This is a genomic window from Streptomyces sp. NPDC055749 (assembly GCF_053617235.1).
Genome location: NZ_JBSHFH010000043.1, coordinates 1 through 55,622, shown reverse-complemented (window position 1 = coordinate 55,622; position 55,622 = coordinate 1). Strand labels below are relative to the sequence as shown.

General features: G+C 69.5%; 51 protein-coding genes, 1 tRNA gene and 2 pseudogenes (1 of these 54 running past the window's edge). 25 read left to right on the top strand and 29 right to left on the bottom strand.

Going from position 1 to position 55,622, the window contains the following annotated elements; genetic code table 11:
• Positions 1-745, bottom strand: partial view of a DUF4097 family beta strand repeat-containing protein gene (locus tag ACWGO0_RS27380; protein WP_453540470.1) — the 5' portion only. Its footprint begins 32 nt before the window's first position; 745 of the gene's 777 nt are visible here — the first part of the coding sequence; its start codon is at positions 743-745; the stop codon falls past the left edge of the window.
• A gap of 238 nt (positions 746-983) precedes the next feature.
• On the opposite strand from ACWGO0_RS27380, the gene ACWGO0_RS27375 reads away from it, so the two are divergent.
• Positions 984-1,058, top strand: a tRNA-Val gene (locus ACWGO0_RS27375).
• 100 nt (positions 1,059-1,158) lie between these two features.
• On the opposite strand, the gene ACWGO0_RS27370 is transcribed toward ACWGO0_RS27375, so the two are convergent.
• The 3 genes and pseudogenes from ACWGO0_RS27370 to repSA all read right to left on the bottom strand — a co-directional run bounded on the left by ACWGO0_RS27370 (position 1,159) and on the right by repSA (position 3,930).
• Positions 1,159-2,295 (bottom strand): tyrosine-type recombinase/integrase, encoded by a 1,137-nt coding sequence (locus ACWGO0_RS27370; protein ID WP_453540467.1) that lies wholly within the window; start codon positions 2,293-2,295, stop codon positions 1,159-1,161.
• A pseudogene (locus ACWGO0_RS27365) lies at positions 2,295-2,506 on the bottom strand (excisionase family DNA-binding protein). The gene ACWGO0_RS27370 and the pseudogene ACWGO0_RS27365 overlap by 1 nt, the downstream one beginning before the upstream one ends.
• Positions 2,503-3,930, bottom strand: a complete 1,428-nt coding sequence (gene repSA / locus ACWGO0_RS27360) for a replication initiator protein RepSA (protein WP_453540464.1) — start codon at positions 3,928-3,930, stop codon at positions 2,503-2,505. Before repSA ends, ACWGO0_RS27365 begins: the two are co-directional and overlap by 4 nt.
• Before the next feature lie 140 nt (positions 3,931-4,070).
• Between repSA and ACWGO0_RS27355 the strand changes: the two genes are divergently transcribed.
• Complete coding sequence (locus ACWGO0_RS27355; protein WP_453540461.1) at positions 4,071-5,318, top strand: SLATT domain-containing protein; 1,248 nt, start codon at positions 4,071-4,073, stop codon at positions 5,316-5,318.
• A 391-nt stretch (positions 5,319-5,709) separates the two neighbouring features.
• Here the strand turns inward: ACWGO0_RS27355 and ACWGO0_RS27350 are convergent, their stop codons facing one another.
• Positions 5,710-6,693, bottom strand: a complete 984-nt coding sequence (locus ACWGO0_RS27350; protein ID WP_453540458.1) for a DUF6414 family protein — start codon at positions 6,691-6,693, stop codon at positions 5,710-5,712.
• A gap of 263 nt (positions 6,694-6,956) precedes the next feature.
• Entirely contained in the window at positions 6,957-7,595 is a 639-nt protein-coding gene (locus ACWGO0_RS27345; protein WP_453540455.1) for a hypothetical protein, read from the bottom strand.
• Between the two features lie 593 nt (positions 7,596-8,188).
• On the opposite strand from ACWGO0_RS27345, the gene ACWGO0_RS27340 reads away from it, so the two are divergent.
• Together ACWGO0_RS27340 and ACWGO0_RS27335 are read left to right on the top strand one after the other, a co-directional pair.
• Positions 8,189-8,821: a hypothetical protein gene (locus ACWGO0_RS27340; protein WP_453540452.1), complete on the top strand. Its 633-nt coding sequence runs from the start codon at positions 8,189-8,191 to the stop codon at positions 8,819-8,821.
• Positions 8,822-9,674: 853 nt separating this feature from the next.
• Positions 9,675-10,157 (top strand): hypothetical protein, encoded by a 483-nt coding sequence (locus ACWGO0_RS27335; protein ID WP_453540449.1) that lies wholly within the window; start codon positions 9,675-9,677, stop codon positions 10,155-10,157.
• Positions 10,158-10,185: 28 nt separating this feature from the next.
• Here the strand turns inward: ACWGO0_RS27335 and ACWGO0_RS27330 are convergent, their stop codons facing one another.
• On the bottom strand, positions 10,186-10,671 hold the full coding sequence (locus ACWGO0_RS27330) for a hypothetical protein (RefSeq protein ID WP_453540446.1): 486 nt from the start codon (positions 10,669-10,671) through the stop codon (positions 10,186-10,188).
• 921 nt (positions 10,672-11,592) lie between these two features.
• On the opposite strand from ACWGO0_RS27330, the pseudogene ACWGO0_RS27325 reads away from it, so the two are divergent.
• Positions 11,593-12,999 (top strand): annotated as a pseudogene (locus tag ACWGO0_RS27325) (flavin monoamine oxidase family protein).
• A gap of 115 nt (positions 13,000-13,114) precedes the next feature.
• Positions 13,115-13,318, top strand: a complete 204-nt coding sequence (locus ACWGO0_RS27320; RefSeq protein ID WP_453540443.1) for an FAD-dependent oxidoreductase — start codon at positions 13,115-13,117, stop codon at positions 13,316-13,318.
• A gap of 6 nt (positions 13,319-13,324) precedes the next feature.
• On the opposite strand, the gene ACWGO0_RS27315 is transcribed toward ACWGO0_RS27320, so the two are convergent.
• Positions 13,325-13,903: a GrpB family protein gene (locus tag ACWGO0_RS27315; RefSeq protein WP_453540440.1), complete on the bottom strand. Its 579-nt coding sequence runs from the start codon at positions 13,901-13,903 to the stop codon at positions 13,325-13,327.
• Between the two features lie 681 nt (positions 13,904-14,584).
• Between ACWGO0_RS27315 and ACWGO0_RS27310 the strand changes: the two genes are divergently transcribed.
• Positions 14,585-14,992, top strand: a complete 408-nt coding sequence (locus ACWGO0_RS27310; RefSeq protein ID WP_453540437.1) for a hypothetical protein — start codon at positions 14,585-14,587, stop codon at positions 14,990-14,992.
• Positions 14,993-15,052: 60 nt separating this feature from the next.
• Positions 15,053-15,520: a hypothetical protein gene (locus tag ACWGO0_RS27305; RefSeq protein WP_453540435.1), complete on the top strand. Its 468-nt coding sequence runs from the start codon at positions 15,053-15,055 to the stop codon at positions 15,518-15,520.
• Between the two features lie 20 nt (positions 15,521-15,540).
• On the opposite strand, the gene ACWGO0_RS27300 is transcribed toward ACWGO0_RS27305, so the two are convergent.
• Complete coding sequence (locus ACWGO0_RS27300) at positions 15,541-16,617, bottom strand: hypothetical protein (RefSeq protein WP_453540432.1); 1,077 nt, start codon at positions 16,615-16,617, stop codon at positions 15,541-15,543.
• Positions 16,618-16,838: 221 nt separating this feature from the next.
• Between ACWGO0_RS27300 and ACWGO0_RS27295 the strand changes: the two genes are divergently transcribed.
• The 8 genes from ACWGO0_RS27295 to ACWGO0_RS27260 all read left to right on the top strand — a co-directional run bounded on the left by ACWGO0_RS27295 (position 16,839) and on the right by ACWGO0_RS27260 (position 22,347).
• Positions 16,839-17,084, top strand: coding sequence for a hypothetical protein (locus ACWGO0_RS27295; protein ID WP_453540429.1), 246 nt, complete (start codon positions 16,839-16,841; stop codon positions 17,082-17,084).
• Between the two features lie 404 nt (positions 17,085-17,488).
• Positions 17,489-17,704: a hypothetical protein gene (locus ACWGO0_RS27290; protein ID WP_453540426.1), complete on the top strand. Its 216-nt coding sequence runs from the start codon at positions 17,489-17,491 to the stop codon at positions 17,702-17,704.
• Positions 17,705-17,849: 145 nt separating this feature from the next.
• The gene (locus tag ACWGO0_RS27285) at positions 17,850-18,080 is read left to right on the top strand and encodes a hypothetical protein (RefSeq protein ID WP_453540423.1); all 231 of its coding nucleotides are present in this window, start codon (positions 17,850-17,852) and stop codon (positions 18,078-18,080) included.
• Positions 18,081-18,211: 131 nt separating this feature from the next.
• On the top strand, positions 18,212-18,664 hold the full coding sequence (locus tag ACWGO0_RS27280; RefSeq protein ID WP_453540420.1) for a DUF7144 family membrane protein: 453 nt from the start codon (positions 18,212-18,214) through the stop codon (positions 18,662-18,664).
• Between the two features lies 1 nt (position 18,665).
• Entirely contained in the window at positions 18,666-19,997 is a 1,332-nt protein-coding gene (locus tag ACWGO0_RS27275; RefSeq protein WP_453540417.1) for a DUF1254 domain-containing protein, read from the top strand.
• A gap of 20 nt (positions 19,998-20,017) precedes the next feature.
• On the top strand, positions 20,018-21,385 hold the full coding sequence (locus ACWGO0_RS27270; protein ID WP_453540414.1) for a DUF1254 domain-containing protein: 1,368 nt from the start codon (positions 20,018-20,020) through the stop codon (positions 21,383-21,385).
• The gene (locus ACWGO0_RS27265; RefSeq protein WP_453540411.1) at positions 21,378-22,058 is read left to right on the top strand and encodes a GAP family protein; all 681 of its coding nucleotides are present in this window, start codon (positions 21,378-21,380) and stop codon (positions 22,056-22,058) included. Before ACWGO0_RS27270 ends, ACWGO0_RS27265 begins: the two co-directional genes overlap by 8 nt.
• Before the next feature lie 67 nt (positions 22,059-22,125).
• Positions 22,126-22,347, top strand: coding sequence for a DUF2277 domain-containing protein (locus ACWGO0_RS27260; RefSeq protein WP_453540408.1), 222 nt, complete (start codon positions 22,126-22,128; stop codon positions 22,345-22,347).
• A gap of 3 nt (positions 22,348-22,350) precedes the next feature.
• Here the strand turns inward: ACWGO0_RS27260 and ACWGO0_RS27255 are convergent, their stop codons facing one another.
• A complete protein-coding gene (locus ACWGO0_RS27255; protein WP_453540405.1) occupies positions 22,351-23,028 on the bottom strand; it encodes a DedA family protein in 678 nt (225 codons plus the stop codon).
• Positions 23,029-23,269: 241 nt separating this feature from the next.
• Here ACWGO0_RS27255 and ACWGO0_RS27250 point away from each other — a divergent pair, with 241 nt between their 5' ends.
• Entirely contained in the window at positions 23,270-23,860 is a 591-nt protein-coding gene (locus tag ACWGO0_RS27250) for a superoxide dismutase family protein (RefSeq protein ID WP_453540402.1), read from the top strand.
• 69 nt (positions 23,861-23,929) lie between these two features.
• Here the strand turns inward: ACWGO0_RS27250 and ACWGO0_RS27245 are convergent, their stop codons facing one another.
• From ACWGO0_RS27245 to ACWGO0_RS27235, 3 genes are all read right to left on the bottom strand, one after another.
• Positions 23,930-24,376 (bottom strand): DoxX family protein, encoded by a 447-nt coding sequence (locus tag ACWGO0_RS27245; RefSeq protein ID WP_453540399.1) that lies wholly within the window; start codon positions 24,374-24,376, stop codon positions 23,930-23,932.
• 120 nt (positions 24,377-24,496) lie between these two features.
• Positions 24,497-26,182 (bottom strand): alkaline phosphatase D family protein, encoded by a 1,686-nt coding sequence (locus tag ACWGO0_RS27240; protein ID WP_453540396.1) that lies wholly within the window; start codon positions 26,180-26,182, stop codon positions 24,497-24,499.
• A 122-nt stretch (positions 26,183-26,304) separates the two neighbouring features.
• Positions 26,305-26,949 carry an HNH endonuclease family protein gene (locus ACWGO0_RS27235; RefSeq protein WP_453540393.1) on the bottom strand — a complete coding sequence of 215 codons (645 nt, stop codon included), beginning with the start codon at positions 26,947-26,949 and terminating at the stop codon, positions 26,305-26,307.
• A 234-nt stretch (positions 26,950-27,183) separates the two neighbouring features.
• Between ACWGO0_RS27235 and ACWGO0_RS27230 the strand changes: the two genes are divergently transcribed.
• Positions 27,184-27,924, top strand: coding sequence for an ABC transporter permease (locus tag ACWGO0_RS27230; protein WP_453540390.1), 741 nt, complete (start codon positions 27,184-27,186; stop codon positions 27,922-27,924).
• 23 nt (positions 27,925-27,947) lie between these two features.
• On the opposite strand, the gene ACWGO0_RS27225 is transcribed toward ACWGO0_RS27230, so the two are convergent.
• On the bottom strand, positions 27,948-28,607 hold the full coding sequence (locus ACWGO0_RS27225; RefSeq protein ID WP_453540387.1) for an HAD-IA family hydrolase: 660 nt from the start codon (positions 28,605-28,607) through the stop codon (positions 27,948-27,950).
• 141 nt (positions 28,608-28,748) lie between these two features.
• The gene (locus ACWGO0_RS27220; RefSeq protein ID WP_453540384.1) at positions 28,749-29,792 is read right to left on the bottom strand and encodes a peptidoglycan-binding domain-containing protein; all 1,044 of its coding nucleotides are present in this window, start codon (positions 29,790-29,792) and stop codon (positions 28,749-28,751) included.
• Positions 29,793-29,928: 136 nt separating this feature from the next.
• Between ACWGO0_RS27220 and ACWGO0_RS27215 the strand changes: the two genes are divergently transcribed.
• On the top strand, positions 29,929-31,971 hold the full coding sequence (locus ACWGO0_RS27215) for a DHA2 family efflux MFS transporter permease subunit (protein WP_453540381.1): 2,043 nt from the start codon (positions 29,929-29,931) through the stop codon (positions 31,969-31,971).
• Between the two features lie 27 nt (positions 31,972-31,998).
• Here the strand turns inward: ACWGO0_RS27215 and ACWGO0_RS27210 are convergent, their stop codons facing one another.
• On the bottom strand, positions 31,999-32,484 hold the full coding sequence (locus ACWGO0_RS27210) for a GNAT family N-acetyltransferase (RefSeq protein ID WP_453540378.1): 486 nt from the start codon (positions 32,482-32,484) through the stop codon (positions 31,999-32,001).
• A 68-nt stretch (positions 32,485-32,552) separates the two neighbouring features.
• On the opposite strand from ACWGO0_RS27210, the gene ACWGO0_RS27205 reads away from it, so the two are divergent.
• Together ACWGO0_RS27205 and ACWGO0_RS27200 are read left to right on the top strand one after the other, a co-directional pair.
• Positions 32,553-33,635: a serpin family protein gene (locus ACWGO0_RS27205; protein ID WP_453540375.1), complete on the top strand. Its 1,083-nt coding sequence runs from the start codon at positions 32,553-32,555 to the stop codon at positions 33,633-33,635.
• A gap of 201 nt (positions 33,636-33,836) precedes the next feature.
• Positions 33,837-35,864: a bifunctional glycosyltransferase 87/phosphatase PAP2 family protein gene (locus ACWGO0_RS27200; RefSeq protein ID WP_453540372.1), complete on the top strand. Its 2,028-nt coding sequence runs from the start codon at positions 33,837-33,839 to the stop codon at positions 35,862-35,864.
• A 109-nt stretch (positions 35,865-35,973) separates the two neighbouring features.
• Here the strand turns inward: ACWGO0_RS27200 and ACWGO0_RS27195 are convergent, their stop codons facing one another.
• The gene (locus ACWGO0_RS27195; RefSeq protein ID WP_453540369.1) at positions 35,974-36,933 is read right to left on the bottom strand and encodes an AEC family transporter; all 960 of its coding nucleotides are present in this window, start codon (positions 36,931-36,933) and stop codon (positions 35,974-35,976) included.
• 65 nt (positions 36,934-36,998) lie between these two features.
• The gene (locus ACWGO0_RS27190) at positions 36,999-38,252 is read right to left on the bottom strand and encodes a cytochrome P450 (RefSeq protein WP_453540366.1); all 1,254 of its coding nucleotides are present in this window, start codon (positions 38,250-38,252) and stop codon (positions 36,999-37,001) included.
• Between the two features lie 286 nt (positions 38,253-38,538).
• Between ACWGO0_RS27190 and ACWGO0_RS27185 the strand changes: the two genes are divergently transcribed.
• Positions 38,539-39,708 (top strand): steroid 3-ketoacyl-CoA thiolase, encoded by a 1,170-nt coding sequence (locus ACWGO0_RS27185; RefSeq protein ID WP_453540364.1) that lies wholly within the window; start codon positions 38,539-38,541, stop codon positions 39,706-39,708.
• A 53-nt stretch (positions 39,709-39,761) separates the two neighbouring features.
• The gene (locus ACWGO0_RS27180; RefSeq protein ID WP_453540361.1) at positions 39,762-40,604 is read left to right on the top strand and encodes a DUF1206 domain-containing protein; all 843 of its coding nucleotides are present in this window, start codon (positions 39,762-39,764) and stop codon (positions 40,602-40,604) included.
• 83 nt (positions 40,605-40,687) lie between these two features.
• Here ACWGO0_RS27180 and ACWGO0_RS27175 read toward each other — a convergent pair whose 3' ends face one another.
• The 9 genes from ACWGO0_RS27175 to ACWGO0_RS27135 all read right to left on the bottom strand — a co-directional run bounded on the left by ACWGO0_RS27175 (position 40,688) and on the right by ACWGO0_RS27135 (position 52,154).
• Positions 40,688-41,113, bottom strand: coding sequence for an aggregation-promoting factor C-terminal-like domain-containing protein (locus ACWGO0_RS27175; protein ID WP_453540358.1), 426 nt, complete (start codon positions 41,111-41,113; stop codon positions 40,688-40,690).
• Between the two features lie 275 nt (positions 41,114-41,388).
• A complete protein-coding gene (locus ACWGO0_RS27170; RefSeq protein WP_453540355.1) occupies positions 41,389-41,580 on the bottom strand; it encodes a Trm112 family protein in 192 nt (63 codons plus the stop codon).
• A complete protein-coding gene (locus ACWGO0_RS27165) occupies positions 41,570-42,481 on the bottom strand; it encodes a DMT family transporter (RefSeq protein WP_453540352.1) in 912 nt (303 codons plus the stop codon). The genes ACWGO0_RS27170 and ACWGO0_RS27165 overlap by 11 nt, the downstream gene beginning before the upstream one ends.
• 3 nt (positions 42,482-42,484) lie before the next feature.
• On the bottom strand, positions 42,485-43,276 hold the full coding sequence (locus tag ACWGO0_RS27160) for a class I SAM-dependent methyltransferase (protein ID WP_453540349.1): 792 nt from the start codon (positions 43,274-43,276) through the stop codon (positions 42,485-42,487).
• Entirely contained in the window at positions 43,273-44,715 is a 1,443-nt protein-coding gene (locus ACWGO0_RS27155) for a condensation protein (RefSeq protein ID WP_453540346.1), read from the bottom strand. The genes ACWGO0_RS27160 and ACWGO0_RS27155 overlap by 4 nt, the downstream gene beginning before the upstream one ends.
• Positions 44,712-49,007 (bottom strand): alpha-(1->3)-arabinofuranosyltransferase domain-containing protein, encoded by a 4,296-nt coding sequence (locus tag ACWGO0_RS27150; protein ID WP_453540343.1) that lies wholly within the window; start codon positions 49,005-49,007, stop codon positions 44,712-44,714. The genes ACWGO0_RS27155 and ACWGO0_RS27150 overlap by 4 nt, the downstream gene beginning before the upstream one ends.
• A 22-nt stretch (positions 49,008-49,029) precedes the next feature.
• Entirely contained in the window at positions 49,030-49,707 is a 678-nt protein-coding gene (locus ACWGO0_RS27145) for a class I SAM-dependent methyltransferase (RefSeq protein WP_453540340.1), read from the bottom strand.
• Positions 49,708-49,771: 64 nt separating this feature from the next.
• Entirely contained in the window at positions 49,772-50,995 is a 1,224-nt protein-coding gene (locus ACWGO0_RS27140) for a glycosyltransferase family 4 protein (RefSeq protein WP_453540337.1), read from the bottom strand.
• Between the two features lie 202 nt (positions 50,996-51,197).
• Complete coding sequence (locus tag ACWGO0_RS27135) at positions 51,198-52,154, bottom strand: DUF3068 domain-containing protein (protein WP_453540334.1); 957 nt, start codon at positions 52,152-52,154, stop codon at positions 51,198-51,200.
• 260 nt (positions 52,155-52,414) lie between these two features.
• Here ACWGO0_RS27135 and ACWGO0_RS27130 point away from each other — a divergent pair, with 260 nt between their 5' ends.
• The gene (locus ACWGO0_RS27130; RefSeq protein WP_453540331.1) at positions 52,415-52,597 is read left to right on the top strand and encodes a hypothetical protein; all 183 of its coding nucleotides are present in this window, start codon (positions 52,415-52,417) and stop codon (positions 52,595-52,597) included.
• A 64-nt stretch (positions 52,598-52,661) separates the two neighbouring features.
• Entirely contained in the window at positions 52,662-53,876 is a 1,215-nt protein-coding gene (locus tag ACWGO0_RS27125; protein ID WP_453540329.1) for a PucR family transcriptional regulator, read from the top strand.
• Positions 53,877-53,883: 7 nt separating this feature from the next.
• On the opposite strand, the gene ACWGO0_RS27120 is transcribed toward ACWGO0_RS27125, so the two are convergent.
• Both ACWGO0_RS27120 and ACWGO0_RS27115 read right to left on the bottom strand, forming a co-directional pair.
• Complete coding sequence (locus tag ACWGO0_RS27120) at positions 53,884-54,729, bottom strand: ECF transporter S component (protein WP_453540326.1); 846 nt, start codon at positions 54,727-54,729, stop codon at positions 53,884-53,886.
• Positions 54,726-55,622: energy-coupling factor ABC transporter ATP-binding protein (locus tag ACWGO0_RS27115; RefSeq protein ID WP_453540323.1), on the bottom strand; the 897-nt coding region annotated here is incomplete at its 5' end. The genes ACWGO0_RS27120 and ACWGO0_RS27115, both read right to left, overlap by 4 nt.

Below are 55,622 nucleotides of genomic sequence, written 5' to 3'. Positions count from 1 at the left end.
TGTCGCTGCGCGCCCTCACCACATGCGGGCTGTCGTCGCTCCGCGGCACCTTCACGGATACGTCCCCGTTGTCGGCCTCGGCGGACACGGAGTACGCGTCCTCGCCCGCGGGCAGCTCGATGACGATCCCCCCGTTGTCGCTGACGGTCTCCACCAGCGACGGCACGCTGCTGAAAGCCAGCCGCACGGAACCGTTGTCCGCCTGGGCGTCCACGGACGCAGCGGAGATCTGCTCCGCCACGACCTCCCCGTTGTCGCTCCTGAGCTTCAGCGCCCCACTGGAGTCCCGGACCGCGACCCGGCCGTTGTCCGACGCAAGATCGAGCCGCGTGTCGAACCCGGACGCGGTGACCTCCCCGTTGTCCCCTTCCACCGTCACGGACACCCCACGCGGCACCTTCACTTGATGGTGCGCTTCGCAGTCGCTGACCATCGCCGGGCACTTCACGCCAAGGCGCAGAACCCCGCCATCCATCTCCCAGAAGGCCTCGGGCCCCTTCCCCAGCACGACCCACCCATCGAACCGCCGCGTCACCTCGACCTGCCGCACATCGGCCGGCACGAGCTCCACACCGGAATTCTCGGCATCGATGCTCAGCACCTTGCCGCTGAGCGCGAACGACTTGTTCTCGGCGGGAGCATCATCGACATCGGTACCCCCGCACCCACTGAGAGCAGCAACAAGCACAAGAACCCCGCCGGTGGCGCCGAGGGCGCCGGTGAGTGTGTGCGTACGCAAGGTCATGGTGGTCGGTCCCCCAGATAGTGCCGCCGGTATGCCCTCACCGTATGTACTCGCACCCTCCTGGAGGCATCCGGACGGCTACCGTCTCGGGGGTGGGGCTAACCCCCGCACGTTTGCTTGGCACCCCGGGACGCTCTTCGGCACTTTGCGGCACTCCTCGGCACGGGGTGAGCCCGGGCGAACGGGAACCGGTTTGCGGGGAGGGGGCGTGAGCCATGTAATCTGTTGCCTCATCCACGGGTGCGTAGCTCAGGGGTAGAGCGCTGCTCTTACAAAGCAGATGTCGGCGGTTCGAAACCGTCCGCGCCCACCAGCAGGACACACGGAAAAGGCCCAGGTCACCGGCGGTAAGCCGAGAGCCTGGGCCTTGTTCGTTCCTCCGCGAATCCGGCGGGGGAGTGGCGTCGTGCCACTTACGTGCCAGATGCGTCGTCGGGCTCTGCCGGCCGGGCCTTTCTGATCTGCTCGTCGACGTGGGCGGCGATCGCGTGGTCGCGGCCGTTCACCAGGTGCTGGTAGATCAGCGCGGCACGCACAGACGAGTGGCCCGTCCGCTGCATCAGTTCGCGCGTGGTCGCACCGCCGGTCGCGGCGAGGGTGTTCCCGGTGTGGCGCAGATCGTGGAAGTGGACGTCTCCCAGACCTGTTGTTTCCAGGGCCCGCAACCACAGGCGGCGGAAGTTGTTCCGCCGAAGCTGTCCGCCCCTCGCTCCCGTGAAGAGCAGCCCGGTGCGACCCGGCTCGGCGTAGGCAGTGAGGTGGGCAGCCAGGCTCTCCGTCAGCGAGGCCGGGAAGGCGACGGTGCGCACACCGGCCGCACTGTTGGGCGCCTTGACCAGGATGCCGTCCGTGCGGGTCTCGGCCAGGGCACGCCGTACGGCGACGGTCCGCCGCTCGAGGTCGACGTCATGGCGCTGGAGTGCGGCGAGCTCCCCGAAGCGGAGGCCGGTGAAGGCCGCCAGGAGGATGAACACTCGGAAGCGCGCCGGCACGGCGTCGGCGAGCTGGAAGACCTCGGTGACATCGAGGAACGGCCGCTCGGCTGTCTTGGCCGCCCCTGCGCCCTTGATGCGGCAGGGGTTGCGCTGGATAACCTCGTCGTCGACCGCGGTGTTCATGATGGCGCGGAGGATCTGATACGCCTTGGCGACCGTCGGCTCACCGACGCCGGACTCCAGGAGGCCAGCGCGCCAGCGGCGGATCTGCGCTGTCGTGATCTCGCTCAGGACCACGTTCGCGAAGGTCGGCAGGATGTGGAGGCGTAGAGCGCTGCCGTTGCGTTCGCGGGTGGTTGCCGCGTAGTCGCGCTCCTTGAACCAGGCGTCGGCGTAGACCCCGAAGAGGACCTTGTCGTCCGGGTTCTTCCATCGGCCGTCGAGGATCTCTGCTTCCTTGCGGACGAGCCACCGATCAGCATCGGTCTGAGTGGGGAAGGTCTCCGGCGCCGAACGCAACAGACCATCCGGGCCGGGATACCGGGCCTGAAAGCGACCGGACGGCAGCTTGCGGACCGAACCGAACCCTCGGCGTTTGCCCTTCTGGTTCGCCATCAGGCCACCGCCCCGAAGCGCCGCCGACTCGTGACGATCGGCTGGACGGTGTTAGCCGCGATGAAGTCAGCCAACGCGCTCTCAGGAATGCGGACATGCCGCCCCACCTTCACGAACATGATCCGCCGTTCGGCGATCAGGCGCCGGGGGAAGCGCGTGGTTGTACCGAGGAGTTGAGCGCCTCCTCCACGGTGAGCAGTCGGTCAGTCATGCGGCCATGTCTCCTTCCAGGGTGAGGGCATCGCGTGCGGTTTCGCGGTTGTGTTGCAGGCCTCTGGCGATTGAGGCGGCGAGTACGGATTCGCCTGGGCTGTGGCCTTGTCCGGCGTACTGCCAGTCGGTGAGGACGAGGACGGTCGGGTCCTGGTCCGGGTCGGGCAGGCCGAGTTCTTCGCGTTGTTGGGCGGCGCGGTAGTCGGCGCGGATCTTGCGGAGTGCGCCGAGGGTGGTGGAGTAGCGGCGGGACTTGGAGGAGAAGTGGCCGCGGAAGCCGAGCATGTGAGCCCACGCGCTCAGCCGCCGGTCCGGGTAGAGCGCGTCGAGGTCGAAGCAGGCTTCGATGAGGCGGCGCGGGTGGTCGGGTACGCCGAGGAGGACCAGGGCCTCGCGGTTGCCGACGCGGCGGTCGATGGTGCCGGTGGTCTCGGCTGCTTTGGTGGCGTACTTGGCGACGTAGGAGGCGACGGCCTGTTCGGTGATGTCGGTCCCGGCGTCGAAGGCGCGGATGGGGCGGATGTCGAGCTGGGTCCCCCAGCGCAGCGGGCGAGCGGGTTGGCCGGCGGCGGCCGGGACGGTGGTGGTCGTGTACGCGTGCACGGCGGCCGCGCGGATGGAGTCGTCGAGCAGTTGCACCGATGCCCAGGAGGGCGGTGGGCTGTCGGGTCCGTCCGGGCCGTCGAGGCGTATGACGGCGTGGAAGTGGACTGCCCCGCGTTTCTGGAACTCGGCGACCTTGCCGTACGAGACCCGCGCGGTTTCCTTGAGTTCGCGTTGGGTGAGGCCGGCGCGGGCGGCGATCTCGCGCCGGAGCCGGTTGGTGAAGCGCTGCCACAGGTCCCCGGCATGGTTGTTGAAGAGGACCGCGCCCGCGTAGTCGTACGACTCGGGATCGAGCGGAGTACCGAGGGCCTCGTCGTCAGGACGGTGGGCGGTGCCGCAGCGGCAGCGTCCGGAGTCGGGGCGGTTGTGAACCGGGCCGAAGGAAGGGGCGGTGAGCGTGGCGAAGACGCGGGGGTGGTCGCGGACGGTGGCGGGGACGTCCTTGTCCTGGTCGCCCGCGAGTCCGGCGCGGATCAGGTGGTAGGTGTCGGCGGAGTAGGTCCAGGCGCAGGCCGGGCAGCGGGAGGCGCGGCGGTTGCCGCATGCGACGCGGAGCCTTCCGCCGGGCTCGGTGTCGGTGGAGTAGCGGTACAGGGTTTGGCCGGTGGTCTTGTCCTTGGTGAGGGTCCAGCCGGAGAGGTGGATGGGGTTGGAGCAGCCGCCGGTGCGGCGGATCTGGTCCTGCCAGCGGTCGAAGCCGGTGGACCCGGCCACCCGCAGCAGATCGCCGAGGGTGGCCGGGCCGCTCCACGGTGTGTGGGTCGAAGGCGGACGGGATGGAAGCTGGGGTAAATGGTGGGTTGAGCGAGCGTGCAAGCGCGAGGCCTGAGGCACCCTTCAGGGGCAGGGGTGGGCAACTCCACTCCCCGGCAGGAGAGTTACGTGCTTGTGGAGAACAGGGGGCGGTAGCGTGCCGTCGACGCACACCACCACCCTCGACCGGGAGCCACTCCACGATGTCTGGCCTTACCGACGTGCCGCGCGAATATGAACCCGAGACCGCTGGCAGTTACGAACCGTGGGTGGGGGATGTCCTGCATCACCTCGCATACGAAGACCAGCGGCTATCCGAGGCCGACATACTCACCCCCCTCCCCGAGGACTTCGTATTGACCTGGGAGGGCGTAGCCGCGATCCTCTCCGCCGCTTGGAAGACCGATAGAGAAGAACTCAAGTGGACCATAAATGTCCAAATAGCCAGGCAGGTCAGATATGACAGTGACGGCGCTTACGTCTTCCATCAAAGGTATGGGTCACCTGACCGATACAAGCCGTACATGCGACTTGAGAGCGTTTTCGCCGCGGACTCGGATTCCACTTGGGGCCGCCTCGTTGAAGAGGTGATTGAATCCCTCAATGACCCAAAACAAGAATATGGATGGAGTCTAGAGCCCACTCAACAGCACGAATACGCGAACAGCGTTATCACCTACCGTCGGGGCGTAGCGACAGCGGAGCGCCGTATACGCAGGGCTCTTCTGTCGCGGTGGCTCCGGCTGGTACCGCTTGCGGTGACGCCGCTAGTTCTCGCAGTGGCCGGGTGGGGAAACCTGTGGTCGGAAGAAGTACCGGACCTACGCACGTTCAACATCGTGACCATCGCGGTGATACTGGTCCTAGTGGTGGTGTTCCTGGTCGGCTTCCTTCTGCGGGTGAAGGACGAGAAACATGGTGTCAGGCCGGTGTTTCTGCTCCGCAGAGAACTGGAGATCATCCATGACCAATGGATCCTCAACGCCTCACAGGCGCGCCCCACGCGGGAGCATAGAAACAGCTACCGGGAGCGCATACCGCGGGTGGTAGAGCGTCTGAGGCGGGATACACGGTTCTACCGGCGTATTCATAACTGGTTCCAGTGGGGGGTGTTCTTCGCGTCCGTGGGTACCACGGCGACTACGGCTTTCTGGGAGACCCCGCAGCCGGGTAAGGCGATCCTGATCGTGCTGGGGTCGTTCCTGGCGTTCGCAACTGCGGTGACGGGCTATTTCAAATTCCGTGAGCGGGCATACAACCTTCAGCAGACCGCGGACCAGGTAGAGCAGCACGTCACGGCCTTCGATCTGGGCATTACGCCATACTCGGATGCGGACGCGGCGGTAAACCTGGAGAGGTTCGCGGAGAACGTAGAGTTGCTGCGGGTGGAGCAGCGCAAGCGGGAACAACAGTTGGAGCAGCCGCATCAGGGGCAGGCCGACGTCATCTGACTCGCAGTAGGACGGCAGTCAGTACGGCCAACCCGAACGACGCGGCACCTCGTGTGAAACCCTTCGCAGTCGACTAGGCAGCACCCACCGGGTCAGACGAAGTCGACTTCCGGTACCACCCCGTCCCCCGGCTCGCCCGCGACCTACTCGAACCGCCCGGCGAGGAGTAAGGGATCGCGCGAAGCCTGAGTGTCTAGCTGCGTGACAACGGCGACACACAACCGCGAACACCCGTGGACGTCAGTGGACCATCAGCGCAGGTAACAGGCACAGCAGCCCAAGGATAGCGAGCGGACCCAATTGCTTCGGGATGAAGAGGTGTGCGGGTCGAGTCCGCTCGAAGCGCGCACCCGCCCGGCACCACCCCGGCCTTCGCTGGGGACTGCTCACGTCATTCGGCAACTACCAGGGCGCCACTCCGAGGAATTGACCGATAGACGGCAAAGGGGATGAGCGAAAAGCCCGGCTGCTGCGGAAGGTCAATGAACCCAAGGCGGCCGAGATTTCGCATTTGAGCATTCATGGCTTCGGCGAACTTCGCCCGATTCAACGAGCCGTCCACGTTGTGGAAATTCATATCGGGCAGAGAGGTCTCCTCTGTGCCATAACTCCCAATGCTGCCGACCACGGTCCACTCTTGTTGCTCTGCACCGTATCGAGCGAACAGAATGTCCGATTCGCTGTCCAGGTATTGACGCCCTTCCTGGAGGCGCGAGTTGATAAGGATACCCTCTGCTGGAGCGAGGTTCACGTGAAGGCCGGGCGCGAAAACGCCCTTAGAGACTCGCACGAACGCTCTCAGGGTTTTTCCATCGGCGCCCCCGATGTCAGGGAAGTCAGGGATTGATTCCTCTAGTGCGGGCCCGTCCGTCATTCTTTGCTTAGGCGCCCGCCCTTGCTGTCCTCCCTGTCTGCTCTTTCCTTGACTTGCTGGCTTGGCAGTTGGCAGGTGGCCGAGATCGTTGAGCCCCATCACCACGGAACCAAAGGCAGCAAATGCTGAGGCCGCATAGCGCGTATCGAACAAGGAGCCCATGGCCGTGATTCTGACCAACGACCCTGGCGGCAAATCCTTCTTCAATTCACCGGACCTCCACTGCTGCGCGTCAGAGACTTCTTCAGATACGTCCCGAAGTAGCGATTCCGACTCTAGAGCTTCTTCGAGCATCGGGAACAAGGCGTCACCAAGCGACTTATTGGTGTACGTCTCAGTTCCGGTGCCTTGGAAATATTGGCCGGCAACGCGCGGTCCGACAGTTGTCCCCCTTTCTTTGCGTTCGGTCTCCCTGGATTCCTCCGCAATGCCTCCATCGAGCTGAGCCAACATTGCCCTGACTTTGTCAGTGTCTACGTACAGGAACTCCCGCAGAATCATGCACCCCTCCTCTCGGGGTGTGCGTATCGTAGGTCACGTGTATCGGCGATGATGCGCTTCGCCGATATTGGCACTAGGTGTCCGAGTTCTGGCACTGAGTGCCCCTGGTTGTCTCCTGCTGATCCTGCCGCAGTTCCCTCTCGTTCAGCGCGGTCTGTGTTCCGTTTGACCGCTACCCCGGCGCGAACGCAGGTGAACAGCTTCGTACACCGCTCAGCGGGCATCAACAGACTTGAAAGCGTGTCCCATCGCAGGAAGCCTGACTACAACTGTTCCTCGACGACACGTCGAAGAGCAGGGGTGTCCGTGTCGTCGGCCCAGCGGACGTATTGAAAACCCTTGCCCTGTGGTACGAGGTCGCTGACTTTTTCAAGGAAGGAGCGAGTGGGCTCTGCCTGGTTACAGACGACGATGAATGCGTCAAGGTCCGGCTCAACGAATGCTCGGAGCACCCGGTCTTCAACTCTGCGCCTGTCGACAGTCCTGCTCGGGTCGCCGAAGAGAATCTCAACACCGACCCGCTTACCTTCGCGTGTCACCAAAACGTCGTACCTAGATGCGCCCCGCCGATCTTGGCGGGGCTCAACAACACTTGCACCGAAGGCGGAAGTCAGGCGATCGACAACAACTTCCTCGTACGCGAAGTGAGACATGCGCGAGATGTGCTCGTTCTTCTGGACCTCGGGGGCGACTGTCGTGGCGGCGGTAGCTACTTGAAGTGCCTGCTCAGGGGTACCAGCTTGGCTTAGCTGCTGCTCTACCCGCTCCTCGAAGGTCATCCCCCCATCAATGAGGGATACAGATGTAATCCGACGGCCCATGACGGCGATGATCAGAAGGACCGCTCCAACAGTGACGAGCGCAACGGGACCAGCCTCCACCTCGGTGATGAAGACGGCCACTGCGCCAGCACCTAACGCGGCTGCGCCAGTAAGGCCAAGCGTCCAGCGGGCTGTAGGGGCGAGCTTGCCAGCTGCGGCACGCTGGGCTGCGCGCTGGCTGCGGCCGGCCTTCCAGCGGGCTACGCGGCCGGGGACCTCGGTAGGTCGGTTGACAGGTGTGGTCATGACGCGCAGCGTAGGGGACTCACGGAAGCGTGACTGGCTGTTTGCAGCGCAAGGCCAAGGGAGTCACGGAGAACATTCGGCGGCGCAAGAAGCGAGAGCTTCACTGACATCCACGGTTGACATCAACACCAGCAGACGCTGACGCCACCCTGCGTCCCAGCACAGCCAGCGCGGTCAGTCAGATCCACGGTAAACCGAGCGGGGTTCGAGCTTACAAGTCAGGTGTCAGCCAGCCCGCCCCGGCCCGATCGGTCCCTGCCGAAGCATGGAATGAAGCCGTTCCACCTAGTCAGAGGATCGAACCGGTACGGACCGCTCGTGATTCTCAAGCTTCAGAGCATCCGTCGCCGCGGCATTCCTCGTGTCCAGCCAACAAGGGCTCGCTGGCGCGGGTTTGAGGAGCGCGGGTGGTGCCCAGAATCCCAAGCATGAGCAGCTGGTGGGAACTGGTGGCCCAAACAGCCAGTGCGCTCATAGGCACGCTGGCCGGCGGCGCCATCACAGTGCGCGTCGCCCGATGGCAAACTGCAAGAACCATCGCGGCCCAAGCCGAGTTGGCTGCCTCTCAGGAAGCGGCCAACAGCGCATTGGCACGGCGACAGTGGGCGCGGCAGCGTTCCGCAGAGGCTGCGCAGCGGCTCTTGGAACGGCTCGCAGAGCTTTACGCGTGGCTACCATCGCTGCCAGACCTGTTGCTGGAGGAGCCTCAGTTGAGCCTGCAGGCTAAAGAGTGTTGCGCGGCAGCCCTCGGTTCGGTCCGTCAGGGCATGCAAACTGACCTTCTCTCCGTGGGAGACGATGACGTTCGCGCCCGATACAGGACACTAGTGAAGCTGTGCTTCGACGTTGGGTGGCGCGGCATCGGCCAAGACAACCGCGAGCGTCAGATTCGCGACGTACGCGGCTACCTGCGCTACGTCCAGTCCACGCTGGAGGCCGTGATCGATGCAACCCCCTTGCCAGATGACTGTGAGGCGCCAGTCCTTGAGCGGAGTGGTGAGCAGTCTTGGCTTCCTCCAGCGCTGCCGTGGCATTGGCAAGACCCGGCCGACGGCAGTTGAAGAGGTCGACGACGTCTCGCGTGCCAGGTTCGTGCCAGAACGTACGGTCAGTCACGGTCAGATAGGGGACGAGAAGGAGCATGCACTAGTTGGTCGGTGCGGCACCTTCATAAGGTGGCTGGCCCGGGAAGACCGATCGGCGGCCGGCGCCAGGCTTACAAAGCAGTTGTCGGCGGTTCGAAACCGTCCGCGCTCACCAGTAGGAATCACGGCAAAGGCCCAGGTCACGGCAGTAAGCCGTGACCTGGGCCTTGTTCGTGGGCTCCCACCCCGGCCACCTTCGACCCAGGAAGAGCCGAGCAGGCGCGGCCCAAGGCGTCCGCGCCTGCTCGCAGAGCCAAGTAATTCGGCCGGTACTCTCCCGGTCATGACGGCATCGCCGGCAGGATCCGAGGCAGGTCGCCCCCCGACCGCTTTGTGGGGCGTCTCTTTGGCCTCGCTGAGTGTCTTCCTCATTAGCTGGGCGATTTGCGCTGGACGGCCTGCCGAACGCTTACGGCGACCTGCGTCGGCAGAGTTTTCCGCCGGAGGTGGCATGCGCTTCTGCGGACGCCGTACTTACGGGTGGGAACCCTGGCTGGATCGAAGCCCTGTTTTTCGCCTCGCTCCTGGTGTTCGTGCTGGTCACCAGCATGGTGCTGGCACTCGCGACTGTCCGCAGGAAGTGACGCGTACGACCTGGAAGCTCGTGCCCCAGCCGTGCCTGGTCCAGCGGGCGAGAGCGCTGATGGTCCGACTTGTCCACTGAGCCTCCAGCGGCCCAACCGCACTTGCAGCAGTACGCGTGGAGTCGAACGGCCGCTGATCGGGTACGCCTGCCCTTGTGATAGCGACGCCTTGGGGGAGGGTGGACGTGGAAACCATAGTTGCCGGGGCGGCCACGGTGATCGCGTTGGGGTCACTCTACGTTTCAGTCGTCCAGTCGCGGCTGAGCATGCGACACAACAGACAGTCCGTACGTCCCCTTCTCCAGCTACGGCGGATACGGGATGGAGTCGCTCACCAAGCCGGCATCAAATTGATCAACGCAGGGCTCGGCCCCGCTATCGTGACCCGGACCCTGGTCTACTTCGACGGCGAGTACATCGGGGAGTGGGACATACAGTCCTTCGGCCGCGTCCTGGCACAGGCTCCGGACGGTGTTCAGAAGTACGCGCTGTCCGGTGGTGCGGTTCTGACGTCTGGGCAGAGTGTGTTTCTGCTGAGGCTCGCACCGTTCGACCGAGATCAACATGCTGAGTTCGACGATCTGATCCGGCGACGGCTGCGGTTTGAGATCCACTATGAATCTCTCTACGGCGGCGAAGATTTCGCCTTGGCCTCCCCGCTCGTGTGAGGAGCTCGGTCAGGTTCCCGCGGGCGGGCTACGGCTGCTTTCTCTCCAGGACGTATGTACTGCGGGAGTCGGGGTCGCCGAAGAAGAAGTAGAGCTCCAGCTCTTCCCTGTTGTCGCGCCGCAACTCGAACGTCCATGTGTACGCCTCAGGCGCCGGGGTGCGTTCGGCTGGCTCGTCGGGCGACTCGCCCGGATCCGGCGCGCGAGTAGTTGATGCTGTGCGCGATGTGAGAGTCACGCGGACATGCTGACCGTCGTTCCATCCCATGCGCTCGTCGGTCAACTCCCACGTTCCTGTGCCCGACAGCCGCCACTCGTCGTCGAAGTCGAACTCCTGCCCGTCCAGGAGATGGACGACGGCTTCTCCATCAGACCGGAGAGTGACTTCGGTGTGGTCGACGCAGAGCCACGAACCCGCAATCTCCGCCCGCTTCGCGTCACGTAGTGCGGGCACCTCGTCGTACATGTGTGGATTGCATCCCACCAACGCGAGCAGGCAGGCGACAAGGCTCACGCTCCGGCGCCTTGCCGGGCCAGGCGGCTTGGTTTCACGATCCGGCCCCCTGTCGCGGCACCACGAATCCGGCTGGGGATGTGACCAGCCTCGGCCCGAGTCGGGGGGCAACAGGTCAGCGCCCAACTCGCCCACCTCACTCCTGGAACGGTGCCCAGTCCCAGGTGGGGCCGTCGCTGGGCCGTCAGGTGCTTGGTCGGGCCGTATCGAAAAGGCGGTGGCCACTTACCGGCGGCAAACCTGACATGCAAAGATCACGCCTGGCGATCATCGAGTCGCACACTTGTCGCATGGGGGCTCGCTGTGGATGTCATCGGATGGACCGTGCTGGCCCTGTACTGGCTCCTGACGTTCGTTCCTGGCATTGCTGCCATCTCCGTCGGATGGGTCCCCCCGTGGTTCAGGAAGACGGTTTCGTCGCCGCGACTTGGAGGCTGGGCGGACGTCTGCGCAGGCGTTGGCGGCACGATCATCATGGGTCCTGTGTACAGCCACTTGGAATCGACGCCAATGGCGACTGTCGCCAGGATCGTGGGTTTCTGCTTCCTCCTCGGTGCCTTCGGCCTCTACCGACGGTCCTACCGGCCAGAGCCATCGGGGGCAACGGCATACCAGTACACAGAAGCCCCAGTCTTCCAAACGGGTGCTGCGCAGCGGCGAGATGCGGCCACCACCGAGCCCACCACCGACCCTCACCAGCCGCAGACGCTCAACTGACTTGATTGGAGGACCCCCGTGACCCTCTTGCGTGACTCGGCGGTGGGCCGCGCGGTCGGTGAAGTGCGCAGCAGTACGGCGTAGTCCCGCCGCCGGTACGCCCGGCCGTCCCGGAGGAGGCCGAGGTGAATTGCCAGGGTGCATTGCGGAGTTGTTCGTGTGTCCTGATCACCATGCAGAGGCTGTGGGCCGAAGATCACCTGAATGGACACTCGCCTCTCCAGGCGTGCGGTTGTAGCGGCGACGAGCACCGCGGCACTCGCCGCTGCTCTCACCCCTTCCTCGACCGCCACCGCACTTCCCCGAGCACCCTTGCCCGCACCGGTCGCGCCGGCAGCAGGTGCCTCCTGGGAGACCTGTCTCTCGGTGGCCCGCGCCATCCTCGTACGTGGAGAGGACAACGAGTCCCTCGTCCCCCAGTACGCCAAGATCCTGCTGGAGGGCGGTCTGCCGCGTGGCAGCGGCGGCAGGAAGCGAGTCCTGATCGTCGGTGCGGGGCCCGCCGGTCTCGTCGCTGCCCATCTGCTCGGGCAGGCCGCGCACGACGTCACCGTGATCGAGGCCAACGGCAACCGGGTCGGCGGCCGGATCAAGACCTTCCGCACCGGTGGCCACGAGTCAACGGGGTCCGGGCACGTCGCGCGGACTATCGGCAGAAGCCGCAGACGGTCAACCGTTCCTTCGGAGTGCCCAAGAAGTACGAGGACGTCCCGGCCGCCGACATCTACCGCGGCGCTCGCGACCGCGCGCGCCCTGATCGACGGAAAGCAGGGCGACGACCTCGTCGAAGGCTGGGCATCGGTCATCCAGCGCTACGGATCCTGGTCGATGTTCCGCTACCTCACCGAGGCAGCCGGACTCGATGACCGCACCATCGACCTCATCGGCACCGTCGAGAACGTGACGTCCCGCCTCCACCTCGCCTTCCTCCACAGCTTCCTGTCCTCCGCGCTGATCAGCCCGGACACCGCCTTCTACGAGCTGCCGGACGGCACCGCGACCCTCGCGGACGCCCTTTACGCGCGCGTCAGGAGCGCGGTGCGACTGGACCGGCGCGCTGTACGTATCGAGCACGGGCCAAGCGGTGGTGTCACGGTGCACACCGTGTCCGAGGGCCGGGGCGGCAGGATCGAACGGGAAGCGTTCACCGGCGACGAGGTGATCATCACGGTGCCGTAATCGGGCTTGCGCCACATCACCTTCACGCCCGCCCTGTCCTACGGCAAGCGGCGGGCCATCACAGAGCTGCACTACGACGCGGCGACGAAGGTGCTGCTGGAGTTCTCCCGTCGGTGGTGGGAATTCACCGAGAGTTCGATGCGGTCAGGCCCGGCCTGTACGGGCGGTACCGGCTCGGCAGCGCCCCGGCCGACGCCTCACTCCTGGGTGCCCATCCCTCCGTACCAGAGGGGCACATCTCGCGGGGGCAGCGTGTCCACTACGCGGCGCACCGTGCGGTTCAGCGCGATCAGCCGGAGGCCGCCCAGGTCATCGGCGGCGGCTCGACCTCGGACAACCCCAATCGCTTCATGTTCGAACCCTCCCATCCGGTCGAAGGCAGCCGGGGAGGCGTACTGCTGGCTTCCTACTCCTGGTCCGACGACGCCCTGAAGTGGGATTCCTTCGACGACGAAGAGCGCTACCCGAGGGCACACGGCGGCGTCCAGGACGTGTACGGGCAGCGCGTCGAAGTCTTCTACACCGGGTGGGCCGTACGCAGTCCTGGATGCGCGACCCGTACGCGTACGGCGAAGCATCCGTCCTGTTCCCCGGGCAGTACACCGAGCTCTTCCGGGATATCCCCTCCGCGGAAGGCCCTCTGCATTTCGGAGGCTGCCACACCTCCATCAAGCCGGCATGGATCGAGGGAGCCCTGGAGTCCGCCATCCGCACATCTCTCGAAGTGCACACCGGAGCCCTCCGCCCCTGATGTTGATCAGGCCGCCGCGACAGCGTCCCAGCCGGTTTCGATGGCCCACCGTTCGGCCGCGGCCATCAGCACCTCCGTTGCGGGGGCCTTGATCTGGCCGTAGTCCAACAGGTCCGGCACACTCAGCGCCAGCCGCTGCTTGAATGCCCCCCATGCCCGACGGGCCACCTCGTCCGTACGCAGATAGTCCCGGAACAGCAGGGCGAACCGGGCGTTGGGCCCGGTTCCCTCGCGCAGGTGCACGTTGCACGAGCGTGCGCCGACCGGCGGCGCGAAGACGAGCTTGTGACACCGCCGGCCGCCGGAGACCTCGATACGGTTCCACGGCTCCGGGCGGCACCGGAAGCCGGCCGCTTGCAGCAGCGGTACGTCCCGCGCCTCGTCGATCGTTCGCATCCGCACCTGCACATCGATGCAGTCCTTTGCCGGCAGGCCCGGTACGGAGGTGGATCCCACGTGATCGACCCCGAGCGCGAGCTCACCGAGCGCATCTCGCAACACCCCGGCAAGCAGCTCGAACTCCGTCGGCCACTGTGGCCGGTACTCCACCACGGCAACGTGACCGCGCTCATCGGGAAACGGCATGGTGCCGGACGATACCGTGCGAGATCGTCTGCGAGGTTCCGGTCAGCCGTTGGCGGGCCGTACGCGAGGGGGTAGTGATGGAGTCGGCCGGATATCTCATAGGTGCCTTGGCCTGGGGCATTGCGGTTGCGGCGCTGCTGGTGGCGGTGGCCGGCTCGGTTGCGGTCATTCGGTGGCGGCGTAAGACGATCGCGGCCTTGGAGCGCGCGGAGCTGGAGGCGGATGCGCCGTAGGTCCTGGTGTGTTGCCACCTGGAGAACCCCTCCCGCAAGGGGCGCAGGAGAGCTGACTTCCAGGGGTACGTGGGAAGCGAGGCGCTTCGGAGTCGTGTGCCGTCGTGCTCCTTTCCGCTGTTCTCGCGCCTCCCCTGGCGTAGCGAGCGCTGAGAGCATTTCGTGCGTCTGATCGATGGCGATGCCGGAGACGGAAGGGGTCGGGATGGCTCAGTCGAAGTGTGGTGCTCCCACGCAGAGCGGCGGTCGGTGCCAGAGCAAGGCGATCATCGGTAGCTCGCGGTGTGCCAAGCATCAGGGGCCGTGGTCGGCGTACGGGGTGGAGCAACGAAAGAAGAAGGAAGCCGCAGCGAAGATGCGGAAGCTCCGGAGGAAGCGGTGACAGAGTCCGTCGACTCGGGCGGCTGACATCTACGAGTGACATCGACTAGGACCTGTCCGGCCGATCATGTGGCTAGTCCGTCCGGTCAGCAACAGGCGTTGTGGCAGGTGGCGTGATTCGTGCGGGCAAATCAGCACGAGGATCGGGCCGGGCAGACCCCGCAAGAAGCCCGACAGCCTCGCCTCGGACAAGGCCCGCAGTAACGGCCCCGTCCGCGACTACCTGCAACAACGCGGCACCCGGCACACCATCCCGGAGAAGACCGACAGCCAGGCCGCCCGCCTGGGCAAAGACTCACGCGGCGGACGGCCGCCCGGCTTCGACGAAGAGCCGTGCAAGAAACGCAACACCGTCGAACGGGCCATCAACAAGCTCAAGCACGTCGGAGCCGTCGCTACCAGATACGACAGACGCGGCTACGTCTACCTCGGCACCGCAACCGCAGCGTCACTGGCCATCTGGCTCAGGACATAAACCACCGCAAGATCACACAGTAGAATGACTCGCCGAGATCACTACTTCGAAAGAAGAGTCATGCCCCGCAAGACGGCGGCTGCTCTACGTCTGGACGCCGTCCGCCGGTCCCATCTTCAGGACTACCTGCGCCGGTCATCACAGTTCTCACCCCACACGCGCCGCCAGGCGGCGCGGTTCGAGGCCGAACGCGGCCTTCCCGTCCGGGCGCTCGAACACGCCGTCCATTGCTGGCGTGGCTTCGTACGCCGTCCGGGATGGCCGCTCTACCTGCCCCAACCACACTTGCCCGGCTACGACATCTGGGACGAACGCCTCCTGATAGAGCGAGCCATCGGCGCTCTCGACAGACGAGCAGCCCGGGAAATCGCGTCGGTCGTCAGAGAAGTCGATGCCGACTTCCTGGCACGCACTCTGCCCGACCCTCACGCTCCGGATGCCTGGCCGTGGTGGCGTCGCAGATGCCAGGAACTGGGCGACATCATGCACGTTCCATCACAAGCGCATGATCGGCCGCACAAGTCCTAGCCGGATGCAGGCGGTGTCGATCAGTCGATGGCGGTGGCGTTTTCGGACGAGGTTCTGGCGAACCAGGTTCGTGCCTCGTCGGTGGACAGGACGCGGGTCAGTTCGGCCGTGCCCGGGAGATCGGGGAAGAACCGGTCGGCGTTCCAACTGCGTTGATACAGCGGTTCGTCCAGCACGAGCAGGCGGTAGCCCTCCACCACGGGGATGTCGTCGGGCAGCCCCTCGTTCCAGATCCGCTCGCCGTCGGGGGCGAGGAGTTCGAAGGCTCCGGTCGCGACGGTCTCGGTGCGTCCTCGGGCGGGGTTGCGGTCCGTGGCCAGGCGGACGCTCTCGGCCGAAGGGGCGGTGCCGGGCACGTGGCCGCCGCCGACGAGGACGTGGGCCAGCAGCGTGTGCAACTGGAAGTTGTCCCCGACGCCGCCGATGCGTACCTCGAACCCGCTCCCGGTGGGTCGATGCAGCACCACCAGGGGCTCGTCGTCCAGGACCGCCAGCGCGTAGGTCAGGCACTTGAGGTCGTGCCGGTCCAGGGCTGTCAGGTCGCGGCAGGCGGGGAGGAGCGTGGGTGCGTGCCGGCGGCGTACTTCTGCGCTGCGGCACAGTACGGCCAGCGCGGGCGGCTGCCATTCCTCGATCGAGCACCAGGCCAGTGCCAACCGTGTGGCCTCGTACGCGTCGCCACCCAGGCGGGCCAGCAGCGCATCGTCGATGATCTCCACGTCGGGCTCGGGCAGTTCGTCATCGTCTCCGCCGGCGGCGGTCCAGCGGCGGGCGAACTCCAGGGCGTCGAGCAGGTCTTGGTGGACGCAGTCAAGGATCGGCTCCGCGCAGGCCGCCGGATCGGCGCCGCTCTCGACGCAGAAGCCGGCCGCCGACCCCAGGAGTGCGCGCGGGCCGGTGGGCGGGAAGGCGGGGAGCAGCGCGGCCAGTCGGGGGCCCGCCAGGACGCGTTCGGTGTCCGGCGCCTGCTGCAGGCCATTCAGCGTGGCGGTGAAGGCACGTTCGGTGCGGGCACCGTCGCGTGCGTCAACGGCCTGCTCCAGCTCGGCTACGACGGCGCCTATGTCCGAGGCCTTCTGCTTCCTCTTGAAGATCACCGGCACACCTTAGGGCCAAGGGCTGACAGGTGTCACCGTTCGAATCCTCCGGACCGCTCCGCGCTGTGAAATCGATGAACATCCGCGCCTCGATCGTCTCCTCCGGTTCCCTTTGTGCACTCCCAGGGAGGGAGCAGCCAGTGCCCGCTTGAACACAGTGGAAACCGGGGTCGGCGGGCTTCGCGGCTCCGGGGCGGCCGGGATAGGAGCACACTGAACGTATGGCCCTACCCAGAACGCATCACTGCTCGGTCTGTTCAGACGACGCCGCGTCGGACTCGGTCCTTCACGAGGACCTTGTCGTCGGAGCTCCGCTCTCCATGGAAGAACTCACCGACGCGCAGCGTCTCGACCGGTTCGCGCTCAAGTACGCCCACGACGGTTGCCAGGTCAGAGAGGTCCGGCGGGTCCCGCACGACAGTCTGAGTGGCTACGCCTGGTCCGTCACCTTCACCGAGAGTTCGTAAGAGGTTGTAAGGGGTTGTAAGAAGTTGCCGGGGCGGACGTGCTCCCGTGTGGGCCCGCTCGTGGCTCCATGGCGGCAGTCGCCGGGCCAGGGGGACCCCCGTAACCGGGCTGGCTGTTGCCGCAGCCCCAGCAGGTCCACCAGCCGCCGGCGTTCTTGCTCATCTGGCCTCCGCATTTGCCGCATTGCATGCTGCGTTCCTCTCCCTACGATCAGCGGGAATACCGCTGACCGTAGGGAGAGTCGGTGCGTGCGGGGCAGCAATGTGCAAGGTTGCGCACGCATGTCATCCGTCAGTGTGAGAGACCGGAGCGTGCCCTTGACCTGGTGCGCCGATGACGTCGGCTCGCTCTGTGCGGCCCCGGCCGGGATGCGCCCCGGCCGGGCTGGGCGCACCGTGGATACATGCCTGGTCATCCGCCTGTCATCGTGTATCCGCCCTCGACCACCGGAGGGCGGCGGGTGACCGTGCACGGTCAGATCGTCGGGCTGGCGCATGGGCGGGGGGACGTTGCCTCGTTCCTGCGGCAGGCCGGGTTCGCGGCGGGCGTCGAGGAGATCGATCTCGATCAGCCGGAGCTGATCGAGTGGCGCGGTGGCGATCTCGATACCTGGAGGTGAGCCCGTGGTGCGTCGTCGTGGGCCCAGGTGGTCGGAACGGTCGGCGGGGGTGGCGGGGGCGGTCTCCGTGGGGCCTCCTCCCGGGTATTACGAAGGGGGCGCGGAGCCGCCCGATGCGTTGCGGCGGGGTCTCATCCTCGACTGGGTGGTGAATCAGCGGATCGCCGACGGGTGGCGGGTGGAGTCGCGGTCGGCGACGCAGGTGGTTCTAGTGCGGGGGCAGCCGGTGAACCATGTGCTCCACGCCATCCTGACCGTCTTCTCGTGCCTGCTCTGGGGGTCCGTGTGGGCGGTGGTGGCCCTGACGAACCGGGTCGAGCGGGTCGCCGTCACCGTGGACGCCCAGGGGCACGTCGTCACCGTCACCGCGCCGTGAGGGATTCACCTGTACGGGTGCGGCCGAGTGGCCGGGCCGCTGCGGGGCGCGCAGGGTCGGTTCTGATCTGCAGGACGTGAATGCAGGCCAGATCCGCAGGCCGGTGAGCCTGCGCGGCGAAGGAGTTCCCCATGTCACAGTCAGCACCCACGCCCGGCAACTCGCGGCGGGCCGACCTCGACGGAGCCGGCGGCAGCGGCAGCGGCAGCGCGTGGGCTGCCGGAGGAACCATGTTCGCCGGTGTCCTCCTGCTCGTGGACGGTGTCCTCGCGGTGGTCAAGGGCATCGCCGGAATCGCCACCGACGACGTGTACGCCCGTATCCGCAACTACGTCTTCGAGTTCGACGTGACCACCTGGGGCTGGATCCACCTGATCCTCGGTGTGATCCTGCTGGTCGTCGGCTACGGCATTCTGAAGGGCTCGGACTGGGCCCGTGGCGCGGGTGTCGGCCTGGCCGCGCTGAGCATCATCGCCAACTTCGTCTGGCTGCCGTACCAGCCGGTCTGGGCCATCGTCTCGATCGCCATCGACGTCTTCGTGATCTGGGCCCTGTGCACCGACCGCTCGAAGTCGGCCTTCTGACATGGCCGCGGATCACACGGCGGGACCCCTTACGGCCGAGGCCGCGCGCAGTACGGCCGCCTCGGCCTGGGTCTGGGGATACCCGCTCCTGGAGAACTACCGCACGATGTACCCGCAGGCCATCGACCCGGACGACCCCCGGTCCGTCGGTGGCTTCGGCCGTTTCCGGCACTACTCGCAGCCGTTCACCCCGGCCAACACGGATGTGGTGACGCCGAACAACGACACCCCTTATTCCTGGGCCTGGCTGGACCTGCGGGCCGAGCCGTGGGTGGTGTCCGTGCCCGCCGTCGATCGCTACTACGTCCTGCCGTTCCATGACCTCGACACCTCGTACGTCGGGTTCGTCGGCGCGCGTACCACCGGGCAGGAAGCCGGGGACTATCTCGTCGCCGGACCCGGCTGGCGCGGCGACGTGCCGGACAAGATCGCCGGGGTGCTGCGCGCGGACACCTTCCTCATCGGGATCCTCGGACGTACGTATCTGGCGGGGCCCGGCGACGTGACCGCGCTGCGGGCCGTGCAGGAGCAGTACCGGCTGCGGCCGTTGTCGGAGTTCCTCGACTCGGCGGCGCCCCACCCCGCCGAGGAACCCGTCTGGCCGGTGTGGCGTGAAGAGGACCTGGGTACCGCCGAGTTCTTCACGGTCCTGGATTTCCTGCTGCAGTTCTTCCCGGTCCTGGAGAGCGAGCGGGAACTGCGCGAGCGGCTCGCCGCGCTGGGTGTCGACGGGAGCGGGGAGTTCGAGCCCTCCGCTCTGAAGCCGGACATCCTGGCCGCCGTGGAACAGGGCATCGCCGATGCACGGGCCGCGCTGGAGGCGGCGAAGAGGGACGCAGCAGACTCCACCGGCTGGTTCGGTACGCGTGCTGAGCACGGCGACGACTATCTGACCCGCGCGGTCGGCGTCGACAAGGGGCTGTACGGGCTCCCGGCCGCCGAAGCCTGGTACGCGGGGTGGCTGCAGGACGACCGGGGCAACCGCCCACCGGACGCGTCCGCGCACGACTACACCGTCCGGTTCCTTCCGGGAGAGCTGCCGCCGGCCCGGTTCTTCTGGTCGGCCACCATGTACCGGCTGCCCGAACGGCTGCTCGTCGACAACCCCGCCGACCGCTACTCGATCGGCGACCGTACCCCCGGTCTCGTCCACGACGCGGACGGCGGGCTGACCCTGTACGTACAGAAGGACCGGCCGCAGGACCCGGAGCAGGCGGCGAACTGGCTGCCCGCGCCCGACGGCCCCTTCACGATCGCCATTCGTGTCTACGGGCCGCAGACTGCCGTCCTGGACGGAAGTTGGTCCATGCCGAAGCTTTCCGTGCGCGACTGACCGAGGGGAGAGGAATACCCGTGGTGGAGAATTCCGAGGAGCTCGCTGATCTCGCCGCCGAGGCCTATGTCTACGGATATCCGCTGGTCTTCGATCTGTCGATGGTCGAGGCCTTCATGCGCAAGGGCTTCGGTTCGCTGCCCCCGACCCCCTTCAACCGGTTCGCGCACTCCGGTCAACTGGCCGATGCCAAAGCGCATTTCGTGTCGGTCAACAACGACACCCTGTATTCGATCGCCCAACTCGACCTGTCCGGCGGGCCGATCACCCTGCATGTGCCCGACACCGGCGGCGCGTACTACGTGCTCCAGTTCGTGGACGTGTGGAGCAACAACTTCGCCTACGTCGGCCGCCGTGCCACCGGTTCGGGCAGGAGCGACTGGCTCATCGTGCCGCCCGGCTGGTCGGGCGGTGTGCCCGACGGCATGAGCGGGGTGATCGACGCGCCGACCTCCATCGTGACGGTGGTCGGCCGCAACGCCTGCGACGGGCCCGAGGACCTGCCCCGCGTCCGGGAGCTCCAGCGGCAGTTCTCGCTCAGCCACCTCGACGCCGCGCCCCACCGCACCGGACTGCCCGCCCCCGACGGCGGCGTACCCGATGCGTTGCAGTTCTTCGAGCAGCTCCGGGTCTGGATGGCCGACTTCCCGCCGTCCGCCGAGGACCGGGCATACCAGGACAGGTTCCAGCCGCTGGGGCTCCTGGAGGAGGGGCCTTCGCCGTACGTTCCCGCCGGGCCCGACCTCGTACAGGCGCTGACGGAAGGGCTTGCGCGGGGCAAGGCGCGTGTGGAGGCGGCCACCCGCCCGGCGCCGGAGGCGGACCGGGCGGCGCTCGGTGCCTGGGAGTCCAATCCGCACCTCTTCGACTACAACCTCGACCACTTCGGCGTCGGAACGATCGAATCCCCGGAGTGGAAGATCGCGGACCGCGAGGCGTCCTACCTGGTCAGGGCGGTGGCCGCTCGGACCGCGCTGTGGGGGAACCACGGCTACGAGGCGGTCTACGCGCACACCTTCGAGGACTCCAGGGGCAGGACGCTCGACGGGGCCTTCTCCTATGTCATGCGCTTCGCGAAGCCGCCGCCGGTCGAGTCGTTCTGGTCGGTGACCATGTACGACGTACCCGACTACTACCTGGTCGAGAACCCGGTGGGCCGTTACTCGATCGGCGACCGCACGCCGGGACTCGTGTACGCCGCCGACGGCTCCCTGACCCTGTACCTGTCCAAGGACCGGCCCGCGGACCCGGCAGCGGCGGCGAACTGGCTGCCCGCACCGGACGGGGACTTCCGGCCCATGCTCCGGCTCTACACCCCCGAGCAGGCCGTGCTCGACGGCAGTTACGGCATTCCTGTCATCGAGCGGGTGGAGCCGGGTCGTGGGTGATGCGATCGGGCAGATGCTGGCCTCGGCCGTCGGTATCGCCATCAGCCCGCTGCCGCTCATCGCCGTGATCCTGATGCTCGCCACCCCGCGCGGCCGTTCCAACGGCATCGCCTTCGCGCTCGGCTGGACGGTGTCGCTCGCCTTGCTGGTGACGGTGGTCGTGCTGGCCGGGTCCGGGGCGGACGCGTCGGAGGGCGACGACGGGCCCGCCACCTGGACGCTGTGGCTGAAGCTGGGCCTCGGTGTGCTGTTCCTGCTGCTCGGGGCCAAGCAGTGGAAGGGGCGGGCCAGGGAGGGCGAGGAGGCGGAGCAGCCGGGCTGGATGAAGGCGATCGACTCGTTCACCCCGGGGAAGTCGGCCGGTCTCGCGGCGGCCCTCGCCGTCGCCAACCCGAAGAACCTCGTGCTGGCCGTCGGCGGCGCCGTGTCCATCGCTTCCAGTACGGCGGACACGGGCGGCAAGACCGTCGCCGCAGTGCTGATGGTGGTGATCGCCTCGCTGTGCACCATGCTGCCCCTGGCCGTCTACCTCTTCGGCGGCGAGAAGTCCTCGCGGGTGCTGGGGGAGTGGAAGGCGTGGATGGCCCGCCACAACGCGGCCATCATGACGACCGTGCTGGTCGTGCTGGGCGCGAAGTACATCGGGGACGCGCTCAGCGGTCTGGCCGCCTGAGCAGGAGGAGAGGGGGGCGGAGGGGAGCCGTACTGCCGCTGTCAGTGGGCCGGTACACACTGGACTCATGTGCCGCAGTATCAAGACCCTTCGCCCACCCGCCATGCCCGAAGAGGCCACCGAGGAGGACATGCGGGCCGCCGCTCTCCAGTACGTGCGCAAGGTGTCCGGCTTCCGTGCGCCGGCCGCGCACAACCGCGAAGCCTTCGACCGAGCCGTCGACGAGATCACCGAGGCGACCCACAGACTGCTGGACAGCCTGGAGGTACGGGGCGCTGCCAAGACCTGAGGGTCAGGAGCCGGTGACCACTGCCGGGGCCGGGGCTGCCACCGGGACCGGGTGTTCCGGTGCCGACGAGGGGTGGCGTACGACCAGCGCGGCCAGTGCGCCCACCAGGAACAGGGTGAACACCGAGACCGCCGTGCCCAGCCATGTGGTGCCGAGCCACTGGCCGCCGAAGTAGCCGAGGCCCACGCTGTAGCCGGCCCAGGCGACACCGGCCAGCGCCGACCAGGGCAGGAATTCCTTCACCTTGCGGTGTGCGGCGCCCGCGCCGAGGGAGACCACGGACCGGCCGGCCGGTGCGAACCGGGCGATGACGACCAGCGCGCCCCCGCCACGGCTGAGCGCCGTGCCGAGACGTTCCTGCGCCGTGGTGAGGCGGCGCGAGCGGGCGATGGCTCGGTCCAGCCGGTCGCCGCCGCGCCAGGCGAGTCGGTACGCGACGAGGTCACCGAGCACCGATGCGGTGGCCGCGCAGAGGATCAGAGCGAGGAGGGACGGCACCTGCTGCGTCGCCGCCCCGGCCGATCCGGCGACCGTGGTCGAGCCCGCTGCCGCAGCCGTGGCCGCCATGATCACCAGGACTCCGCTGGGGAGCACGGGCAGGAAGACGTCCAGAAGTACCGAGAGGGCGACCACTGCGTAGATCCATGGGCTGCCGGTCAGCGCGCCCACACTCTCAAGCACCTTCTACTCCCCGATTCCGTGTCAACGATTGCGTGTCAACGCCGCGTCCTCGCAGGGAATGGGGTATCCCCTGCTCATTAAGAGCTTGGGGAAGGCAGGGGCGGCAGGGCCAGCTGTACAGCGTACGCCCGCGGTTTACCTGGACATCACCTTGGGTGGGTGATGTTGTGCAGCTCACGTGCACCTTGGGGAGGGTGAGTGACGGCAGAGGGAGGGGGACCGACGAGATCAGGAGCGGGACATGGTGGCAGCAGGGACGGTCATGCGGGCAGCGGGGGTGGTTGCGGGAGCCGCAGCCCTGGTGATGCTCACCGGCGGGGCCAGCGGGGCCAGCGGGGCCCATGGGGCCGGCGGGGCCGGTGGCGCCGGTGAGGGCGGGTTCTGGATGCGGACGCAGGGGTCCTTCGCGCCGCCGAACGCGTTCGTCCCGTCCAGTGCGATCACGTACGACATGAACCGTGTCCCGGCGGCGGCCGGGATCGAGATCAGCCAGCACTCCGACCGGTCCGGTACGGCTGTGGGAGCCCGGCTGAGCGGCCTGGTCCCGAACCGCGCGTACGGCATGCACGTGCACACCTTGCCCTGCGGCGCCGATCCGAAGGCGGCGGGGCCGCACTACCAGCATCGTTCGGAGGGTCATGCCGACCCGGCCAACGAGGTCTGGCTCGACTTCGGTACGGACGCCGAGGGGAAGGGGTCGGCGTCGGTCCGGCACGACTGGGGCTTCCGGGAGGGCGGTGCCCGGTCGGTGGTGATCCACGACGAGCAGGGCGGCGCCGGTGACCGGCTGGCGTGCTTCACGGTGCGGTTCGGGTCGTACGGGAGGGCGTGAGCCGGGGCGGCCGTGCACCCGGGCGTCCGGCTCCCCGGGCGGCGGGGAGCCGGACGCGGTCGCGAGCGGTCAGACCGTGACGGGCGACGCCTTCTCGCGCGGGCGCTCACCGTCCTGCGCCGCTTCGCCGCGCGAGGAGAAGAGCCGGTCGACCGCCAGGGCCCCGGGGCCCGTGAAGACCAGCAGCAGGAAGGCCCAGCAGAACATCGCCGAAGCCTCGCCGTTGTTCTGCAGGGGGAACAGGGCCTCGCTCTGGTGGACCTTGAAGTACGCGTACGCCATGGAGCCGGAGGCGACGAAGGCGGCGATGCGGGTGCCGAGACCGAGCGCGACCAGGATGCCGCCGACGAGCTGGATCACCGCCGCGTACCACCCGGGCCAGGTGGCGGTGGGAACGCTGTCGCCGCCGAGCACTCCGAAGAGCGAGGCGGCGCCGTGGCAGGCGAAGAGGAAGCCGACGACGACGCGGAACGCCGCGAGCGCGTACGGCTGGGCCTGATTCAGGCGTGTGGACATGGGGGGAGGGCTCCTTCGGTTTGGTGGGGACGTGAACCGATTGCCGACTGAGCGCCTCAGATTAGGGATGCCTCACTATTACTTGCAAGTTCAACATTTCACGGTGTGGCTGAAAGTCACTCATTCATCAACGGTCAGATCTCGATCGAGAACGGTCTCCAACTGCGCATCCGAAGACTTTCCTCTGGCCTGAACCAATGTCAGCGCAGCTTTCCGGCCATGCAGCGTCAACGTCATCAGCTGATTGCCGAACCACGGTCCGCCCGACTTCTCCCAGTGCACCGGCGGGGTCCCCGTCCGCCCGTGACGCGCCAGCAGCCTCCCCAGCCGCCGCCCCGCCCGGCTCCAGCCGAAACGGAAGCCGACCTTTATGACGTGGGGGATCGAGTTGTGGATGGGTGAGCAGGTCAGCTGCAGGACGCGCGCCGAGGGAACGCCACCGGGCGCGTCGGCCGGCCATTCGGCCTCCGTGATGTACGCGTGGTGCACATCGCCCGACAGCACGCATACCGTCGCCGGTGCGTCCGGACCGCTCCCCACCTCCCTCAGCAGCTCCGCCAGTCGACGGAACGAATCGGGGAAAGCCGCCCAGTGCTCCAGGTCGGAGGCGCGGCGCAGCTTCTCGCCGAAGCGCGCCCAGCGCCCGCCGGGACCACCGCGCTCGCCTCGGCACAGGGCGGCGTTCCAGGTCTCCCCCTCATGGATGAGGGGCGGCAGGAGCCACGGCAGCGAGGTGCCGATCAGGAGGTGGTCGTACGATCCGGGGTCGCCGAGGGCCTCTTCGCGCATCCAGCGCTCCTCTTCGGCGGTGAGCATCGAGCGCTGCTCCTCCTTGAGGACCCGGGCTGCCCGGGTGTCCATCATCAGCACCCGCACTCGGCCGAAAACGCGCCTGTAGCTCCAGCGGGCACGGGACGGCTCGGCCGCGGTCCCGGCGGCGAACGCGCGCAGGAGTTCGGTGCCGTCCGGTGCGGCGCGCACCGCCGCGTACAGGGGGTCGGCGGCCAGCGTGGCGGGAGAGAGGTTGCCCAGGTGCTGGTAGACCCAGTACGACATCAGCCCGCTGACGATCCGCTCGTTCCACCAGGGGGTGGCCCGGATCTCCGCGAGCCAGGCCGCGCTGGTGTTCCAGTCGTCGATGACGTCGTGATCGTCGAAGATCATGCAACTGGGCACCGTGGACAGCAGCCAGCGCACCTCCGGGTCACGCCAGGACTCGTCGTAGAGAAGGGTGTACTCGTCGTAGTCCGCGACCTCCGCGCCCGGCGGTTCGCTCAGCTCACGGCGCGCCGCGAGTCTGCGCCGGGTCGTCGGCGAGGTCTCGTCCGCGTACACCTGATCGCCCAGGAGCAGCAGTACGTCGGGCCGTACGGCATCGGGGTCGGCGGCCAGCTTGGCGGCGAGGGTGTCCAGCGCGTCCGGGCCCGCGGGGTCGTGCTCGCCGTCCGGCGGGGCCGCCCACCGGCAGGAGCCGAAGGCGATCCGCACCGGTTCCGGTGCCTGCTCCGAAGCGAGTGGGGGTGTCGTGATCGTGCTCGCGGGGAAGCGGGACTCCTCGGGCGGCCAGACCCGCCGGCCGCCGAGCAGCACCTCGTACTCCGTGGTCGTGCCCGGGGTCAGACCCGTCACGACCACCAGCGCGTAGTGATGCCCGACGACCGCGAAGGTCCGGGACGAGCCCGAAGCCCCGTCCGCGCACCGGACCTCCGCCGTACACGGACGGTCGGCCTCGACCCAGACGGTCGCCGACGAGGCCGACTCCCAGTCGACGTATCTCAGCAGTGGTCCCACTCGCAGCCTGGGCATGCCGTTCCCTCGCCTCGCCGTGACAGATGGCTTCGTACCGTACGGAACGACGGAGGGCTGTGGGCCGGTTCCGCCCGGCGGATTTTCGCGCCGGGCGGTTCAGTGGATGGCCGGCAGGGTGGTCAGCAGCCGTTCAGGACGGACTGGAGCGCGCTCTTCTCGGCCGAGTCGACGCTCATTCCGTAGTAGTGCTTCACGTGCACCCAGGCGCGCGCGTACGTGCAGCGGTAGGCGGTGCGCGGCGGCAGCCACTCTCCCGGGTCCCGGTCGCTCTTGGACTGGTTGACGTTGTCCGTGACCGCGATCAGCTGCGGACGCGTCAGGTCGTTGGCGAAGGACTGGCGCTGGGAAGTGGACCAGCTGCTGGCGCCGGAGCCCCATGCCTCGGCGAGCGGGATCATGTGGTCGATGTCCACGTCGGAGGCCGCGGTCCAGGTGGCGCCGTCGTACTCGGAGTACCAGCTGCCGCTGACCGCCGCGCAGCTGGAGTCCTGCTGGACGTTGGTGCCGTCCCGCTTCAGGACCACTTCGCGCGTGTTGCAGGCGCCCGACTGGGTGATCCAGTGCGGGAACAGGTCCCGGCTGTAACCGCTCGACGATCCTTCCGCCTTCACGGTGAGCTGGCCGAGATAGGTGCGGGCGGTGGAAGCGGCGATGGGTGTGGGCATGGCCGCCTGGGCGGCCGGAGCGCTGAGCAGTCCCGTGGTGGCGGCGAGTGCGGCGGCTGCGGCTATGACGGCAACTCGACGCGCGTAGACACCTGACATGCGAACTCCCTTGACGTGGGGGGCTTTGGGCGGGCGGGCCGTGGTGCCCGGCCAGCGTGGCGGCGCCAGGTTTCTGGGGGGTGGGCGCCAGGTAACAGGGTGGCGACATGTGCACGTCACATCAAGGGTTCCGACGGAAAACGCCTGATGCCCGGTCCGGAGCGGGGCATGGCACCGGTGTTGGGCGCGCCGCCGGACAGGCCCGAGGGGGGTGGGCGGTCTTAAGGTGGCCGCGTGCTGCTTCCGGTGAATGTGACGCTCGGGGTCGTCCTCGCCGTGCTCCTGGCGTTCGCGGCCGCTGTCGCCGCGTGGGCCTCGCTCGGCCGCTCGCGGGAGATCGTCGTGGCCGGGCTGAGGGCGGCCGTCCAGCTGGCCGCCGTCTCCGCGCTCATCGGCTGGGTGGTGCACGCCCTGGCACCCCTGCTCGGCTTCGTGGTCCTGATGTTCGCCGTCGCGGTGTGGACGGCGGGGCACCGGATCACCGGCAATCACACCTGGCGGTGGGCCGCCCTGCCGATCGGCGCCGCGGTCGTCCCCGTGGTCGCCGCGCTGCTGCTGACCGGTCTCGTACCGCTCCGGGGCATCGCGCTGATCCCGGTCACGGGCATCCTCATCGGGGGTGCGCTCACGGCGACCGTGCTCGGTGGGCGGCGCGCGCTGGACGAGCTCGCCGTCCGGCACGGTGAGGTCGAGGCGGGGATGGCGCTGGGTCTGCTCGACCGGGACGCGCGGCTGGAGATCGCCCGCCCGGTGGCCGCGGACGCGCTGCTGCCCGGGCTCGACCAGACCCGGACGGTGGGGATCGTTACCCTGCCCGGGGCCTTCGTGGGCATGCTGCTGGGCGGCGCCTCACCGGTGGAGGCGGGCGCCGTGCAGCTGTTCGTCCTGGTGGCTCTGATGGCCGTTCAGGCGGTGGCCGTCGCCCTGGTGCTGGAGCTCGTGGCGCGCGGGCGGCTCTACCGCGACCCGGCCTGAGGCGGTTCCATCAGGGGGCGTGGTCAGGCGCCGATGTGCAGGCGGATCGAGCCGTCGCCGGCCGCCTCCACCCGAAGCTGCGTCAGGTCCTCGACATGGGCGTCGGGGGAGAGTGCCGCCGCTCGCGGACCCACGCCCACGACTCGCATGCCCGCCGCCCGGCCTGCCGCGATGCCCGCCTCGGAGTCCTCGAAGACGATGCAGTCCGCCGCTTCGAAGCCCAGCTCCGCCGCGCCCTTGAGGAAACCCTCCGGGTCCGGCTTGCTGGCGCCGACCTGCTCGGCGGTGACGCGGATTCCCGGCATCGGGAGTGCGGCGGCCGTCATCCGGGCCCGGGCGAGCGCTTCGTCGGCCGAGGTCACGAGGGCGTGCGGCAGGCCGGCGATCGCCGCCATGAAGGCGGGGGCGCCGCCGACCGGCACCACGCCCTCGGTGTCGGCGGTCTCCTCGGCGAGCATGACGCGGTTCTCCGCGTAGTTCTGCTCCATGGGGCGCTCCGGGAGCAGGACCGCCATCGTGGCGTACCCCTGCCGTCCGTGGACCACCTTGAGCACGGCGTCCGGGTCCAGGCCCTGCCTCAGCGCCCAGCGGCGCCAGCAGCGCTCGACCACGGCGTCGGAGTTCACGAGGGTGCCGTCCATGTCCAGAAGGAGGGCGCGGGCGGTGAGGACGGTGGCCGACATCGGCAGGCTCCAGAGTGGAAGTGAAACAAGCAGCCCCGCCCGCCGGTCAGGGAAAACGGACGGAGGCTACTTTGTTCCCACACGATACAAAAACCTGCCGCGGAATGCGAATCCGGTCTCCCCGCCGGACACGGCGCCCCGTCAGCCCTTGCCCTTGCCGCTCGTCTCCGCTTCCAGCGCCTGGCGGGTGTTCGGCCCGTACACGCCCTCCGGATCGCCCTCGATGGACTTGTACGACTGGTAGACGGCCACGGCGTCCTCGACCCGTCCCGAATAGGTGCCGTCGACCGGCCCGTGGTAGAGCCAGACCTCCTTCAGGCGCCGCTGGAGCTCGGCGACCTCGGCGCCGCTGTCGCCCGGTTGCAGCGTGGAGCCGTTCAGCGCCGGCGGAGCCTGCGTCGGAGTGCCGGGCGCCGGTGCGCTCGCGGACGTGGGGGCCGGGGCCGCGGTCGTGGACGCGGTGGCCGGGGCGGTACGGGAAGGCGTCGCGCTCTTCGACGGTGAGGCGGAGGCGGACGTGGTGGCCGACGCGGACGGCGTGGGCGAGGCGGAGGCCGACGGTGAGGCGGACGCGGACGGCGAGTCCGATACGGCAGCGGCGGGCTCGCCGCCGCTGTCCTCGGTGCTCGTCGATGCCGACGGAAGCGCCTCCGTGTGCCCGTCGTCCCCGGTGAACAGTCCTCCGGCGAAGGCGGCGGTGCCGACGACGGCTGCCACGGCCGCCCCCACGGCGATGACCGCGAACGGCCTGCGGCGGCGCGGCTGTACGGGGTCCGTGTCCGCCCCGTACCCGGCAGCGGTCCGCCGTCGGGCCTCGTCCGGAGCCTCGGTGTCCGGCAGCGGGCGCGCGGCGGGAACGTCGAGGAACAGAGGCATCGTCGTGGCCGCTGCCCCCGGTGCGACGTCGTCCGGTGCGGGCCCGGCCGCGGTCTGCGCATCGCCCAGCGTCACGTACGGACGGATGCGGAGCGGGTCGAAGTCCTCGGCCGCCGCGACCTCCGCGGCCGTCTCCGCGGAGCGGGCGGCGCGCTGCTGATCGGCGGTCGGCTGCGCCGTACGGTGTCCGCAGGCGCAGCCGGGTCTTATGCCCGCACCGGGCCCCGCACCCGGCCCCGTATCGGGTGCGGCCCCCGCCTGCTCCGGTCCTTGATCCATACCGCACGCCGGGCATACATGTCCGGTCATTGTGGGTCCCCTCCCCTTTGAACTGTTGCGATTATGCAGGCCACCACGCCTGAGCCCAACGGCCCCCGGCCGCTCGGCAGGCCATAACGGGACACAGCGGCCAGGATGGGGGTGTAGCGGATCCAAGGAGATGCCCATGGCCCAGCAGCTGAGCCCACCGCCCCTGGCCCCCGGCGAGGGGCGGTCCACACGGACCGTCCTCGTCGCCATCGGCGCACTGCTACTCGGCATGCTGCTCGCCGCACTCGATCAGACGATCGTCGCCACCGCGCTGCCGACGATCGTCAGCGAACTCGGCGGCATGGACCACCTCTCATGGGTGGTCACCGCCTACATGCTGGCGGCCACCGCGGCGACCCCGCTCTGGGGCAAGCTCGGTGACCAGTACGGCCGTAAAAAGCTCTTCCAGGCGGCCATCGTCATCTTCCTGATCGGCTCGGCCCTCTGCGGCGTCGCCCAGAACATGCCCCAGCTGATCGGCTTCCGCGCCCTCCAGGGACTCGGCGGCGGCGGTCTGATGGTCCTTTCGATGGCGATCGTCGGAGACATCGTCTCGCCCCGCGAACGCGGCAAGTACCAGGGCCTCTTCGGTGCGGTCTTCGGCGTGACCAGCGTCCTCGGACCGCTCCTCGGCGGCTTCTTCACCGAACACCTCAGCTGGCGCTGGGTCTTCTACATCAACCTGCCGATCGGCGTCGTGGCGCTCCTCGTCATCGCCGCCGTCCTGCACATCCCCGTGCGCAGGACGAAGCACACCATCGACTACCTCGGCACCTTCCTCATCGCCTCCGTCGCCACCTGCCTCGTGCTCGTCGCCTCCCTGGGCGGCACCACCTGGGCCTGGGGCTCGGCGAAGATCATCGGTCTGGCCGTGCTCGCCGTGGTCCTGCTGGTCGCCTTCGTCGCCGTGGAGCGGCGCGCCGTCGAACCCGTACTGCCGCTGAAGCTGTTCCACATCCGTACGTTCAGCCTCGTCGCCGTCATCAGCTTCATCGTCGGCTTCGCCATGTTCGGCGCGATGACCTATCTGCCGACGTTCCTCCAAGTGGTGCACGGCATCACGCCGACCATGTCCGGTGTGCACATGCTGCCGATGGTGTTCGGCATGCTCATCACCTCGACAGGCTCCGGCCAGGTGGTCAGCCGCACCGGCCGCTGGAAGGTCTTCCCCGTCGTCGGGACGGCCCTGACCGCGGCCGGACTCCTGCTGCTCCATCAGCTCGACGAGAACAGCTCCACCTGGGAGATGAGCGTCTACTTCTTCGTGTTCGGCGCGGGGCTCGGACTGGTGATGCAGGTCCTCGTGCTGGTCGTGCAGAACGCCGTCGGCTACGAGGATCTGGGCGTCGCCACATCGGGTGCCACGTTCTTCCGCTCGATCGGGGCCTCGTTCGGTGTGGCCATCTTCGGCACCGTCTTCACCAACCGGCTCACCGGCAAACTCGACGCGGCGCTGTCCGGCCGCTCACTGCCCCCCGGCGTCGACGCCGAACGGCTGGCCGCTGACCCGCGCGCCATCGCCGAACTCCCGCCCGAGCTGAGCCGGTCGGTCCTCAGCGCGTACTCGGAATCGATCACCGATGTCTTCCTGTACGCGGTTCCCGTCGTCCTGATCGCCTTCGTCTTCGCCTGGTTCCTCAAGGAGGACAAGCTGCGTGGCTCGGTGACCGCCCCCGACACCAGCCAGACCCTCGCATCGAACCCGGTCGAGCGCTCCTCGTACGACGAGTGCGCCCGCGCCCTCTCGGTGCTCGCGACCCGCGAGGGCCGCCGCGACATCTATGTGAAGATCACCGCCCGGGCGGGCTACGACCTGCTGCCCGCGGCCAGTTGGCTGCTGCTGCGCATCAAGCGGCACGGCACCGTCGAACCGGCCAGGCTCGCCGACATGGCCCCCGTACCGCTGCGGGTGATCAGCGAGGCGGCCCGCCAGGTCGAGGAGCGGGGCCTGGCCCGCCGCGAGGGTGTCCAGATGGTCCTGACCGACCTGGGCGCCGAGGCCGTGGTCCGTCTCTCGCAGGCCCGCGAGGACTCGCTCGCGGAACTGCTCGGTGACTGGTGGGGGCCGGAACGGCCGACCGACCTGGTCCATCTCGTCGCGGAGCTGACGGCCGAGGTGAGCGGATCGAGCAAGGAACGGCCGCACATGCCGGAACCGGGACGCGACCACCGCGCGTGAACGGCTGAGTCCTTCACTCCGTCGGCCTCACAGCTCCTTCGCGAACCAGTGCTCCGCGTACTGGTTGCGGTGGTGGAAGGCCGGGACCTCCCGGTAGCCGTGCTTGGCGTAGAGCCCGCGCGCCTCGACCAGGTCGTTGCGGGTGTCGAGCCTGATCCGCCGCACCCCGAAGTCCCGTGCCGCGCTCTCGATCGCGGCGAGCAGCTGCCCGCCCCCGCCCGTGGCCCGGAACTCCGGGCGTACGAACACCCGGGTCAGCTCCGCGACATCCGGCTCGGCGTCGGCCAGCAGCAGTCCCGCGCAGCTCGCCGGCTTGTCCCCGAAGCGGCCCACGACGAACTCCCCGGTGGGCGGCACCAGCCGGTTCGCGCCGTCGTCGGTGAGGCCCTCCTCGATTTCCTGACGGGTCGCGGGCCGCCCCCAGTAGCGGCTCGCTACCTCGTCGTAATAGTCCCGGCGCAGCAGTGCCGCATCGGGGGAGTCGAAACGTTCAGGGGCCACGGTCCACGTCATGTGATGCATTCTGACTTCCGCATGATCGGATGGCGAAGCTTTTACGTGCAGGCGCAGGGGGCGGGCGGATGGAACGGACCAGGGCGATTCAGCATCTGGGTGGGCAGTGGATACGAGAGCTGGCCGACGAGCACACCGGTGGTTTCGTGTGCTCGCCCGCCGGCCTGTGGCTGGCCCTCGCGGCCGTCGCGAGCGGTGCGCGCGAGGAGACCGCCGCCGAACTGCGCGCCCTGCTCGGGGTCGCGGACCGGGAGGCGGCCCCGGTCGTCACGGAGGCCGCGCGGGAACTGGCCCGTACCGACGCCCTCGCGGTGGCGACCCGGATCTGGACGCGGGTGCCCGTCCTGCCCGCGTACCAGGAGGCGTTGCCGGACATCCCGGTCGGAGCGATGCAGCAGGCGGAGATCGACGCCTGGGTGCGCGGCGCGACCGGCGGCCTGGTCGAGCGACTGCCCCTGCGGCTCTCCCGTGCCACTCTGCTCGCGCTCGTCAACGTGCTGGCGCTCAAGGCGCACTGGGAGACCCCGTTCGAAGGACGCTCCACCCGCGACCTCCCGTTCACCGACGCGGCGGGGACGAGCCGCCCCGTGGCGACCATGCGGGGGCCGGTGGCGCCGACCGACGTCTGGACGGTCGGCGGCGCGTACGTCGTCGAGCTGCGCTGCCGCGCCGAGCCGGGCGGCGGGGCTCCGGCCCGGGTCCGGTTCGTGCTGGGGGAGCCGGGGGCCGGGGCCGCGCGGGTACTGCCGTCGGCGTGGGCGCCCCGCGCGTCCGGTACGCCGCTGGACGCCGATGCGGTGAGCGTCGGGATTCCGCGGTTCACCCTGCGTACGACGGTGCGGGTCACCGAGCAACTGCCCGCACTCGGCGTACGTATCGCGACCTCGGGCGCCGCCGACTTCTCCGGGATCTCGCCCGTACCGCTCGCCCTCTCCGCCGTGGTCCAGGAGGCCGTCGTGAAGATCGCCGAGAAGGGTGTGGAAGCCGCCGCGGTGACCGTCGTCGCGACGCGGGCGGGGTCGGCTCCGGGGCCGGCGAACCTGCGGCACATCGCCTTCGACCGCCCGTTCGGCGTCGTCGTCCTGGACGGTGTCTCGGACGTCCCGCTGTTCACCGGCTGGCAGGCGGACACCCCCGTTCACGAGGGCTGACGGCGCGGCCGCGGCGGAGACCCGCCGCGTCCCCGAGTCCCCCTCCCGCCACGGCGGGTGGCGGGCGGCGAAGGTGTCCGGGAGGTTGACTGTGTCCAGCTCATAAGGCAATGAGAGGCTTCATCCGCACAGCCCCGCGTCGAGGGGACCGTGCATGGAACGGTGGGAGGGTCGGCGCGGGTGGCAAATGCGGAGCAGGGCGTGCGCGGAAACGCGACGGGCGCGGGGACGGGGGCCGGGGCGACCCGGGCGGTGCTCTGGCTGGTCGTGGCCGCACTCGCCGTACGGCAGATGGTGGCGCTGCTGCGGCAGCCGCCCGGGGAACGTCTCACCGACCTGGAGACCTGGATCGGCCCGAACGGGGTCCTCCATGTGACGGGGTCGCTGTACGACACCGGGCGCTTCACCGGAACACCCTTCGCGGGGCTCGTCCTGAAACCCCTGACGACCTCGGCCGAACAGGCACTCGGCGTCGTGTGGACCTTCGGTTCGCTGCTGCTCGTCGCCGCACTCGGCCTCGTCGCCGCACGTGCCCTGCCCGCCCCGGTGAGCCGCCGCACGATGTTCCTCGCGGCCCCGGTCGCGATCACCCTGCTCATGGTGTCGCTGCCCGTCCGCAACGCGCTGTACCTCGGCCAGACCAGCATCCTGCCGGTCCTGCTGGTGCTCCTCGGCTGGTTCGTGGCCCGGGGCGAACGCACATCGGGCGTACTGATCGGCATCGCCGCCGCCCTCCAGCCGGCCGTACTGCTCTTCGCCGCGCTCCTCTGGCTCACCGGCCGGCGCAGGGCCGCGGCGACCGCGGGGGCCGCCTTCGCCGGCTGCACCGCGCTGGCCTGGGCCGCGATGCCGCAGGACTCCTGGACCTACTGGCTGCACCACGTCGCGGGCGCCGGTCTCGGCGACCCGCCGGACAGCCTCGCCAACCAGTCCCTGCACGGCGCGCTCCTGCGGCTCGGCCTCGAAGGCCCCGCCGAGATCGTGGTCTTCCTCGCCCTCGCCGCCGCCGTCTGCTTCCTCGGACTGCGGCGCGCTGTTCGGTACGCGCAGGACGGTCAGCTGCTCCTCGCGGTCGCGGTGACCGGCTGCGTGGTCGTCGCGATCTCGCCGGCCGCCTGGCAGCACCAGGTGCTCTGGGTGCTCCTCGCCGTGGTCGGCCGGGTCGGCAAGCGGGCCTCCGACCGGCTGGTCTGGCCGGCCGTCGTGGTTTTGGTGCTCACGCTGCCCGGGAAGATGCTGCTGCCGAACATCGGCGCCGTCATCCCCGTACGCGACAACATCCTGCTGATCGCGGCCCTCGGTGCGGCCTGCGCCGCGCCGTTCCTGCCGCGCTCGTCGCCGTACTGGCAGCAGCCCATCCCCACGGACTACGCGAAGCCGGTCGCGGCGCGCTGGAGACGGATTCCGCTTCTGCCGTTCTGGCGCCGGGTGCTCAGCCGCCCCAATCTGCTGCTGGAACTCCTGCTCATCCGCGTCGTCTACTCCGCGTACGCGAAGGTCCGGCTCGCGGCGACCGCCGGACGGCCCACAGCCGAGGAGCACGGCCGCCAGATCCACTCCATCGAGCAGTGGCTGCACATCGACATCGAGCACTGGGCGAACCACGCGGTCGTGGAGATCAACTGGCTGCGCGAGTTCTTCGACTACTACTACTCCACGTTCCACTTCATCGTGCCGCTCGCGATTCTCGGCGTGCTGTACGTGCGACGGCCCGCCGACTACCGCTGGGTCCGCAGCTCCATCGGCTTCGCCACGATCCTCGCCCTCGTCGGCTTCTGGCTCTACCCGCTGGCCCCGCCCCGGCTGATGCCGGGCCTCGGATTCATCGACACCGTCCACGGCGTGCAGGACTTCGCGAAGCCGGACTACGGGACGCTGACGTCGATGACCAACCAGTACGCGGCGATGCCGTCGCTGCACTTCGGCTGGTCGCTGTGGTGCGGTGTGGTCATCGTGATGATCGCCCCGAGGATGTGGATGAAGGCCCTCGGCCTGCTGCATCCGCTGTTCACGGTCTGCGCGATCGTCGCCACCGGCAACCACTGGGTGCTCGACGCGGCCGGCGGTGCGGTGGTGGTGGGTCTGGGCTTCGGGCTCACGTACGTCCTGTGCGGGCCCCGGGCCCTGCGGCTGCCGAAGCCGGACGCTGTCGAGGCCGATCCCAGTACGGCGCCCGAGCCGGGCCCCGTCGCGGAGAAGGTCGGCAGCAGGGCCGGCGGCAAGCAGTAGCGGCGCCGAAGAGGCGCCGGGGCGTTCCTCACCGCCCCGGCACCCCTTCGGCATGGATCGCCGCGCTCACCAGCATCCGCCCGAAAGGTCCGTTACGCCACTCGGGGGATCAGCCCGGCGTCCCCAGGGCCCACGCCGCGAGCGACAGGGTGGCCATCGACACCACCGTGGAGGCCACCACGGAATTACGGGCGAGCGCGGTGTCCAGGCCGTACTCACGGGCGTAGAGGAACGCGTTCTGGGCGGTCGGCAGCGCGGAGCACAGCACCACGACGAGCAGCTGGTGCTCCGGCAGCCCGAGCAGCAGCGCGGCGCCGAAGGCCACCAGCGGCTGTACGAGGGTCTTGAGGGCCACCGCCACGGCGACCTCCGCCCGGCTCCCCGGCGCCTCGGTCGCCTCCGCCCGGTCCCGGCGGCCGTGCAGGGACAGGCCCAGGGTGATCAGCGCGGTGGGCACGGCGGCGGCGCCGAGCAGTTCGCAGGAGTGGGCGAGCGCGGACGGCACCCGCAGTCCCGTCGCAGCGACGAGCACGCCGAGCATCGAGGCCATGATGATCGGGTTGCGGACCGGCATCGTCACCATGCGGCGCAGCACCGGCCGCCAGCGGACGCGGCCCGGGTCCGTGTCTGTGCCCCTGTCCAGCAGGGTCAGGATCACCGGGGAGACCAGCAGCACCTGGAACAGGATGATCTGCGCGACGAACGAGGCATCGCCCAGCACCTGCACGGCCACCGGGATGCCGAGGTTCGCGGAGTTCACGTAACCGGACGCCATACCGCTGATCGCCCGGTCGGCCGTCTTGCGGCCGAAGAGCCGTCCGGCGGTCATGAAGCCCAGCGCGCAGACGGCCACCGTGCCCGCCGCGAACGCGATCATCGACTGGTTCACGAAGGAGCCGAGCCGCGCCTGGGACACCATCATGAACAGCGCGGCGGGCATGGCCACATGGAAGACGAACCGGCCGAGCACGGCTTCCGCCTGCTCATCGAGAAGGCCGCTGCGCCCCGCCGCGTAACCGGCGGCGGTGAGCGCCCAGATGGGCGTGAAGGCGGAGAGCAGGGCATGCATGGCCCTCATGATCCCCGGTCGCCCCGGCCCGCTCCGCGGCGGGCCGGACCGACCGGGGGCATCCGTCAGCCGGTGACGTCCGTACTGACCTGCAACTGCTTGATCCCGTTGAGCCAGGCCGAGCGCAGCCGCCGCGGCTCGTCCACCAGCCGCAGGTCGGGCAGCACGTCGGCGATGGCGTTGAAGATCAGGTTGATCTCCATCACGGCAAGGGACTTGCCGAGGCAGAAGTGCGGGCCGCCGCCGCCGAATCCGAGGTGCGGATTCGGGTCGCGGGAGATGTCGAAGGTCTCGGGGTGGTCGAAGACCTCGGGGTCGTTGTTGGCCGAGGAGTAGAACAGCCCGACCCGGTCCCCCTTCTTGATCCGCTGCCCGCCCAGCTCCAGGTCCTGGGTCGCCGTGCGCTGGAAGGAGACCACGGGCGTCGCCCAGCGGACGATCTCCTCGGCGGTCGTCTCCGGGCGCTCGCGCTTGTACAGCTCCCACTGCTCGGGGTGGGTGAGGAAGGCGTGCATCCCGTGGCTGATGGCGTTACGCGTGGTCTCGTTGCCGGCGACCGCCAGCAGGATCACGAAGAAGCCGAACTCGTCGCCGGAGAGGTTCCCCTCGCCCTCGGCCGCGACCAGCTGCGACACGATGTCCTTGGCCGGGCACTCCTTGCGGGCCGCCGCCAGGTTCATCGCGTACGAGACGATCTCCATGGCCGCCTCGGTGCCGACCTCTTCGGTGATCGCGTACTCGGGATCGTCGTACGCGGCCATCTTGTTGGACCAGTCGAAGATCTTGGACCGGTCCTCCTGGGGTACGCCGATGAGCTCGGCGATGGCCTGGAGGGGGAGTTCGACGGCGATGTTGGTCACGAAGTCGAAGGAACCGTCCTTGTCCGCTGCGGCGAGGGCGGTCTCGGCGATGGAGCGGGCGCGGCTGTGCAGGGCCTGCTCCAGGGAACGTATCGCCCGTGGGGTGAAGCCCCGCTGGACGATCTGGCGGACCCGGGTGTGCTCGGGCGGGTCCATGTTCAGCATGATCAGCTTCTGGACCTCGATCTGGTCGCGGCTGATCGTCTCGTTGAAGCGGATGACCGCCGTGTTGGTGTTGGAGGAGAAGAGTTCCGGGTGCGTGGAGACGTACTTGACGTCCGCGTGGCGGGTGACGGCCCAGTAGCCCTCGTCGGCGAAGCCGGAGATCCCGGCGGGCTGGGCGCACCACCAGACCGGTGCGGTCTCCCGCATCTCGGCGAACTCCGGGTGGGGCACCCGGGCTTGGAGCAGGTCGGGATCGGTGAAGTCGAACCCTTCGGGCAGATGGGGGCAGCGCATGGGCACCTCTCCACTCCGGGTCTGGCGGCGAACTGTCTGACGGCCCATCAGAAGTAGCCCGAAAGGTAGTAACGAGTTCTACAACTCGCAAGAGCCGTGGCCGGATCTGTTGCCCAGGACGACGCGGCGCGCGTAACGGTGTGCCTGTCACGTACGCGAGGTGCGTGCACGACCCTTGCGTACCGGGGGTAAGGGTCATAAGACTGCTTGCAGAACTAGAACGCGTACTAGTTCCTTCCGCGGGTGCCGGGACGCCCCAGCGGAAGTGTGAGGAGAGGACGAGCTCATGGCCGCGGAACCCGTCATCGTCGAAGCCGTACGCACCCCCATCGGCAAGCGCGGAGGCGCGCTCGCCAATCTGCATCCCGCCTATCTGCTGGGCGAGACCTACCGCGAACTCCTGGGCCGCACAGGCATTCACGCCGACTGCGTCGAGCAGATCGTCGGCGGTACGGTCACCCACGCCGGCGAACAGTCCATGAACCCGGCGCGCAACGCCTGGCTGGCCGTGGGCCTTCCCTACGAGACCGCCGCCACCACCGTGGACTGCCAGTGCGGCTCCTCGCAACAGGCATCCCACATGGTCGCCAACATGGTGGCGGCCGGGGTCATCGACGTCGGCATCAGCTGCGGCGTCGAGGCGATGTCACGCGTGCCGCTGGGCAGCGGTTCCAAGCACGGCCCCGGAAAGCCCTGGCCGGACGAGTGGAACGTGGACCTGCCCAACCAGTTCGAGGCCGCCGAACGCATCGCCCGCAAGCGCGGGCTGACCCGCGAGAACGTCGACTCGCTCGGCCTCATCTCGCAGGAACGGGCGGCCGTGGCCTGGGCCGAGGAGCGCTTCAAACGCGAGACGTACGCGGTCCAGGTGCCCACCACCGAGGAGGAACAGGCGGCAGGCCAGGGCATGTGGCGGCTCGTCGACCGCGACGAGGGGCTGCGCGACACCACGATGGAGGGACTCGGCGGGCTCAAGCCGGTCATGCCCACCGCGATCCACACCGCGGGCAACTCCTCGCAGATATCCGACGGGGCCTGCGCGATCATGTGGGCGTCCAAACGGATGGCACGCGCCCTCAAGCTCAAGCCGCGCGCCCGGATCGTCGCCCAGGCCCTGGTCGGCTCCGACCCGCACTTCCACCTCGACGGACCGGTCGACGCGACGCGGGCCGTACTCGGCAAGGCGGGCATGTCCCTCAAGGACATCGACCTCGTCGAGATCAACGAGGCATTCGCGTCCGTGGTGCTGAGCTGGGCGCAGGTATTCGGCCAGGACCTGGAGAAGGTCAACGTCAACGGCGGAGCGATCGCGCTCGGCCACCCGGTCGGCGCCACAGGGGCCCGGCTCATCACCACGGCCCTGCACGAACTGGAGCGCCGCGACAAGGAGTTCGCGCTCATCACGATGTGTGCGGGCGGGGCGCTGGCCACGGGGACGATCATTCAGCGGCTCTGAGGGCTTCGGGGCCCTGGGACATTGATCCGTGATTCGGGGGAACCGTGCACTTCATGAACTCCAGATCGGTTTCCCGGCGTGGACATGGTCAGGCCGAACGCGCGGCGAACAGCACGGCGGTAGCCGCGGGAGCCCGCGCGGGGTTCGTGGCCCGAGGGGTGATCTACCTCCTGGTCGGACTGCTGGCGCTGCGCATCGCCTTCTCCGACTCCGGGGGGCAGCAGGCCGACCGGGGCGGCGCGATCTCGGAGCTCGCGGGCAAGCCGTTCGGGAACATCCTGCTGTGGCTTCTCGGCGCGGCGCTGGCGGGCATGGCCGTGTGGCGGCTGACCGAGGCACTCTTCGGCCAGGCCGGCACGGGCGGTAAGAAGCCCGGTAAGCGGGCCATGGCCGCCGGGCGCTTCCTCTTCTACGGCTTCGTGTCGTACTCCGTGCTCTCCTACGCGGCCGGCGACGCGGGCAGCGGCAGCGGGTCGACCGACAAGCAGTCCCAGGACGTCACGGCCAAGGTGCTCGGCTGGTCCGGTGGACAGTGGATCGTCGCGACAGCCGGTGCCGCTGTGGCAGGCGCCGGCCTGTGGATCGCGGCCCGTGCCCTCATGCGCAAGTACCACAAGCACCTGAAGATGTCCGAGATGCCGAGGAAGGTCCGCCGGACGGTCGACGCCCTCGGCATGTTCGGCGGCGCCGCCCGTGGCGCCGTGTTCGCCACCGCGGGCGGATTCGCCATCGCCGCCGCGCTCGCGCACGAACCCGGCAAGGCCAAGGGGATGGACGACACCCTGCGGTCCTTCACCGACACTCCCGCGGGGCCGTGGCTGCTCGCCGTCATCGCCCTCGGCCTGGCCGCCTTCGGTGTCTTCTCCTGGGCAAACGCCCGCTGGCGCAAGGTCTGAGACGCGGCGGCAGCAGGCCCCCGACCGGAACTCCGGTCGGGGGCCCGCGTGTTCACAAGGCTGATTCACAAAGCTGTGGCTGCTCAGTACCAGCCGTTGGACTGCCAGAAGTCCCAGGCGCCGCACGGGCTGCCGTAGCGGTCCTCCATGTAGTCGACGCCCCACTTGATCTGGGTCTTGGGGTTGGTCTGCCAGTCGGCGCCCGCCGAGGCCATCTTCGAGCCGGGCAGGGCCTGGACCAGGCCGTAGGCGCCGGAGGATGCGTTGGAGGCGTTCACGTCCCAGTCGCTCTCGTGGTCCACGATCTTGTCGAAGCACGCGTACTGGGCGTTGTCGCCGATCATCTTCTTCGCCGTGTCCTGCGCGCTCGTGGCGGACGTCGGGGCGGCGGCCGGTGCGGCCATCGCCGGGGTGACGCCGAGGGCCAGACCGGTGGCGCCCAGCAGTACGGCGGCGCCGGTGGCGGCGGCCTTGCGGGGCTGGGCGAGGATGCGACGGGCGAACGACACGTAGAGACCTAACGTCGGGAACGGGGGAGTCGCGACCGGTCCGAGTGGTGCGGGACCGGTGCTCGACTACCGAGGCCCATGTCTGCGGGGTCTGCGGTGTTCGGCGACGTGATCCATGGTTAGCGAGCCCGGCGGGCCTCCGCAACGACCCCGGGTACGGCCCCGCCTCGGAGCGAGGGTCCAAAGTCCCGGGCCGGGGGCAGGCACACGAGGACGGGGCGCGGTTCCGGTGCTACTAAGGCCGGTCGTGGAGGACCAAGGGCCTGTGGGATCCTTCACCCCTTCGGGACCTCCAATGTGACCTGGGCCTCGCCTGATGAGGGGAGCAGCTGCGGGATGCCGTCGACGATCGGATAGCGGCGGTTCAGGCGCGGGTTGTAGAGAGCGTCCCCGCCCTCGTCGAGGATCAGCGGACCCTTGTCGAGCGGGCAGGCGAGGATCTTCAGCAGCGGGTTGTCAGGCTTCATGACGGCTTCCTTCGGGTGTGGGGGTGTCCGCGTCGTGTCGTGGCAGGGTGAGCAGCACCGTCAGGGCCAGCACGGTGCCGCCGATGCGCAGTAACAGCCGCAGCGGGTCCTCCGGCAGCGGCTCGTCGAACGCGATCGTGCCGCTGACGATGGTGAACACGCAGGTCACCGTCGAGCACACCGGGACGATCAGTGACGCCCGGCAGCGCTGCAGGGCGGTCTGCGACAGCACCAGTCCGCTGACCCCCGTGACCAGCAGAAGGTACGGGTAGGGGCTGACGAGCAGTGCCGCGACCGAGCCCTTGAGGTCCGCGGTGTCCAGGTGCCCGGAGACTCCCTTGATGGCGAGCGAGCTGACCCCGTAGAGCAGACCGATCGCCACCGCGTACGCCACTCCCGTGGTCGGCTGCCGGTGACGTCGGCGCGCGCGGCGTTCCGCGGCGGCGTACAGCCCCAGCCCGGCCGCGAGCGTCGGCACGCACAGGGCCAGCAGGATGCCCGCGGGCGCACTGCGGCTGATCTCCTCCTCGCTCCCGTAGAGCGAGGACACCACCATGACCAGCGCCAGCCCGATGACCGCCACCGCGCGCCGCTCACGGCCGGAGGGCCGCTCGCCGAGCACCACCGACGAGAGCACCAGCAGGAGGACGAGACCGGAGAGGAACAGGCCCTGGGCGGCGGCGATCGGCAGGGAGCGGTAGACGGCCAGCTGGGCGCCGAACCCGAGGGCGAGCGCCGCGGCCCCGCAGATCCACAGGGGCCTGGTGGCCAGCAGGAGCAGGGCACGGCCCGGCTGCGCCGCACTCAGCGGCGGCATGCCGGCCAGCGCACGCTTCTCCAGGACGAAGCCGGTGCTGTACAGCACGTTCGCCACCAGCGCGGCGGCCACTCCCCAGATCACGGGCTACACCTTCCTCGCGTGCACAAGGAGGATGGACGCGAGGGACGGCACCCGGCAGGCCAGCCGGTCCAGGGTCCGGAGCGGGCGCGGCACTCCGTGGAACGGCGCACCGGCGACCTTCACCACCTCGAACCCGCACGCCGCCACGAACTCGCGCAGCGCACGTGCCGTGTACAGGCGCAGATGGCCGACCACCTGGCTGCCCGGCCTGCCGTGGATGTGGCGCAGACTCACCTCGGAGAACACCGGCTGGACTCCGGCGAGCAGCAGCCCGCGGTTGTACCAGGCGGCGAGGTTGGGGGTGGAGAGCATCAGATGTCCCCCCGGCCGCAGCACCCGGTGCAGTTCGTCGAGGGCGCTGTCGGGGTCCACGAGGTGCTCGACGACCTCGCTGAAGAGGACGGCGTCGGCGCTTCCGGAGGCGAACGGCAGCCCGCCGTCCGTCAGTTCACCGCGTACGACCTGGCTCAGGCGCGGCGCCGCCCGGAGCAGCGCGCCCTGCGACCAGTCGACCCCCACGACCCGGTGACCGTTCAGTTCGCGGGCGGCGGTCGCGGCGGCCGAGCCGTCACCGCAGCCCACGTCGAGCACGGTCGCGGCCGGCCGGCCGGGACCGACGGGCCCGAGGGCATCGGCGAGCATCCGGGCCTGGCGCAGCGTACGGGCCTCGCCGGAGGCGACGGGGACGGCGGGGTCCTCGTAGAAATCCCGCAGCCCGGGAGCGGGCGGGGACGGCGGACATACCGTCGCCTGTGCCGGGTTCGTGGCGGCTGAGCAGTGGGGGGAGGGGTTCATGACGGCCTCGCAGGGTCCTTCTGGGCGGATCTCGCTCGACCCGGTGCCGGGTCGGGCCGGGGTGTGTCGTGGGGGTGGGTGACCTGTGACGTCGCGATAAGCGACTGGGCGAACAGACCGGCCAGGTCCGCGCCCGCCGGGTCGCCGAGCAGCGCCCGCGACCAGCGCAGCGTCACATGCAGCCGCCCGCCGGTGGAGGCCGCCGCCACGCTCAGCCCGCGCGGCATCCGCGCCGGTGCGGAGAACCACACGGCCCTCGCCCGGCCCGCGTCACCGAAGTCCAGCGCGTACGCAACGCGTCCGACATTGGTGACCAGCACCGTCGATGTCCAGGGCGCCGCGGCCCGCCGCGCGCCACGGGTGAGCGTGCCCCGGATCCCGACCGGCAGAACGGGCGCGGTCAGCAGGTTCGCCCCGAGGCCCAGCGGCGCACTGCGGGCCGACTTGAGCGCGCGGGTGCGCCGGGCGGTGGTGCGAAGCAACCGGGTCACGGCCGCCGGGTCCGGCCGCTCACCGAGCAGCAGGTCCAGGTCGTGCGGGTCCTCGGAGGTCATGGGGACTTCGACGAGCCGGGTTCCGTTCCCCATCGGCATGTCCCTGCCGCGCGGACGGTCGTCGACGGGCATGGTGATCCGCACCGGACCTGCGGGCCGGCCCTGTGAGACGTTCCAGCGGCCCACCATCAGTGAAGCGGCGACCAGCAGCTGGTCGTTGACGGTCCAGGCCGCGGGCTCACCGGTCAGGCCCGCCCGCGGCGGAAGGGGCAATTCCGCCTGGAGCATGCCGTTGCCCACGGCGCGGGCGCGCACCGCCCCGGGGCGGGAGTCCGGTGCGACCCGCACGGGCCGCGCGCGCACCGCGCGGCCCGTCGCCGGGCCGGTCGCGGCAGGACCCGAGGGGGCCTGCCGGACCGGCCCGGCGACGGGGTGAGCGGCGGAGCCGCCGTACTGTTCCGCGGTCGTGGCGAGCACCCGCAGTCCTGACCCCGCGTCGAGGGCTGTGTGATGCATCGTCAGCAACAGCACGGTGCCCCTGTCCCCCTCCACGACCTCCAGACGCATCGGCGGCGACAGGGCCAAGGACGGGCAATCCTCCAGGGCCCTGGCGCGGGCGTGGGCCAGCGCGTCGGGTCCGGGCGGCGGGAACTCCACGGGATCGCGGTCCGGTTCGCCGGTCAGCTCCCACGCGAACGACTGGCGGAGCCGACGGCCGGGCACTTCCTGGACCAGTACCCGGGGGTGCGTCAGCAGCGCCTGCCGGAACGCGGTCCGCAGCCGTTCCGGGTCCAGCCGTCCGGGCAGATGGACCTCGATGTGTACGGTGTCCGGCTCGTCGTCACTCAGGCAGTGCCGGGACACCTCATCGGTGACCGGAAAGGGAATCCGGTCACCGCCGGGAGGGGGTGAGTCCCCCTGCCCGGCGGTTCGCGACGAGGTCATGAGGGGCCACCGCCTCCTTGCTGCCGGGGGAGCGGCTGGGTCTGGTCCCCGGCGTCCGGGTTTCCCTGCCGGGCCGTGACCACCGGTCCGGCTACGGGCGCTTCGGCACCCCCGTCGCCTTCCGGTGCGTCGGCACCGTCGTCGCCCCGGCGCCCGTCGGCCGTGGCCCCCGGGCGTACCGCCGTGACCAAGGCGGCGGACAGGGCCACCAGTGCCAGTACCTGGGCGAAGGCGCTGAACGCTCCCTGCCCGGCGGCGGCCGGTTCCCCGGCGCCGATGGCCGCGGTGATGCCCGCCGCGGCCATCGCCGCGCCTGCGGTCGGCACCAGGACGGCCGGCCGGAACCGGGCCGCCACGGCGAGTACGGGTACGACCAGGGCCAGCGGACCCGCCGCCACCGCGACGACCGCGGTCAGCGCCAGTGTCCCGAGCAGCATCCCGGGGGCCGCCGGTTCGGGCAGCTCCTCGTTGCTACCGCCGGCGTTGCGCCTGCGGCCCACGAAGGCCAGCGCCGCCAGCGCGGCGAGCGCGATCGCACCGCCGATCAGGGCGGCCCGGTACGGACCGGAGGGCTCGAACTCCATGTTCACCGTGCCGGACGCCCCGGCCGGGATCACCCAGGCCTGCTGCCAGCCGTCGAGCCGCACCGACTCCAGCTCCTTGCCCTCCAGGGTGGCCTTCCAGCCGTCGTTGGCGTTCTCGTAGGTCTGCAGGTACGCGGCCTCGCCGGAGCCTGCCGAAACCGAGACGGTCCGGCTGTCGTCGTTCCACTTGGTGACGGTGGCCTCGCGGCCCGCCGCTCCCACGGTCTCCTGCGGGGTGCCGCGGGTCAGTGTGACATCGGTGATCGCCAGCGGGCCCGCGTCGTCCGCCTCCACCTCGTGCTCTCCGGACGGAAGGTCCAGAGTGCCGTCCTTCTCCTCTCCCGCGCAGAGTGCGACGGTGATGGGACGCCGCTCGGTGAGGTCCCGGACGGATCCGGAGGCCTTCGTCTTGTGCAGGACACCGCCGACCGCGAGGTCCGGGCCCTCGCCGCACGGCAGCGAGAACTGCGCGGACGCCTTGGCACGGGGCACCCGCAGATCGGCCAGCGCGGGAACATGCACCTCACTGAGCCCGACCGGAAGCTGCAACTCCTCCTCCGCCACCGGGTTGTGGACGGTGAGCGGGGCCACCCGGCTGATGGTGATGTCGAGCCGGTTCGTCTCGATCTCCGGGAAGCGGACCCGCCCGTTCTCGTCCACGTCAGCCGTCGCGGCGCCGTCCGGCGAGCTGATCAGCACCTGCTCGGGCCGGGTGGACACCCCGCCGGCCGGCGCGAGGACGATCTCGTCGATCTTCTCCTTCTTGGGCCAGCTGAGGTGGACGACCGGACGGTCGCCCGCGATCCAGGCGGTCGTCAGGTCTCCGTCGACCAGGTTGCGGGCGCTCAGTGACATGCCGGTGCGGCTGGTGGAGTCCACGGAGGCCTTCACCCGGTTCTTCGATCCCGGAGCCGAACGGTCCAGCAGTTCGTCCAGACGGCCGCCGGGTACGGCGACGGCTCGCGCCGACACCTCGTACTCGGCCGCGTCCTCGGTGCTGAACTGCCTGTGCAGTCCCACTTCGGCCGATACGGGCGACAAGCCGCCCGCGTCGGTACCGCGGTGCAGGGAGTACACGGTCGACGCCGCCTCGGTGTCCCCAGCGTCGGCGGGCAGCGCCAGCATGCGCGTCACCTGCACCTCCGGGATCGACACCTCGGAGAAGCCGGCCCCGGCCAGACCCGGCCGTCCCTGCTGAGCGGCAAGAACGGTGATCTTCATCCAGGAGGCCTCGCCGACAGGTGCCTTGACGGTCTGCGGCTGACCATTCGTCTGCAGCGGGCTCTCGACGGAACCCTGGTCGGTCTCGATCCGCACCCGGGTGGGCGCGGACCGTGTGCCGTCGCCCCGCAGCGGTGTCAGCTGGATGGAGGAGGGGATGTCGGTCGGCCCGGAGAAGCCCACCTCGATCCACTGACCGGCCGGCTCACCCGGGCTGCCCTCGGCCCACGCCGTGTCCGGGTTGCCGTCGAAGGCGTTCACCGGGTCGTACTGCGGCTGGTGGAACAGCCAGTTGCCGCTGCTGGAGGCCGTCACGGACTCCGCGCCGCGCAGTACGGCCGTCGTCTGGTGACCGGCGCCGTCCGACGGCAGGATCTGCTTGGGCTTCTCGCCCGGGTTCTGCAGGCTGCCGGAGTGATTGCGCTCGTTCTCGGTGTACGTGTACGAGGTGTTGTTGTTGACCAGACCGAAGCGGGTGTCGGCGCGGCGCAGTCCGTCGGCGACGGCCTTCACCGGTGCGGTGACACCCTCGGGAAGACGGTCCCCGGCCAGCACGGCCGGTCGGTCGGCCATCGAGGGATCGGCCGACAGCTGGAGCAGCGACTCGGGTCCGCCACTGACCACGGCCGTGTCGGAAGCGGCCGACACACCGACCTTGCCGGGACGGTCGTCGCGGTCCTGCGGACGGTAGATCTCCACGGCCTGGAGCCGCGGAACGAGCCCCTGCACCTGCAGCGGGGTGCCGGCGGCGATGCGCCCGCCGGTGACCAGCGGCCCGAATCCGGCGACCTTGCGGTAACCGGACGATTCCAGGGTCCGCTTCACCGTCTGCGGGGGGACGTAACCGATCTGGTCGGGGTCCAGGTCGTTGCGTACGACCACCTCGTGCAGACCGGCCCGTGCCAGGAACGCCTGAAGACCCGGGACCTCGGTGCCGGACAGCAGCGCCTGCTCGACCGCGTCCGTCGCCCGGCGTGAGCCGGGCTGACCGAACGGGACGAAGTCACGCTGCGCCCACGCCGTTTCGGCCAGCACGTCGAAGGGCTGGTCGATGGGGGAACCCCAGGTGTAGATGCCGTGCGCAGTCGCGGGTACGACCATCGCCCGGCTGTCCTCGGCGTTGTCCTTGAGCCAGCCCGCGGCCTTCTCCCAGTGCGTGGGCAGCTTGGTGAAGCCGCCTGGCTGCAGGATCGAGCCGTTGACGTACGGCAGGGCAAGGCCGGGCAGTACCAGTACGGCCGCCACCGCGGGCACCCAGCGGCGACCGGCAAGCGCGCGGGGAGCGCTGCTCGCGGCGAGCACCGCGGTCAGGTGGGCCAGGCCGAGCGCGAGCGCGAGGGCCAGTCCCGGCTGGAACTTGTAGATGTTGCGGAAGGGCTTCAGCGGACCGTTCAGCCAGTCCTGTACGACACCGTGAGCCGGACCGCCGAAGGCGCCGCCGTACCCGGCCAGCGCGATCAGGACGACGGCCAGCACGGTCATCAGCAGCCAGCGCCGCTCGGGCAGGTCCCGCCGGGCCAGGCCCGCAAGACCCAGGGCCGCGGCGAACGCCGAACCCAGGACGGTGAGGACGGAGGTGGCGACGGTCCAGCCGGCCGGCAGCCAGGCCTCACCGAAGTTCAGATAGGCCACCCAGTTACCGGCGCCGCGCAGCAGCTCGGTCGCGGACATGGTGGCGGTGGTGGTGTCGGCCTGCTCGACGTACGCCATGAAGTTCTCGCCGTGCATGCCCAGCAGGAGCAGCGGCACCACCCACCACAGGGTGGCCAGCAGCACGCCCGGTATCCACCAGCACAGCAGCGCGCGCCGCCGTGGTCCGGCGGGACGGCTGAGCAGGTACAGACCCACGGGCAGCAGTGAGGCCAGTGTCGATGCGGCGTTCACACCACCCATGAAGGGGATCAGCAGGGCCGACCGTGCGGCAGCCATTCGCGGGCTCAGGACCGTCGAGGTCAGCGGCAGCAGTACCCAGGGCAGCAGGGCACCGGGCAGCGCGGCGGCGGAGGTCGAACCGATCACGATCGTGAACGTGGGCCACAGCGCGTACACCACCGCACCGAGCAGCCGGGTCGTGGGCGTACCCACGCGCAGCCGTTCGGCGAGCCTGAGCGCACCCCAGAAGGCGGCGGTCACGATGACGGACAGCCAGAGCCGCTCGGCCAGCCACACCGGGACGTTCAGCGTGTCCATGAGCGCGTAGTAGGGGAGTGCCGGGAACGCGTAGCCGACGTACTGGTTGGCGATGCCGCCGAAGCCCACGTCGCCGTTCCACAGCGAACCGAGGTCGCCGAGGAAGCGCCAGGGGTCCAGCGCGACACCGAGCTTCGTCTCGAACGTCATCTTCCCCGGGGACACCGCCAGGAAGGACACCAGCACGACGGCCCAGAAGCCGAACATCAGGCGTCGTCCGCGCGGGCCCCCTGGCGCCTCGGCCGGCGTCGGGCCGGGCTGCGGCGCCCGGGTGGGCGCCTGGACCGTACTGGTCATGACCGTTCCTCGCTTCGCTTGCTCATGGGCTTCGCCTGAGAATCAGCAGCAGATTCCAGGTGGCGATCTCGCGGAGTCCCGGCAGCCGGGTGATCGTGCTCGCGAAGAACGGCCAGTAACGGGACCGCGCCGTGACGACATGCACGTCGTCACGTCCGCGGACGTGCCGCAGGGTGGAACCGATATGGACGGGGAACAGGTTCTCGCCGACCGTGTGCTTGGCCTCGCGGCCGGTGCGCCGTTCGTAGCGTCTCCGGGCCCGGCCGGCCCCGAGGTAGTGCCAGGGCGCTGTCTCGTGACCTCCCCAGGGGGAGAGCCAGTTGGTGAACGACAGATAGATCAGTCCGCCGGGGCGGGTGACGCGCGCCATCTCGCTGATGAAGGTCTGCGGGTCCGACACGTGCTCCAGCACATTGGACGAGAAGCACACGTCCGCCGCACCGTCGGCGAGCGGCAGCAGATAGCCGTCGGCGAGCACCGCGTCCTCGATCGCCGGGCCGCGGGAGCTCAGCTCACGCGGGTCGGGCTCGAAGAGGTAGCTCTGCGCGCCGCGGCGGCGGAACTCCTGGGTGAAGTAGCCGCTGCCGCCGCCGATGTCGACGACGATCTTGCCGGGCAGGTCGATGTGCCGTGCCACCTGTGCGACCGAGTCACGGGCCAGCAGGGTGTAGCACCGCTCGGGGTCGCTCTGTTCGCGCATGAACGCACGGAAGAGGGTGGCCGACCGCCGGAGCGACGGATCCTTGAAAGTGCGTTCCCCCGCATCAGACACGGCTGCTCACCTGCCGCGCCCTGTGGACGGCGGCGCGTGCCGCCGCCTCGGCCGCCACCGCCTGGAACTGCCGGACCGTCGAGCTCCAGCGGAAGCGCTCGGCGCGGCGCGCAGCCGCACGTCCCATGGCCGCGCGCCGGTCGGCGCTGAGGGAAAGAGCGCACCACATGGCGGCGAACGAACTCTCCCCCCTGGCCAGCACGCCGGTCTTCCCGTCCTCTATGGAGTCGCACAGGCCCGGTATGTCGAAACCGACCGCGGGAGTGCCCCGGGCGGCGGCCTCGGTGACGACAAGCCCCCAGCCCTCGACGAGGGAGGGGTGCAACAGCAGCCACGCCTCGCACATCAGCCGGTGCTTCTCCGCCTCCGACACCCGGCCCGCGAACGTCACACCGGGGCCGGCCATGGCTTCCAGCCGCTCCCGCTCGGGACCGTCACCGACGATGACGAGGCGGCCACCGGTGACAGGACGGACCCGCTCCCACAGCCGCAGGAGCAGATCGATGCGCTTGTACTCCACCAGCCGGCCGACGGCCAGGAACAGCGGTTCCTTCGCCTCCGGCAACAGCGGGCCGGGGTCTTCGACACCGTTGTTCACGATCCGGATACGGTCCGCTGCCACACCGATGCCGCGCAGCTCGGAAGCGGTCGACTCGGAGACGGCCACCATCAGGTTGTCGCGGTGGGTGCTTGCCAGCGCCCAGTGCTCCAGCCTGCGCCCGAGCCGGGCAGCCGGGCCCGGGTAGCGCAGCTGCCACAGATCGCTGTGCACATGGTTGACCAGGCACAACGTCGGTCCGCTGTGCCACAGCGGTGCGAGGTAGGGCATGCCGTTGCACACCTCCACCAGCAGGTCGCATTCGCCGACCTCGCGGGCGAACGTCTTGCCGGCACGCAGGAAGTGCCCTACGTCTCCGCCTGCGGACACCACCCGGTACTCGCGTGCGGCGGCGGGGCCGCCGCAGACGAGCGTGACCTCATGGCCTCCGGCGGTCAGGCCGTCGGCTATCCGGTCGATGAGCAGTTCCGAACCGCCTGCGGCCTGGTTGCCCAGGTCGCGGCGGGCGAGGAAGGTGATCCGGCGCGGCAGAGGTTCCACGGCGGATGCGCTGTGCGGTTCGACGGCGAGCAAGTCGGTGACCTGGCTGCCGGTTCGGGCTTGAGCGGGAACGGAATCCTTCCGGCCGGAGGCCGGGGCGGACGCGTGCTGGGGCATAGAGGTGCTCCAACTCGGTGGCTGCGGGAGCAGTCGGGTTAGGGGATTGCCGGGCTTCCGGGGTGAAGCGCTGGGCGACTCGGTGTACGGGTACTGCGGGTGCGCTGAGGCTTACTCAGGGGTAACCCAAGTGTTCGTACGAGCGATTCATCCCGCTACGCACGTGGGTGACAAGTTCGGGCCTGCCGGGAGGCCGTTTTCATCACGCAGCTGAGTGTTCCGGCTGCCGGCGGCCGCGGATCACCAGCACCACGCCGCCCACGGTGAGCAGACCGCCCGCGATTCCGCCCCACAGCGGAGCCGTCTCGCCGAGCAGTTCCAGCCGGCCGGCGTCGTCGGAGGCCAGCTCGGCCTGCTCGCGCCGTGTCGACTCGGTGAACTCCAGCCGCTTGCTCGACAGCAGGGTCACCGCGTCCTTCTGCGAACCCGGGGCCCGCAGCGTCTTGGTCGGCGCGATCACCGCGTTCATGATCCGGCCCGTGCGCGGCTCAACCGTCAGCTCGATCAGCGAGTTCGAGTACCACTCCTCGGCGAGCACCTGGCCCGGCTTCTTGCTGCCCACCAGCACGCCCGGGACCTGACGGGTACCGGTGGCAGTGGCCTCGACGGTGCCGGTGAAGCGGTAGCCCTGCTGTCCGTGGATCTCGGTGGTGTCCTCGAACTCCAGCGGCACACCGGCACCCAGGGTGCTGTCCCACCAGATGTAGTCACGCTTCTCGACGCCGAACGGGAACTTCAGGTAGGCCTCGGCCTCGAAGGTGGGCTTCTCCTCGCAGCAGTGCACCGGAAGGTTGGTCCGGCGGTCGGTGACCCAGCGCTCCGTCGTCCACTGGAAGGATTTGCGCGGGTCGGCCAGCGGCAGCGTCTTCGGGGTGTCGATCTGCGTCGACACGTCCCAGATCGCGTTTCCGCTCCGCTCGCTCTCCGCGACGTTGCCCAGCACCCGGCGGGTGATCGTGAGGGTCTGGTCGTCCTCCGTGGAGACGGTTCCGGTGTCGAAGTAGCTGCCCTTGCCGGTGAAGACCGTCGTGGAGTTCACGTCGGTCGGTGTGCGTTTGGCGCGCGGCTCGACGTACCAGGCGAGCAGTTGCGTGAGGACCAGCAGGAATACGCCGGCACCCAGCAGAACCAGGGACGGAAGTGACGTTGAACGGCGCATGCGGGTACTCCAATGCAGGCAGGAAGTGTGCTGTTTCGTTCGCGGGCTGTGCGGAAGGGGTCGCACGCGCGGCCCTAGGCCTGTCCGGGCCGATAAGGGGCGTACCGGGCGTGAAATGACGTACCCGGGAGTAACTGCGCTGTGAACCGCGAAATTAAGCGGCGCTTGACCACCTGTCAATGGGCTCGCATACTGACCGCGCCGGACCGGGCCGGCGCGCTGGGTGACAACCTCACACGACCGAGAGGCCGATCATCCTCATGCCCAGACTGCTCGCCGCTCTGCTGACCTGCGCCGCTTCCGCCGCACTGGCCACCGGTGCCGCCTTCGGAATCGTCGCCGCCCTCGATGCCACACCCGAGCCGCAGAATGTGCCGCTCGTCACGTTCCCCGACCCACCCGCGGACGGAGCATCCGGCGCACCGAGCCCCAGCGCGGGCTAGGTTGTGAAGATCCAGGCCGGCCGATCGTGCGGGCGTGCGGACCGAACGTCCAGGAGCAAGTGCTGTGGCAGCGTCGTCAGCGTGGCACGACGTGCCACGGGAACGGATCCAGCGGTTCGCCGCCCTCGCCCAGGAGCAGGTGCCCGAACTCGCACAAGACGTACTCGCCGCGATCCGAAGGGAACATCCGGGTCTGACCTTCATCGCCGATGAGTCCGGAGAACCGAAGGCCCTCGTGGCGATCCGGCACTCCCTTGAGCTCTTCGTCGAGCAGATGACCACGGGGTCGGACCGGCCACGGGCCCTCCCCGAGATGTTCCAGGACTTCGGACGCGGTGAGGTCACGCAGGGGCGCAGCCTGGACTCCTTGCAGGAGATCTACCGGCTGGGCGTACGCCTTTCCTGGCGGCGCATGGCGGCGATCGGCCAGCAGGTCGACATCCCGCCCGCCGCGATGTACGAACTCGCCGAGACCGCGTTCGAGTACCTCGACGTCATAGTGGCCCAGTCGGTACGCGGCTACGCCGAGGCCGTGGCCCGCCAGGCCGGGGAGCGGCTGCGCCTGCAACGACTCCTCGTCGAGCTCCTGCTCGCCGAGCACCGCACCGACCCGTCGGCCCTCCTCGCCGACCGCGCGGCCGGCATCGGCTGGCAGCTGCCCGAGAAGGTGGCGGTGGCCGTCCTGCTCCGCCCCACCCAGGACGCCGTCGCCCCCGCGGTGGGCGACGGGGTGCTGCTCGACATGGAGGCCGAGCAGCCGCGCCTGGTGGTCCCGAACCCGGAATCCCCCGGGCGGGCGGAGCTGTTGCACCGGGCGATGGCCAACTGGTCCGGCGCGATCGGCCCGTCCGTTCCCCTGGCCCAGGCCGCCACCTCGCTGCGCTGGGCGGAGGCCGCAGCCGGGATGATCGAGCAGGGCCTGCTGCCGCGAGGGCGGCTCCTGCACTGCGCCGAGCACGTCGAAGCCCTGGTGCTGCTGCCCGCGCGGGAGCTGCTCGACGATCTGGCACGGCGGCGACTGGCCCAGCTGGGCGGGACCGGTGGCCCCGCGCACGCCCACCGCCTCGCCGAGACCTTGCTGGCCTGGCTGGAAACGCGTGGTGGTGCGCCGGAGGTCGCCGCCCGTCTCGGAGTCCACCCGCAGACGGTCCGCTACCGGCTGAGGCAGCTCCGTGAGGTGTGGGGCGAGGACCTGGACGACCCGGACCGCCGGTTCGAAATGGAGCTGGTGCTGCGGGCGCGGCGGCTGCGCGGTGACCTCGTCCCGCCGCCCGACTGACCAGCCCTCACCTCGTCGCCGTTTCCGCCGTTTTCGGGGCCTCGAATACGACCGGGGCCTCGAAGGCCGCGCGGCGGGTGGCCCGGCGCAGTGCCTTCAGCAGGGTGGGTCCCACGACAAGGGTCAGCGCCACGGTGAGCACGGCCCGGCCCAGGTCCCAGCCCAGCGAGGTGGCGAGACAGTACGCGAGGAAACGGACCAGGTTCTCGTGCACCGGATCGCCCGCCACGAACGAGATGCCGGAGCCGGAGGGCGGCACGATGGTCCAGCCGTACAGGTTCATCACCGTGCCGTACGCGAACGACGCCACACATCCGTACACCGCGAGCATCAGCACCTCCGCGCGGCCCCGCAGCCGGTCCTGGCCGGGAAGCAGCCCCGCGCCCATCGTGAACCAGGCCATCGCCAGCATCTGGAACGGCATCCACGGACCGACCCCGCCGGTCAGCAGCGCGGACGCGAACATCGTCACCGAGCCGAGCACGAAGCCGAAGCCCGGACCGAGCACCCGGCCGCTCAGCACCATCAGGAAGAACATCGGCTCCAGGCCCGCCGTGCCCGCTCCCAGCGGGCGCAGCGCGGCGCCGACCGCCGCGAGCACCCCCAGCATCGCGACCGCCTTCGCGTCCATCCCGGAGTCGGAGATGGTCGCCACGACCACGGCGACGAGCAGGGGCAGCAGCGCGGCGAACAGCCAGGGCGCGTCCTTCTCGTGGGCGACACCGAACTCCGGGGCGGCGAGCAGCGGCCAGCAGAAGGCGGCCACGCCGATGACGCCGATGAGGACCAGTGCGGCGATCGCCCGGGGCCCGAGACGGATGGGGCGGGTCCGGTGGTTGGTGGGCTCGCTCATGGTGCGACCTCCTCCAGCGCGGTACGTACCTGGGACACGGTCAGCCACTCCTGCGGGGCCAGGATCTTCGCGGTCTGCGGGGCGAACGCGGGGGAGGAGACGACGACCTCCGCGGTCGGGCCGTCCGCCACGATCTCGCCGTCGGCGAGGATCACCACCCGGTGGGCCAGCTCGGCGGCCAGCTCCACGTCGTGCGTCGCCAGGACGATGGCGTGCCCCTCGGCGGCGAGACCGCGCAGGACGGCGACCAGACGGGCCTTGGCCGCGTAGTCCAGGCCCCGGGTCGGTTCGTCCAGCAGGAGGAGCGGGGGCCGGCCGGTGAGAACGACCGCCAGGGCGAGCGCGAGACGCTGACCCTCGGACAGGTCGCGGGGGTGGGTGCCGTCGTGGATGCCGGGGAGCAGATCGGCCACCAGGGCGCGGCACGTCCCGGGGGCGGCTTCCGCGTCGGCGTCGGCCGCCGCGCACTCGGCGGCGACGGTGTCCGCGTACAGCAGGTCGCGCGGTTCCTGCGGGACCAGGCCGACCTGGCGGATCAGGTCGCGGGGGCGGGTGCTGCGGGGAGTGTGACCGCTGACCGTGACGGTGCCCGTCGTGGGCTCGATCAGGCCGACGAGGGTGGCGAGGAGGGTGGACTTGCCGGCGCCGTTGCGGCCCATGAGAGCGATGGTTTCGCCGGGGGTGACCGTGAATGTCACCTGGCGCAGGGCTTCTACGCGCCCCCGGCGTACCCCCAGGTTCTCTACGTGCGTGACGGGGGTGGTGGGCGCCGCGGGGGCGGGGGTTGCCCGGCGGCGCAGGAGACGGGCGAGCTTTTCCCCACCCCGCCCCTTCCCGAAACCGGGGGCTCCGCCCCCGGACCCCCGCTCCTCGAACTCCGGAGGGGCTGAAAG

What these genes read in the sequence shown, in the direction of transcription:
- ACWGO0_RS27120 (WP_453540326.1), bottom strand. Translation starts at nt 54,729, where the DNA reads ATGAGCGAGCCCACCAACCACCGGACCCGCCCCATCCGTCTCGGGCCC.
- ACWGO0_RS27215 (WP_453540381.1), top strand. Translation starts at nt 29,929, where the DNA reads ATGGCCCAGCAGCTGAGCCCACCGCCCCTGGCCCCCGGCGAGGGGCGG.
- ACWGO0_RS27320 (WP_453540443.1), top strand. Translation starts at nt 13,115, where the DNA reads ATGCGCGACCCGTACGCGTACGGCGAAGCATCCGTCCTGTTCCCCGGG.
- ACWGO0_RS27205 (WP_453540375.1), top strand. Translation starts at nt 32,553, where the DNA reads ATGGAACGGACCAGGGCGATTCAGCATCTGGGTGGGCAGTGGATACGA.
- ACWGO0_RS27275 (WP_453540417.1), top strand. Translation starts at nt 18,666, where the DNA reads ATGGCCGCGGATCACACGGCGGGACCCCTTACGGCCGAGGCCGCGCGC.
- ACWGO0_RS27190 (WP_453540366.1), bottom strand. Translation starts at nt 38,252, where the DNA reads ATGCGCTGCCCCCATCTGCCCGAAGGGTTCGACTTCACCGATCCCGAC.
- ACWGO0_RS27295 (WP_453540429.1), top strand. Translation starts at nt 16,839, where the DNA reads ATGGCCCTACCCAGAACGCATCACTGCTCGGTCTGTTCAGACGACGCC.
- ACWGO0_RS27250 (WP_453540402.1), top strand. Translation starts at nt 23,270, where the DNA reads ATGGTGGCAGCAGGGACGGTCATGCGGGCAGCGGGGGTGGTTGCGGGA.
- ACWGO0_RS27350 (WP_453540458.1), bottom strand. Translation starts at nt 6,693, where the DNA reads ATGATTCTGCGGGAGTTCCTGTACGTAGACACTGACAAAGTCAGGGCA.
- ACWGO0_RS27160 (WP_453540349.1), bottom strand. Translation starts at nt 43,276, where the DNA reads ATGAACCCCTCCCCCCACTGCTCAGCCGCCACGAACCCGGCACAGGCG.
- ACWGO0_RS27130 (WP_453540331.1), top strand. Translation starts at nt 52,415, where the DNA reads ATGCCCAGACTGCTCGCCGCTCTGCTGACCTGCGCCGCTTCCGCCGCA.
- ACWGO0_RS27260 (WP_453540408.1), top strand. Translation starts at nt 22,126, where the DNA reads ATGTGCCGCAGTATCAAGACCCTTCGCCCACCCGCCATGCCCGAAGAG.
- ACWGO0_RS27195 (WP_453540369.1), bottom strand. Translation starts at nt 36,933, where the DNA reads ATGCATGCCCTGCTCTCCGCCTTCACGCCCATCTGGGCGCTCACCGCC.
- ACWGO0_RS27340 (WP_453540452.1), top strand. Translation starts at nt 8,189, where the DNA reads ATGAGCAGCTGGTGGGAACTGGTGGCCCAAACAGCCAGTGCGCTCATA.
- ACWGO0_RS27170 (WP_453540355.1), bottom strand. Translation starts at nt 41,580, where the DNA reads ATGAAGCCTGACAACCCGCTGCTGAAGATCCTCGCCTGCCCGCTCGAC.
- ACWGO0_RS27220 (WP_453540384.1), bottom strand. Translation starts at nt 29,792, where the DNA reads ATGACCGGACATGTATGCCCGGCGTGCGGTATGGATCAAGGACCGGAG.
- ACWGO0_RS27370 (WP_453540467.1), bottom strand. Translation starts at nt 2,295, where the DNA reads ATGGCGAACCAGAAGGGCAAACGCCGAGGGTTCGGTTCGGTCCGCAAG.
- ACWGO0_RS27310 (WP_453540437.1), top strand. Translation starts at nt 14,585, where the DNA reads ATGTGGCTAGTCCGTCCGGTCAGCAACAGGCGTTGTGGCAGGTGGCGT.
- ACWGO0_RS27150 (WP_453540343.1), bottom strand. Translation starts at nt 49,007, where the DNA reads ATGACCAGTACGGTCCAGGCGCCCACCCGGGCGCCGCAGCCCGGCCCG.
- ACWGO0_RS27235 (WP_453540393.1), bottom strand. Translation starts at nt 26,949, where the DNA reads ATGTCAGGTGTCTACGCGCGTCGAGTTGCCGTCATAGCCGCAGCCGCC.
- ACWGO0_RS27240 (WP_453540396.1), bottom strand. Translation starts at nt 26,182, where the DNA reads ATGCCCAGGCTGCGAGTGGGACCACTGCTGAGATACGTCGACTGGGAG.
- ACWGO0_RS27290 (WP_453540426.1), top strand. Translation starts at nt 17,489, where the DNA reads ATGCCTGGTCATCCGCCTGTCATCGTGTATCCGCCCTCGACCACCGGA.
- ACWGO0_RS27145 (WP_453540340.1), bottom strand. Translation starts at nt 49,707, where the DNA reads ATGCGCGAACAGAGCGACCCCGAGCGGTGCTACACCCTGCTGGCCCGT.
- ACWGO0_RS27305 (WP_453540435.1), top strand. Translation starts at nt 15,053, where the DNA reads ATGCCCCGCAAGACGGCGGCTGCTCTACGTCTGGACGCCGTCCGCCGG.
- ACWGO0_RS27135 (WP_453540334.1), bottom strand. Translation starts at nt 52,154, where the DNA reads ATGCGCCGTTCAACGTCACTTCCGTCCCTGGTTCTGCTGGGTGCCGGC.
- ACWGO0_RS27155 (WP_453540346.1), bottom strand. Translation starts at nt 44,715, where the DNA reads ATGACCTCGTCGCGAACCGCCGGGCAGGGGGACTCACCCCCTCCCGGC.
- ACWGO0_RS27210 (WP_453540378.1), bottom strand. Translation starts at nt 32,484, where the DNA reads ATGACGTGGACCGTGGCCCCTGAACGTTTCGACTCCCCCGATGCGGCA.
- ACWGO0_RS27315 (WP_453540440.1), bottom strand. Translation starts at nt 13,903, where the DNA reads ATGCCGTTTCCCGATGAGCGCGGTCACGTTGCCGTGGTGGAGTACCGG.
- ACWGO0_RS27185 (WP_453540364.1), top strand. Translation starts at nt 38,539, where the DNA reads ATGGCCGCGGAACCCGTCATCGTCGAAGCCGTACGCACCCCCATCGGC.
- ACWGO0_RS27140 (WP_453540337.1), bottom strand. Translation starts at nt 50,995, where the DNA reads ATGCCCCAGCACGCGTCCGCCCCGGCCTCCGGCCGGAAGGATTCCGTT.
- ACWGO0_RS27225 (WP_453540387.1), bottom strand. Translation starts at nt 28,607, where the DNA reads ATGTCGGCCACCGTCCTCACCGCCCGCGCCCTCCTTCTGGACATGGAC.
- ACWGO0_RS27180 (WP_453540361.1), top strand. Translation starts at nt 39,762, where the DNA reads ATGAACTCCAGATCGGTTTCCCGGCGTGGACATGGTCAGGCCGAACGC.
- ACWGO0_RS27245 (WP_453540399.1), bottom strand. Translation starts at nt 24,376, where the DNA reads ATGTCCACACGCCTGAATCAGGCCCAGCCGTACGCGCTCGCGGCGTTC.
- ACWGO0_RS27355 (WP_453540461.1), top strand. Translation starts at nt 4,071, where the DNA reads ATGTCTGGCCTTACCGACGTGCCGCGCGAATATGAACCCGAGACCGCT.
- ACWGO0_RS27280 (WP_453540420.1), top strand. Translation starts at nt 18,212, where the DNA reads ATGTCACAGTCAGCACCCACGCCCGGCAACTCGCGGCGGGCCGACCTC.